This is a genomic window from Paenibacillus taiwanensis DSM 18679 (assembly GCF_000425125.1).
Taxonomy (GTDB): domain Bacteria; phylum Bacillota; class Bacilli; order Paenibacillales; family Paenibacillaceae; genus Paenibacillus_B; species Paenibacillus_B taiwanensis.
The window spans coordinates 1-57,671 of sequence record NZ_AULE01000003.1 but is presented as its reverse complement, the minus strand read 5'-3'; the positions used below and the strand labels follow the sequence as shown (position 1 = coordinate 57,671).

At 46.0% G+C, this 57,671-nt stretch carries 56 protein-coding genes, 1 rRNA gene and 2 riboswitches (1 of these 59 running past the window's edge); of the genes, 56 read left to right on the top strand and 1 reads right to left on the bottom strand.

The genetic code is table 11. The features are described from left to right. On the top strand, window positions 1-530 hold the 3' portion of the coding sequence (rsmI, locus tag H509_RS0101230; RefSeq protein ID WP_245595960.1) for a 16S rRNA (cytidine(1402)-2'-O)-methyltransferase. It extends 379 nt beyond the left edge of the window; only the last 530 of its 909 coding nucleotides appear in the window; its start codon lies off the left edge, out of view; its stop codon occupies window positions 528-530. 224 nt (window positions 531-754) lie between these two features. On the opposite strand, the gene H509_RS0101220 is transcribed toward rsmI, so the two are convergent. Continuing rightward, entirely contained in the window at window positions 755-1,009 is a 255-nt protein-coding gene (locus tag H509_RS0101220) for an AbrB/MazE/SpoVT family DNA-binding domain-containing protein (RefSeq protein WP_005545514.1), read from the bottom strand. A 340-nt stretch (window positions 1,010-1,349) separates the two neighbouring features. Between H509_RS0101220 and H509_RS0101215 the strand changes: the two genes are divergently transcribed. From H509_RS0101215 to H509_RS0100940, 55 genes are all read left to right on the top strand, one after another. Then, window positions 1,350-2,645 (top strand): HD domain-containing protein, encoded by a 1,296-nt coding sequence (locus tag H509_RS0101215; RefSeq protein ID WP_028543462.1) that lies wholly within the window; start codon window positions 1,350-1,352, stop codon window positions 2,643-2,645. 35 nt (window positions 2,646-2,680) lie between these two features. Continuing rightward, window positions 2,681-3,448: a TatD family hydrolase gene (locus tag H509_RS0101210; RefSeq protein ID WP_028543461.1), complete on the top strand. Its 768-nt coding sequence runs from the start codon at window positions 2,681-2,683 to the stop codon at window positions 3,446-3,448. Window positions 3,449-3,640: 192 nt separating this feature from the next. Next, window positions 3,641-3,834: riboswitch (cyclic di-AMP (ydaO/yuaA leader) on the top strand. Between the two features lie 294 nt (window positions 3,835-4,128). Next, on the top strand, window positions 4,129-5,250 hold the full coding sequence (locus H509_RS0101205) for a resuscitation-promoting factor (protein WP_028543460.1): 1,122 nt from the start codon (window positions 4,129-4,131) through the stop codon (window positions 5,248-5,250). A gap of 149 nt (window positions 5,251-5,399) precedes the next feature. Next, a complete protein-coding gene (gene rnmV / locus H509_RS0101200) occupies window positions 5,400-5,942 on the top strand; it encodes a ribonuclease M5 (protein ID WP_028543459.1) in 543 nt (180 codons plus the stop codon). A gap of 51 nt (window positions 5,943-5,993) precedes the next feature. Next, entirely contained in the window at window positions 5,994-6,884 is an 891-nt protein-coding gene (rsmA, locus tag H509_RS0101195; RefSeq protein ID WP_028543458.1) for a 16S rRNA (adenine(1518)-N(6)/adenine(1519)-N(6))-dimethyltransferase RsmA, read from the top strand. 118 nt (window positions 6,885-7,002) lie between these two features. After that, entirely contained in the window at window positions 7,003-7,896 is an 894-nt protein-coding gene (gene yabG, locus H509_RS0101190; RefSeq protein WP_028543457.1) for a sporulation peptidase YabG, read from the top strand. Window positions 7,897-8,063: 167 nt separating this feature from the next. Further along, window positions 8,064-8,339 carry a biofilm formation stimulator Veg gene (veg, locus tag H509_RS0101185; RefSeq protein ID WP_028543456.1) on the top strand — a complete coding sequence of 92 codons (276 nt, stop codon included), beginning with the start codon at window positions 8,064-8,066 and terminating at the stop codon, window positions 8,337-8,339. A gap of 167 nt (window positions 8,340-8,506) precedes the next feature. Continuing rightward, entirely contained in the window at window positions 8,507-8,698 is a 192-nt protein-coding gene (locus tag H509_RS0101180; RefSeq protein ID WP_028543455.1) for a small, acid-soluble spore protein, alpha/beta type, read from the top strand. 363 nt (window positions 8,699-9,061) lie between these two features. Further along, complete coding sequence (ispE, locus tag H509_RS0101175; RefSeq protein ID WP_028543454.1) at window positions 9,062-9,916, top strand: 4-(cytidine 5'-diphospho)-2-C-methyl-D-erythritol kinase; 855 nt, start codon at window positions 9,062-9,064, stop codon at window positions 9,914-9,916. A gap of 132 nt (window positions 9,917-10,048) precedes the next feature. After that, a complete protein-coding gene (purR, locus tag H509_RS0101170; RefSeq protein ID WP_028543453.1) occupies window positions 10,049-10,882 on the top strand; it encodes a pur operon repressor in 834 nt (277 codons plus the stop codon). 26 nt (window positions 10,883-10,908) lie between these two features. Next, window positions 10,909-11,292 (top strand): RidA family protein, encoded by a 384-nt coding sequence (locus tag H509_RS0101165; RefSeq protein WP_028543452.1) that lies wholly within the window; start codon window positions 10,909-10,911, stop codon window positions 11,290-11,292. A gap of 138 nt (window positions 11,293-11,430) precedes the next feature. After that, window positions 11,431-11,715, top strand: a complete 285-nt coding sequence (gene spoVG / locus H509_RS0101160; protein ID WP_005545528.1) for a septation regulator SpoVG — start codon at window positions 11,431-11,433, stop codon at window positions 11,713-11,715. A 118-nt stretch (window positions 11,716-11,833) separates the two neighbouring features. Beyond that, entirely contained in the window at window positions 11,834-13,243 is a 1,410-nt protein-coding gene (gene glmU / locus H509_RS0101155) for a bifunctional UDP-N-acetylglucosamine diphosphorylase/glucosamine-1-phosphate N-acetyltransferase GlmU (RefSeq protein ID WP_028543451.1), read from the top strand. Between the two features lie 100 nt (window positions 13,244-13,343). Next, window positions 13,344-14,297, top strand: coding sequence for a ribose-phosphate diphosphokinase (locus tag H509_RS0101150; protein WP_028543450.1), 954 nt, complete (start codon window positions 13,344-13,346; stop codon window positions 14,295-14,297). A gap of 143 nt (window positions 14,298-14,440) precedes the next feature. Further along, a complete protein-coding gene (gene pth / locus H509_RS0101145) occupies window positions 14,441-15,001 on the top strand; it encodes an aminoacyl-tRNA hydrolase (protein WP_028543449.1) in 561 nt (186 codons plus the stop codon). Between the two features lie 64 nt (window positions 15,002-15,065). Continuing rightward, window positions 15,066-15,296, top strand: a complete 231-nt coding sequence (locus H509_RS0101140; RefSeq protein WP_028543448.1) for an anti-sigma-F factor Fin — start codon at window positions 15,066-15,068, stop codon at window positions 15,294-15,296. A gap of 249 nt (window positions 15,297-15,545) precedes the next feature. Beyond that, the gene (gene mfd / locus H509_RS0101135) at window positions 15,546-19,073 is read left to right on the top strand and encodes a transcription-repair coupling factor (protein ID WP_028543447.1); all 3,528 of its coding nucleotides are present in this window, start codon (window positions 15,546-15,548) and stop codon (window positions 19,071-19,073) included. Next, complete coding sequence (locus tag H509_RS0101130) at window positions 19,060-20,112, top strand: peptidylprolyl isomerase (protein WP_028543446.1); 1,053 nt, start codon at window positions 19,060-19,062, stop codon at window positions 20,110-20,112. The genes mfd and H509_RS0101130 overlap by 14 nt, the downstream gene beginning before the upstream one ends. Before the next feature lie 536 nt (window positions 20,113-20,648). Next, window positions 20,649-21,191, top strand: coding sequence for a stage V sporulation protein T (gene spoVT, locus H509_RS0101120; RefSeq protein ID WP_028543445.1), 543 nt, complete (start codon window positions 20,649-20,651; stop codon window positions 21,189-21,191). A 283-nt stretch (window positions 21,192-21,474) separates the two neighbouring features. Further along, on the top strand, window positions 21,475-23,268 hold the full coding sequence (locus H509_RS0101115) for a putative polysaccharide biosynthesis protein (protein WP_028543444.1): 1,794 nt from the start codon (window positions 21,475-21,477) through the stop codon (window positions 23,266-23,268). A gap of 106 nt (window positions 23,269-23,374) precedes the next feature. Then, the gene (yabN, locus tag H509_RS0101110; RefSeq protein ID WP_028543443.1) at window positions 23,375-24,886 is read left to right on the top strand and encodes a bifunctional methyltransferase/pyrophosphohydrolase YabN; all 1,512 of its coding nucleotides are present in this window, start codon (window positions 23,375-23,377) and stop codon (window positions 24,884-24,886) included. A gap of 197 nt (window positions 24,887-25,083) precedes the next feature. After that, window positions 25,084-25,356, top strand: coding sequence for an HU family DNA-binding protein (locus H509_RS0101105; protein WP_028543442.1), 273 nt, complete (start codon window positions 25,084-25,086; stop codon window positions 25,354-25,356). Continuing rightward, window positions 25,356-25,634 (top strand): RNA-binding S4 domain-containing protein, encoded by a 279-nt coding sequence (locus H509_RS0101100; protein ID WP_028543441.1) that lies wholly within the window; start codon window positions 25,356-25,358, stop codon window positions 25,632-25,634. Before H509_RS0101105 ends, H509_RS0101100 begins: the two co-directional genes overlap by 1 nt. Window positions 25,635-25,897: 263 nt before the next feature. After that, window positions 25,898-25,941: riboswitch (PreQ1 riboswitch) on the top strand. 157 nt (window positions 25,942-26,098) lie between these two features. Continuing rightward, window positions 26,099-26,758 (top strand): 7-cyano-7-deazaguanine synthase QueC, encoded by a 660-nt coding sequence (gene queC, locus H509_RS0101095; protein ID WP_028543440.1) that lies wholly within the window; start codon window positions 26,099-26,101, stop codon window positions 26,756-26,758. Then, complete coding sequence (queD, locus tag H509_RS0101090) at window positions 26,755-27,243, top strand: 6-carboxytetrahydropterin synthase QueD (RefSeq protein ID WP_028543439.1); 489 nt, start codon at window positions 26,755-26,757, stop codon at window positions 27,241-27,243. The genes queC and queD overlap by 4 nt, the downstream gene beginning before the upstream one ends. Further along, window positions 27,228-28,022, top strand: coding sequence for a 7-carboxy-7-deazaguanine synthase QueE (gene queE / locus H509_RS0101085; protein WP_245595958.1), 795 nt, complete (start codon window positions 27,228-27,230; stop codon window positions 28,020-28,022). Before queD ends, queE begins: the two co-directional genes overlap by 16 nt. Before the next feature lie 41 nt (window positions 28,023-28,063). Then, entirely contained in the window at window positions 28,064-28,555 is a 492-nt protein-coding gene (gene queF, locus H509_RS0101080; RefSeq protein ID WP_028543437.1) for a preQ(1) synthase, read from the top strand. A gap of 128 nt (window positions 28,556-28,683) precedes the next feature. After that, complete coding sequence (gene yabP, locus H509_RS0101075) at window positions 28,684-28,968, top strand: sporulation protein YabP (protein ID WP_028543436.1); 285 nt, start codon at window positions 28,684-28,686, stop codon at window positions 28,966-28,968. Further along, window positions 28,965-29,633: a spore cortex biosynthesis protein YabQ gene (yabQ, locus tag H509_RS23950; RefSeq protein ID WP_245595957.1), complete on the top strand. Its 669-nt coding sequence runs from the start codon at window positions 28,965-28,967 to the stop codon at window positions 29,631-29,633. The genes yabP and yabQ overlap by 4 nt, the downstream gene beginning before the upstream one ends. Window positions 29,634-29,648: 15 nt before the next feature. After that, entirely contained in the window at window positions 29,649-29,981 is a 333-nt protein-coding gene (locus tag H509_RS0101065; protein WP_245595956.1) for an FtsB family cell division protein, read from the top strand. A gap of 184 nt (window positions 29,982-30,165) precedes the next feature. Continuing rightward, the gene (locus H509_RS0101060) at window positions 30,166-30,675 is read left to right on the top strand and encodes a S1 domain-containing RNA-binding protein (RefSeq protein ID WP_028543434.1); all 510 of its coding nucleotides are present in this window, start codon (window positions 30,166-30,168) and stop codon (window positions 30,673-30,675) included. A gap of 572 nt (window positions 30,676-31,247) precedes the next feature. Continuing rightward, the gene (spoIIE, locus tag H509_RS0101055) at window positions 31,248-33,746 is read left to right on the top strand and encodes a stage II sporulation protein E (protein WP_028543433.1); all 2,499 of its coding nucleotides are present in this window, start codon (window positions 31,248-31,250) and stop codon (window positions 33,744-33,746) included. A 126-nt stretch (window positions 33,747-33,872) separates the two neighbouring features. Continuing rightward, a complete protein-coding gene (locus H509_RS0101050; protein WP_028543432.1) occupies window positions 33,873-34,646 on the top strand; it encodes a vWA domain-containing protein in 774 nt (257 codons plus the stop codon). Further along, window positions 34,630-35,667 carry a protein kinase domain-containing protein gene (locus H509_RS0101045; protein WP_245595955.1) on the top strand — a complete coding sequence of 346 codons (1,038 nt, stop codon included), beginning with the start codon at window positions 34,630-34,632 and terminating at the stop codon, window positions 35,665-35,667. Before H509_RS0101050 ends, H509_RS0101045 begins: the two co-directional genes overlap by 17 nt. 111 nt (window positions 35,668-35,778) lie before the next feature. Then, window positions 35,779-37,359 carry a tRNA lysidine(34) synthetase TilS gene (gene tilS, locus H509_RS0101040; protein WP_051286753.1) on the top strand — a complete coding sequence of 527 codons (1,581 nt, stop codon included), beginning with the start codon at window positions 35,779-35,781 and terminating at the stop codon, window positions 37,357-37,359. A 212-nt stretch (window positions 37,360-37,571) separates the two neighbouring features. Beyond that, entirely contained in the window at window positions 37,572-38,117 is a 546-nt protein-coding gene (hpt, locus tag H509_RS0101035; RefSeq protein ID WP_028543429.1) for a hypoxanthine phosphoribosyltransferase, read from the top strand. 92 nt (window positions 38,118-38,209) lie between these two features. Further along, window positions 38,210-40,333 carry an ATP-dependent zinc metalloprotease FtsH gene (gene ftsH / locus H509_RS0101030; RefSeq protein WP_028543428.1) on the top strand — a complete coding sequence of 708 codons (2,124 nt, stop codon included), beginning with the start codon at window positions 38,210-38,212 and terminating at the stop codon, window positions 40,331-40,333. A 251-nt stretch (window positions 40,334-40,584) separates the two neighbouring features. After that, a complete protein-coding gene (gene nadA, locus H509_RS0101025; RefSeq protein ID WP_028543427.1) occupies window positions 40,585-41,523 on the top strand; it encodes a quinolinate synthase NadA in 939 nt (312 codons plus the stop codon). 66 nt (window positions 41,524-41,589) lie between these two features. Continuing rightward, entirely contained in the window at window positions 41,590-43,206 is a 1,617-nt protein-coding gene (nadB, locus tag H509_RS0101020) for an L-aspartate oxidase (protein ID WP_028543426.1), read from the top strand. Beyond that, window positions 43,199-44,062 (top strand): carboxylating nicotinate-nucleotide diphosphorylase, encoded by an 864-nt coding sequence (nadC, locus tag H509_RS0101015; RefSeq protein WP_028543425.1) that lies wholly within the window; start codon window positions 43,199-43,201, stop codon window positions 44,060-44,062. Before nadB ends, nadC begins: the two co-directional genes overlap by 8 nt. Before the next feature lie 4 nt (window positions 44,063-44,066). Then, the gene (locus H509_RS0101010) at window positions 44,067-44,840 is read left to right on the top strand and encodes a type III pantothenate kinase (RefSeq protein WP_028543424.1); all 774 of its coding nucleotides are present in this window, start codon (window positions 44,067-44,069) and stop codon (window positions 44,838-44,840) included. 55 nt (window positions 44,841-44,895) lie between these two features. Continuing rightward, the gene (hslO, locus tag H509_RS0101005; RefSeq protein ID WP_028543423.1) at window positions 44,896-45,810 is read left to right on the top strand and encodes an Hsp33 family molecular chaperone HslO; all 915 of its coding nucleotides are present in this window, start codon (window positions 44,896-44,898) and stop codon (window positions 45,808-45,810) included. A gap of 100 nt (window positions 45,811-45,910) precedes the next feature. Beyond that, window positions 45,911-46,855, top strand: coding sequence for a peptidylprolyl isomerase (locus tag H509_RS0101000; RefSeq protein ID WP_028543422.1), 945 nt, complete (start codon window positions 45,911-45,913; stop codon window positions 46,853-46,855). 212 nt (window positions 46,856-47,067) lie between these two features. Beyond that, window positions 47,068-48,006 carry a cysteine synthase A gene (gene cysK, locus H509_RS0100995; RefSeq protein WP_028543421.1) on the top strand — a complete coding sequence of 313 codons (939 nt, stop codon included), beginning with the start codon at window positions 47,068-47,070 and terminating at the stop codon, window positions 48,004-48,006. 252 nt (window positions 48,007-48,258) lie between these two features. After that, on the top strand, window positions 48,259-49,833 hold the full coding sequence (locus tag H509_RS0100990; RefSeq protein WP_245595961.1) for an anthranilate synthase component I family protein: 1,575 nt from the start codon (window positions 48,259-48,261) through the stop codon (window positions 49,831-49,833). A 19-nt stretch (window positions 49,834-49,852) separates the two neighbouring features. Continuing rightward, entirely contained in the window at window positions 49,853-50,428 is a 576-nt protein-coding gene (pabA, locus tag H509_RS0100985; RefSeq protein ID WP_028543419.1) for an aminodeoxychorismate/anthranilate synthase component II, read from the top strand. Between the two features lies 1 nt (window position 50,429). Beyond that, the gene (locus H509_RS0100980; protein ID WP_028543418.1) at window positions 50,430-51,323 is read left to right on the top strand and encodes an aminotransferase class IV; all 894 of its coding nucleotides are present in this window, start codon (window positions 50,430-50,432) and stop codon (window positions 51,321-51,323) included. Between the two features lie 70 nt (window positions 51,324-51,393). Next, window positions 51,394-52,251, top strand: coding sequence for a dihydropteroate synthase (gene folP / locus H509_RS0100975; protein WP_028543417.1), 858 nt, complete (start codon window positions 51,394-51,396; stop codon window positions 52,249-52,251). 53 nt (window positions 52,252-52,304) lie between these two features. Beyond that, window positions 52,305-52,748, top strand: coding sequence for a dihydroneopterin aldolase (gene folB, locus H509_RS0100970; RefSeq protein WP_051286752.1), 444 nt, complete (start codon window positions 52,305-52,307; stop codon window positions 52,746-52,748). Continuing rightward, window positions 52,745-53,284, top strand: coding sequence for a 2-amino-4-hydroxy-6-hydroxymethyldihydropteridine diphosphokinase (gene folK / locus H509_RS0100965; RefSeq protein WP_028543415.1), 540 nt, complete (start codon window positions 52,745-52,747; stop codon window positions 53,282-53,284). The genes folB and folK overlap by 4 nt, the downstream gene beginning before the upstream one ends. Then, window positions 53,227-53,460, top strand: a complete 234-nt coding sequence (locus H509_RS0100960; protein ID WP_036695792.1) for a helix-turn-helix domain-containing protein — start codon at window positions 53,227-53,229, stop codon at window positions 53,458-53,460. Before folK ends, H509_RS0100960 begins: the two co-directional genes overlap by 58 nt. Before the next feature lie 33 nt (window positions 53,461-53,493). After that, a complete protein-coding gene (dusB, locus tag H509_RS23945) occupies window positions 53,494-54,534 on the top strand; it encodes a tRNA dihydrouridine synthase DusB (protein WP_245595954.1) in 1,041 nt (346 codons plus the stop codon). A gap of 276 nt (window positions 54,535-54,810) precedes the next feature. Then, on the top strand, window positions 54,811-55,290 hold the full coding sequence (gene greA / locus H509_RS0100950; protein WP_028543413.1) for a transcription elongation factor GreA: 480 nt from the start codon (window positions 54,811-54,813) through the stop codon (window positions 55,288-55,290). Between the two features lie 313 nt (window positions 55,291-55,603). Further along, the gene (lysS, locus tag H509_RS0100945) at window positions 55,604-57,112 is read left to right on the top strand and encodes a lysine--tRNA ligase (RefSeq protein WP_028543412.1); all 1,509 of its coding nucleotides are present in this window, start codon (window positions 55,604-55,606) and stop codon (window positions 57,110-57,112) included. Window positions 57,113-57,576: 464 nt separating this feature from the next. Further along, a 16S ribosomal RNA gene (locus H509_RS0100940) occupies window positions 57,577-57,671 on the top strand; the annotation flags it as partial.

Below are 57,671 nucleotides of genomic sequence, written 5' to 3'. Positions count from 1 at the left end.
CTGGTGCGAATGCAGCGTTAAGCGCATTAATTGCATCGGGTCTCGCGACGGATCGTTTTATGTTTATAGGCTTTTTGCCGCGCGAACGCAAAAGAATTGATGACGTGCTGCTCCAACTTCGACATGAGCGCTGCACGCTTATGTTCTATGAGTCTCCGCATCGAGTTGTTAAGACGTTAGAGCGGATTAAGGAAGTGCTTGGGGATAGACAAATTGTATTAGCCCGTGAGTTAACGAAGCGTTATGAGCAGTTTGTGCGTGGGAGCGTCGGGGATTGTTTACGGCATTTGCAGGATCAGGCTCCGTTAGGAGAATGTTGTATTCTTGTAGATGGTGTAACGGATGTGGATCTGTTGACTCACCTCGATACGACGTGGTGGCAGTCGTTAACGATTGAGGAACACGTTAGTCACTATGAAGAGAGTGACGAAGTTGCACGTAAGGAAGCCATGAAACTTGCAGCTAAAGATCGGGGCATATCTAAACGTGATATTTATCAAGCATTACTAGCGTCAGAGGCTGATGTATAGAGTTGATCGTTCCTAGAGCTTATAAATGGGCTTGAAGTTTAGCCAACTGCGCAGCAGAGGGAACTGATTTGACTGGAGAAGTACGTATGCAGGAAAGCAAAATGTATAATTTGGGGCAAAAAAATACCTTCATGGTTGGGTTCAGTAACCATGAAGGCGTCAAGGAAGATATGAAAAAGGTTAGAATTAACATATGTAAGTAAGCCTATTATAACCTACTTTTCTTATTTTGTCACAGGTTGTGGAATTTCTGAGATACATTCGTGACAAACAATTTTTCCTTTGAAGTATGTAACGTTCTCAGCGTTGCCGCAGAAGATACATGCTGGCTCGTATTTCTTAAGCATAATGCGTTCGCCATCTACATAGATCTCAAGCGCGTCTTTCTCTCCGATGCCAAGTGTACGGCGAAGTTCAATCGGAATCACGACACGGCCTAGCTCGTCGACTTTACGAACGATACCTGTGGACTTCATCATAATTAATCGCTCCTCTTTAAACTTATAATATGTCATGTTTCGACAATATTCTATGTTCGTTGGTTTATATCGTACCAACCATTCCCATATTAGTCAACTAGAAATATTGCTAGTTTTGATGCTAATTTATGGTTTTTATTATAGTTTTAACTGATTTTTGTTAGATATCAACGATTTTTATCTCATTTTTGGACAGAGAAGGAATTTTTTATTAAAGATGGTTGACATATTAATCAATAACCTTGCCATTACTAGTCAGGTCTAAAAGAGCATATAATTTGTCGAAAAGACAGAGTAAAAGTAACAGTTACTAGCTGAAATGAAAAAAGGAGGTAGGAATATGTTGCGAGAAGAAAAAGTGTTTAAAGATCCCGTGCATAATTATGTACACGTGCAGGATCGAACGATCTGGGATCTTATCAATACAAAGGAATTTCAACGGTTACGGCGCATCAGGCAGCTAGGCACGTCATATCTGACCTTCCACGGCGCCGAGCACAGCAGGTTCTCACACTCCTTGGGCGTTTATGAGATTACAAGAAGAATCATCTCTCAATTTGAACGCAATCAGTTTGAAGACTGGCCTGAGGAGGAAGGGCTTGTCGCCTTATGTGCTGCACTACTTCATGATGTTGGACATGGACCATTCTCACATTCCATTGAAGAGGCTTTCAATGTTCATCATGAAGACTGGACATGCCGAATAATACTAGGGGATTCCGACATTAATCGGGTACTGACACGCAGAGACCCAACGCTGCCAGAACGTATTGCTTCTATTATACGCAAAACTTATGAAAAGCCAATAGTCGTAAATTTAGTTTCCGGGCCGCTTGATGCGGATCGCATGGATTATTTGCTGCGGGATGCGTATTATACAGGAGTCAACTATGGTACGTTTGATATTGATCGGATATTACGTGTACTTCGACCTTATAAAGGTCGGATTGTTGTGAAAGAAAGCGGCATGCACGCTGTCGAGCATTACTTGATGTCCAGGTATCAAATGTATTGGCAAGTGTACTTTCATCCAGTGACACGCAGTTCAGAACTGCTGCTGCGACTCATTTTTAAACGTGCGACTGAACTATATCACTCCGAATATGTTTTTTCTTACTTTTTGCGGCCGCTTGATGCTTTATTTGAAGGTAATATTACCGCTGCGCAGTATGTTCAACTTGATGAGGCATTTGTCCAAACCGTATTTACACAGTGGATGGGAGAGCAGGATGAGCGGCTGTCCGAATTATGTCAACGATTCATGGAACGGAAATTGTATAAATATGTAGAGGTGGATCAATTAAATGCGCAGCTGATGGAGGAACTTTGTCAGCAATGGAAGACCGCAGGACTTGATCCCGCCTATGATCTATGGTTTGATTCCCCTACCGATATGCCATATGATGTGTATCGTTCTGGAGAAGAACCGACACAAATGCACATTTTATTGCTTGATCGTGACCAGAAATTGGTGGAGCTGTCCAAAAAATCGGATATTGTGCGTTCTATAAGTGGCTTGCACCGCGGTAAGCATTATATTTATTTTCCTATTGATAAAATAAGACAAGCTGTCCCAAGATTGTCTGAATCGGTTGTCCGTTTGCTGCAATTACATGAGGATCGGGTATCGCAGTAGTAACATACTAGAGAATACAAGGAGAGTCATTCGACATGATATTTGACACACATACCCATTTGGATAATGAAGCCTTTAATGAAGATCGGGAGGAAGTTATCGCTCGTGCTTTAGAGCAAGGTGTGACACGGATGGTAAACGTAGGTTTTAACCGGGAAACGATTCCGACAACAATGGAACTGGCGGAGAAGTACCCCTTTATTTATGCGGCAGTAGGATGGCATCCGGTAGATGCAATTACGATGCAGAAGACAGATATCGACTGGATTGCAAAGTTAACGGAACATAACAAAGTAGTCGCTATTGGTGAAATTGGACTCGATTATCATTGGGATACATCACCAAAGGATGTTCAGCAACGTGTATTCCGCGAGCAAATCGGACTCGCGCGTGAGTTGAATATGCCAATTATTATTCACAATCGCGATGCACATGAAGACGTGGTTCGTATTTTGAAAGAAGAAAATGCAAAAGAGGTCGGGGGAATTATGCACTCGTTTTCAGGCAGCTGGGAAACAGCTAAAATGTGTCTGGATATGGGGTTTTACATTTCATTCGGTGGCCCGGTCACGTTTAAGAATGCGAAGCAGCCAAAAGAGGTGCTTAAACAGGTGCCAATGGATCGATTATTAGTGGAAACGGATGCCCCTTATTTGACGCCTCATCCTTATCGAGGGAAACGGAATGAAACCGGATACGTTCGATTAGTAGCAGAGGTAGCAGCTGGATTAAAGGATATAGATTTGGAGGAATTTTGCATAAAAACAACCGAAAATGCTCTTACATGTTTTGACATACGTTGAAAAACGACGAAAAACTAATGAAAAAAAGTTCTACACCAATATATACATGGATTTGTTTAATGAAATGAATGTATTTGGCTATATTTTAGTCGTTTTTAACGAAAAACGTGATTGCGGCAGTCTTTACAACTTTGTCATAAACACGATATGATTTCTCACAGAAGTTCGATTGAACTTGAATATTGTTCCAACCAACCAGTAACGCTGAATTTCCATTGATTTGGAGAGCGGGGGAACCAGAAGCATGCTGCAAGTGCCAGCAGGTGCGGAGTGTATCCTTGGGGTGAATTAAGAGCTGTCGAGCCGTGAGCCGATATGTTCTTATAGGGCGACTCTCATAGCCCGAACCCGACAGCTAACCTCGCAAGCGTACGGAGAGAGGTCCTCGTGTGAGCCCTAGACTGTTGTTTTGTTTGGGTCTTGATGAAGAAGCCACGAAAGAGAGTCCTCTGGAGACAGGCTTCTTTTGTTTTTGCAGCTTACGAGACTCGCATCCTTGCATATTTTGCGGAGCGGGTTCATAGGTTGTAAGAACAAGGAGGAAGAGACGACCGTTACTGGAGAGTTGGTGTGAAGGATAGGCAGGCACAAGCTTATTTTTCGCAAAAATATCCAATAGTCGCGTCAGATGTATCATGCATAACTTCTCGACGGCGGGACTATGTAAGGAGGACCGAGAAATGGGCAACTTCGTGAACAACGATCCCCATGATCCCCGATCATCCAGCAAGTCACTCGCAATGCGATGGAAGCATGAAAATGTGCGTGTTGTTTCTGTAATTGCTGTAGTTGCAATCGCTATAACTTTAGTTAGTGTGCTGGTGGGATTCAGTTATTCCAAAAAGACACTCTCCATTGTCGTAGATGGACAAGAGCGTCGTTTGGAAACTCGCCAGGAAACGCTTCGTGATGTTTTGGATGAGCACACGATAGCGGTAGGAAGTCATGACCAAGTATCAGTAACATTAGATACAAAAGTCAAAGATGGGGCTCAAATCACCATAGAACGTGCCAAACCGATTCAGATTACGATGGATGGGTTAACGAAGACATTGTATACAACCAAGGACAATGTCAAGCAAGCACTGACTCAATTAAATATTAACCTGAAAGCACAAGATAAAATCTTCCCAAGTAAGTTAACCTCGATTGCGTCTAACATGAACATCAAAATTGTGCGTGTAACCAAAGGGGTTGAGGAGCGTAAGGTGAAGGTTCCTTATCAAGTTGTCAAACAGGCAAACCCGGATATGAAGAAGGGCACTAAGAAGACGGTGCAGCAGGGCCAGTCAGGTCTAGTTATTCAAAAGATTGAAAAGACATTTGAGGATGGAAAGCTTGTCACTGCTCGGATGGTAGATAAGAAAGTTCATACCAAACAAGTGAATAAAGTTATCGCTTACGGTACGAAGAAAGAACCTGAACTGATGGTATTGTCTGTGGATAGCGAGGACGTTGGTCAGTCTTCTGGCAGCAACGCTGATTTTGATTACAAGAAAAAAATTACGAATGTGCAATTAACAGCATACACGGAAACTCCAGGTTCTGTGGGGGCCAAAACAGCCTCCGGAACAAAAGTAACCGAAGGTCGTACGATTGCGGTAGATCCGAAGGTCATTCCACTTGGCTGGTGGGTATACATCGAAGGCATTGGCTTCCGCCGTGCTGAAGACACGGGTGGAGCCGTTAAAGGCAACATCATTGATGTATATTACGACTCCTCCAAGCAAGTGCAGCGTTTCGGACGCAAGAAGGGATATACGGTTTATGTGATCGGTCCTGTGAAGCCGGAGGCGAGTTAGGAAGTCTCTAGTGTAGTGTTAGCTGTGTGGATTGCAGCTGTGTATTTATGATATAGTAATTCATATTCAAATATGTCATGCTAAGAAGAGGGGATTCCCTCTTCTTTTGTATTTTAGTTGTACTTTTTTTGGGAAAGGGGCAATCGCCTGTGATACGTGAGGTTATTGTCGTTGAAGGAAGAGACGACACGGTAGCGATTAAACGTGCGGTAGATGCAGATACTATTGAGACTGGCGGTTCGGCTCTAAATGAGATGACGTTTAAGAAGATCGCGCTGGCGCATGAGCGCCGGGGCGTTATTATATTTACGGACCCTGACTTTGCCGGTGAACGGATTCGCAAAGCCATTGCAGCCCGAGTTCCTGGATGCAAGCATGCATTCCTTACCAAGCAGGAGGCGCTGTCCAAAGGGGACATCGGAGTGGAGAATGCCTCACCCGAAGCGATTCGGCATGCACTTGACCATCTGCGAACAGAGATGCCTGCTTATGAAGGCACAACACTTACCTGGACAGATTTAGTCCATGCAGGACTTACTGCTTATGAGGGATCAGCCGATAGACGCATGAAATTGGGTGAGATACTAGGTATCGGGTATTGTAATGCTAAGCAGCTATTAAAGCGTTGTACAACCTTTCAGGTTAGTCGGGAAGAGTTTGAAGATGCTTTGCGACGACTGGATACGATGTAAGTGTAGTGACAATTTACGAATGTATGTAAATTTATGGAAGGCGGGTAGAGGATGACGCAAGTAAGAGCGGACATTGCCACACCAACACGAACTAAAGATATAATAAGGAAACACGGGTTTTCGTTTAAGAAGAGTTTGGGCCAAAATTTTCTTATCGATATGAATGTAATGCGTCGTATCGTTCAATCAGCGGACCTGGATGAACATACGGGCGCGCTTGAAATTGGGCCTGGGATCGGAGCATTAACAGAACAGCTGGCGAAACAAGCAAGCAAAGTCGCAGCTGTAGAAATCGACCAGCGGCTTATTCCTATTTTGGCAGATGTAATGGAGCCATATAATAATGTTAGCGTCGTACATGGTGATGTACTAAAAGTGGATTTACAGGCACTGTTTCAAGAACAATTTGCGGAGATGGATAAGGTAAGTGTTGTGGCAAATCTGCCTTATTACGTAACAACTCCCATCATGATGAAGTTGCTAGAAGAGCGTCTTCCACTCAAAAATATTGTCGTGATGATCCAGAAGGAAGTAGCTGAACGTATGGCAGCTTCACCTGGGGGCAAGGAATTTGGCAGCCTGAGTGTAGCTGTCCAATACTATAGTGAGCCCGAGATTGTGTGCACGGTTCCCCCAACTGTGTTTATACCGCAGCCTAACGTGGAATCTGCGGTTATCCGCTTAAAGGTAAGAGACAAACCACCAGTGGAAGTAAATGATGAGTCTCGATTTTTTGAAGTCGTTCAAGCGAGCTTCACACAGCGTCGGAAGACGATTTGGAATAACCTAAAGGCACGTTATAGTGGTGATATTGGTATAGATCAGCTGCAAACCGCTTTAGAGACGGCTGAAATCGATCCTTCCCGCAGAGGGGAGACTTTGTCACTAGAAGAGTTTGCGCGCCTTAGTGAGGCTATAGGATCTTCATATGATGCTTTGTAATTAGTTACATATAATTGTACACCTCCTTTTGCTGAGCAACGAGCCCCTTTAGGGGCTTTTTTTGTTTAGGCACCAAACATGGCTTTTGCCCATACGATAGGTAAGAGGTGATAAGGGCATGAAGGTGGGAGATCTGGTCGTACGCAAATCTTATGGTGGGGATATTACATTCCGAATAGAAGGGTTATACGATCACATATCGTTGTTAAAAGGCACGGATTATCGACTGGTGGCCGATGCTCCGACATCTGATTTAGTCAATGTGCCTGAAACAACGATGAAACGGCGTAAGCAGCAAGCTCAAATTAAGATGATTGAATCCGTGGAAGCATTGGAACAACACAGACAGCGCCAATCTGAACGTCGTCAAACAGAGTTTCAATTTGCTAATGCGCCGAATCAGGCGGCTCATTTTGAAATGCCAGGTAAAGTGCTTCACTTGGATGGAGACCCGAACTATTTACAAAAAAGCATGACCTTGTATAACCAATTGCGAGTTCCCGCAGAAGGTCATTATGTATCGGAGGCCAAAATGTCGGAGGCTGTATACACATTGTTGCCTCGTTCGCGGCCAGACATTATCGTCATTACAGGTCATGATGGTGTGTTAAAAGGGTTAAAACATCGAGATTTATATAGTTTGCAGAGTTATAAAAACTCACAAAACTTTGTAAATGCCGTCAAAACAGCGAGGCAGTATGAACGGAATCTGGATATGCTAACGGTTATCGCAGGTGCCTGTCAGTCTCATTTTGAGGCGCTGCTGCAAAACGGTGCAAACTTCGCGAGCTCCCCGGGCCGTATTATGATACATGCACTGGACCCAGCGTATGTTGCCGCCAAAGCAGCCTACACTTCCATTCGTGATACCATCCATATCGCTGACATTGCCCCGCATACGATAACTGGCACAGAAGGCTTAGGTGGTATTGAAACCAGGGGCAGCCATCGACTAGGTATGCCGAAGTGGAAAGACTTGTCGACGCTAAATGTTACACCATCCGTTACTTAATTTTTATTTAGGTCAAAATGCATAAATATAGGTCTTAAATCGCATCCTACAAAATTGGGTATAAAAATGAATTGACATGGTTTTAAAAATATTGTTATAATTATCTGTTTATTTGACACCTACTCTGGAATTGTTTATAATGGACAAGGAAAGAGGTGGTGGTTGAAATGGCTAAAAATGCGCTGTTTGAAATACGACGCTGTCTTGAAGCCCATGTTGGACAGAAGATTCTGCTTCGTGCGAATGGAGGTCGTCGCAAGACGATTGAACGCACGGGCGTATTGGAAGAAACCTACCCTTCTGTGTTTGTTGTAAGTTTGGATCAGGAGCAGCAGAATGCCAAGCGTGTCTCCTACAGCTATGCAGATATATTGACCGAGTCGGTAGAAGTTACCGTCTGCGCAGATAACGGCGAGTTAAAGATTGAGTATATTCGCAGTTAATGATGTGATGTAAAGCAGTCCGAGAGGGCTGCTTTTTTGTATCCCATATTTTTTGTTGTTACCTTTTGCATGAAGCTCATAATCCTGACGAACACTACAACTGCAAAGTAATCGCCTCTAACTCTGTCTCCCACTCGATGCGTCAAGCCCTATAAGGAGGTACTTTTATGAGCCGCAGAAGAAGAAGTGTCATGTCAGAACAATTAAAGTATGAGCTAGCTAAAGACCTTGGATTTTACGATACGGTGCAAAAAGAAGGTTGGGGGTCCATTAAAGCAAAAGATGCTGGCAATATGGTGAAGCGTGCCATCCAATTGGCCGAGCAGGCTGCCTCTCGTCAAAATGAAGGTCATTCCTAACTTATAAGCGAACCTTTAGACGCTGCGCAGGCGTGAGGTTCGCTTTTTATGTTAACGAAGCGAATACAAGCGTGTACAAAGGGAAATAGCTGATGTAACGCGTTTTTAACAGGCCTTCCTTTACAAACCATTCACGAATGACTTGCATGTCATAGTCTGTTATAATAACTAAAGCGATCCGAAGGGTGAGAATAACCTCTATTGAGCTTGTTAGAGCTCAAAGGAGGAGCGATTGATAAAGTTAGCCGAGCAGTTGAGCTTTGCAGGCTCTGGTGTTTTTTATCGCGAATCAGAATGAAGGCATTTTCCTTTCCATCTGCGGATTCTTATATATTCTGATATCGTAAAGAAGGGTGAACGCCGGTGAAAGTGTATGAGAAGGCACCAGCAAAGATTAATCTGATGCTGGACGTATTGCGTAAGCGAGAAGACGGATTCCACGAAGTTGAAATGGTCATGACGATGGTTGACTTGGCTGATCGATTAGAGATGGAGGAACTTCCGCGCGACACGATTATTATTTCCAGCCAAGCTGGTTACATACCGTTAGACGAGAAGAATCTGGCCTTTCAGGCTGCCAAGCTGATAAAGGAAAGATACGAGGTTCGACAAGGCGTCTATATTCACTTGGATAAGAAGATACCGGTCGCAGCCGGCCTTGCTGGTGGCAGCAGTGATGCCGCAGCCGCTCTGCGCGGCTTAAACCGTTTATGGAGGCTGAATATTTCAGAGCAGGAGCTGCAAGTATTAGGCTCAGAACTAGGCTCTGACGTGCCTTTCTGTGTGACAGGTGGCACAGCGATTGCGCGTGGTCGGGGAGAGAAGTTGGAGCACATTGCTAATCCTCCGCAGTGCTGGGTTGTGCTGGCCAAGCCGCCGATAAACGTATCTACGGCTGATGTATATGGACGTTTCAGAGTTAACCGCATTGATAAGCATCCATCGTTACCGAGCATGTTGGAGGCGATTGAATCTCAATCTTTTCATAGGATATGTGACAATTTGGGGAACGTACTTGAGGATGTCACGTTACCGATGCATCCAGAAGTACAGCAATTAAAGGAAGCCATGATTAGACTTGGTGCGGAAGGTGTATTGATGTCGGGCAGTGGACCGACTGTATTTGGTCTGGTCTCTAAAGAGTCTAAGATTGCGCGAATCTATAATGGACTGCGTGGCTTCTGCAAAGAAGTATATGCGGTGCGGATGTTGACATAATATAGAAATAATATGGCTAATTACGAAATATATCAGATATAACGGCTACAATTGTTTGGTTTTCCTTGATAACCAACGTACATTGATGTATTATATCCTTGATAATATTCGGATTTGAGCGAGGAATAATAGATGAAAAAATTAAAGCGAAGCGCGCGTTTGGTTGAAATGACACAATATCTGATGTCTAAGCCGCACACGCTTATTCCGCTTACTACATTTGCAGAACGTTATGGTGCAGCCAAGTCTTCTATTAGTGAGGATTTGGCTATTATTAAAGAGGTGTGCGAGAGTGAAGAGACGGGGGAATTACTAACTCTGGCAGGAGCTGCAGGCGGAGTAAAGTATATTCCGAAGAGCAGTCCAGACAAGGCGTTACCACTCGTGCAAACGTTGTGCGCCCAATTAGAGCAACCAGACCGAATGCTGCCTGGGGGCTACTACTATATTACGGATATACTAGGTCAGCCAGGATTAATGAATGATATTGGCCGCATGTTTGCATCGGCATTTGCCAATCATGATATTGATGTGGTGATGACCGTAGAGACCAAAGGCATTCCGATTGCTTACGCAACCGCAGCACATCTCAATTTGCCTGTCGTGTTAGTTAGACGGGACCATGTAGTGACAGAGGGGTCTGCTGTGAGCATCAATTACGTCTCAGGATCTCAGAAGAGCATCCATACGATGACGCTGGCTCGTCGTGCGCTAAAGGAACGTTCCCGTGTACTTGTCGTAGACGACTTTATGCGAGCAGGGGGCACTATTAACGGTATGATGGACCTGCTGCATGAATTTAATGCCACTGTAGCGGGTGTTGGTGTTCTGGTAGAGTCTGAGGATGTATCTAACGATGAACGCTTGCTGCATGATTACGTATCGCTTGTACGTGTTGGTACAATTGACAGCCGGAACAGACAAATGTCTGTGAAACCTGGCAATTATTTTGATAAGCAAGAGTAGACTACTTCTAATGGAGGTGCATCTATATGACAAAGTCAATTGATATGGTATCTACAACATCCGCTCCACAGGCAATTGGTCCGTATTCACAGGCGGTTACCTTTGGTGAACTGGTTTTAACTTCAGGACAGATTCCACTTACGTCTGACGGTTCCCTCGTTGAGGGCGGAATCGAGGAACAGACGCATCAAGTGTTCCACAATTTAAAGGCTGTACTGGAAGCAGCAGGCTCGTCATTTGACCGTGTTTTGAAGGCGACGGTGTTTCTGAAAGATATGCAGCAGTTCGCTCAAGTAAATGCGATTTACGAGACTTACTTTGGATCACATAAGCCTGCTCGATCAACAGTTGAAGTAGCACGCTTGCCAAAAGATGTGTTTGTCGAAATTGAGCTGATTGCTACGAAGTAAATCGAACCTTGTCGAAAACGTTTAAATATACAAAAAAGTTCAAAAAAAAGTTGGATTGTTGGCAAATTAAAGAAGGATTTCAATTGCGCGTGTGGAATTATACACCAAGTCTTGTATGGAAAAAGGTGGTGAACACACGTGCAAATTACTGATGTTAGACTCCGCCGCGTCAACACAGAAGGAAGAATGAAAGCAATCGCATCGATTACAATCGATAACGAATTTGTTGTTCATGATATCCGTGTTATTGACGGCAACAACGGAATGTTTGTAGCTATGCCAAGCAAACGCACGCCAGATGGCGAATTCCGTGACATTGCTCATCCTATTTCTTCCGCAACTCGCGAAAAGATTCAAGCCGCGGTACTGGCTGAATATGAGCGCGCTGCCACAGAAGAGGAAGTTATTGAAGAGGGCGCATAATAAGGTAATATTTGGGGTTGCAAAGAAAGAGAGCCAATCATGGGGGGCTCTCTTTTCTTTTTCTTCATAATGAGATATATTCTAGTATGGTAGTAAAGGAAGCAGGAGGTCGGACGCTTTGAAAAGAATGGCCATTGTGCTAGCCGCAGGACAAGGCAAGCGTATGAAGTCAAAACTGTATAAAGTTCTTCATCCCGTTTGCGGAACACCGATGGTTGGACATGTACTGGACGCAGTAGAACGTGTGGATTCTGAACGCACGGTTGTTGTAGTCGGGCATGGGGCTGAAGCTGTTAAGGGTTACTTGGGAGATCGTGCGGAATTCGTATTACAAGCGGATCAGCTCGGTACCGGACATGCGGTAAAGCAAGCAAAGGCGCTTCTTGGCGGAGAGCAAGGTACGACAATTGTGATCTGTGGAGATACGCCGCTCGTGACGTCTGACACCTTGGAACGCCTGATGGAGCTTCATGATCGTGCACAGGCTTCGGCGACGATTTTGACGGCTGAACTTGATAATCCTCATGGGTATGGTCGAATTATTCGAGCAGAAGATGGTTCGGTTCTGAAAATCGTTGAACAGAAAGATGCGACACAAGAAGAACAATTGGTTCGAGAAATCAACACAGGTACTTACTGTTTTGATAATGCGCAATTGTTCGCGGCACTTGAACAAGTGACCAATAACAATGTACAGCAAGAGTACTACCTGACCGACGTTATTGGTATTATGAAAGTGCAAGGCAATGTCGTACAGGCTTACTGTTCGCCAGATCCTGCTGAATCGATCGGGGTTAATGATCGATTGGCATTGTCTGAAGCAGAGCGCTTGATGCGCGAGCGTATTAACAAGCGTCATATGTTAAATGGGGTTACGATTGTTGATCCGATGCAAACGTATATCGAAGCAGCGGTTACGATCGGTGCTGATACCGTGCTTCATCCAGGAACTGTTCTGCGAGGCAGCACAGTGATTGGGGAAGAGTGTGTAATTGGACCTCACGTTGAGATTACAGATTCAACAATCTCGGATCGGGCTGCAATTGCTCATTCTGTAGCAAGTAGTGCCCGTGTCGGCCAAGATAGCTCTGTAGGACCATTTGCTTATTTACGACCTGGGGCTGATATCGGCCAGGACGTTAAGATCGGCGATTTTGTCGAGATCAAAAATGCGGTCATTGACGATCATTCGAAAGTATCGCATCTGAGTTATATTGGAGATGCGAAAGTAGGCAAAAATGTAAACATTGGATGCGGTGCGATAACCGTTAACTATGACGGATATAATAAATCCGTTACAGAAATCGGTGATGATGCTTTTATTGGCAGCAACGTAAACCTCATTGCGCCGATTCGAATTGGTAATGGAGCTTATGTAGTGGCTGGCTCCACAATTACACATCATGTCGCAGATAACGACCTTGCGATAGCTCGCGAGCGCCAGGTGATTAAGCCTGGTTATGCTGAGAAGCTTCGTGGTCGTGCCAAAGCAAAGAAAGAACGTGAAACGCAGCAAGGCGAGCAATAAGCTGCGCGGCTTTATGAATAAAGGATCTATGCTTTACGAGCACGTCGAATTATACAAATAAGAGATGAACTTGAACCAGCACGGAGGGTTAACAACTATTATGACGTATTGTGATTCCAAGCTGAAAATATTCACTTGTAACTCCAATCCGAAGTTAGCACAGCAAATTGCAGACTACATTGGCATTCCTTTGGGTGAATCCAGCACAAAGAGCTTTAGCGACGGAGAAATTCAAATCAACCTGTCTGAAAGCGTACGTGGTTGTGACGTTTACGTCGTGCAGTCCACGTGTGATCCAGTTAATGACAATCTGATGGAGCTTCTTGTGATGGTCGATGCTCTTAAACGTGCATCCGCCAAGAGCATTAATGTCGTTATTCCATACTACGGCTACGCTCGTCAAGACCGCAAAGCGCGTTCCCGTGACCCTATTACGGCAAAGCTTGTGGCTAATTTAATTGAGACAGCGGGTGCACATCGTGTCATCACGATGGACTTGCATGCTACGCAGATTCAAGGTTTCTTTGATATTCCGGTTGACCACATGCTCGGTGTGCCGATCTTGGCACAATATTTCCGATCCAAGAAGATGGAAGATGTCGTTGTTGTATCGCCTGACCACGGTGGCGTGGTACGCGCTCGTAAGTTAGCGGATTTCTTGAATGCACCGCTTGCTATTATTGATAAGCGCCGTCCTGAGCCTAACGTAAGTGAGGTTATGAATATTATCGGTGATATTAAAGGCAAGACGGCTATTATTATTGACGATATTATTGATACAGCGGGCACAATTGTTCTAGGTGCAAATGCATTGGTGGAAGCAGGCGTTAAAGAAGTGTATGCTTGTTGTACGCATCCTGTATTGTCGGGTCCTGCCATGCAACGTCTGGAAGATTCTCCGTTCAAGGAAGTTATCGTTACAGATACGATTCCCGTGAAACATCCGAACCCATCAAGCAAGCTGCGTACATTGTCTGTCGCTCCGCTTATGGGCGAGGCGATTATCCGTGTACATGAAGAGTTGTCTATCAGTAAATTGTTTGAAATTGAGTAATAGATGAACAGTGAGGAGCAGAAGCTTTTGAGCTCCCATACAGACGAGGGTTACATCGGCAAGCAAGCGTGCTGCAGATGTAACCCTTATCGGCATTCAGCTTTGTTCGGGTTACCGGATGGATGAGGAAGGAGAGAATAACGTTGAAATGGATTGTCGGACTTGGCAACCCAGGTACCAAATATGCGTCAACACGTCATAATATTGGATTTATGGCCATTGATACGCTAGCCCACCGATTTGGAATTGATGTAAAAGAAAGCAAATGCAAGGGACTAATCGGGGAAGGCAAAATAGGTTCGGAAAAAATCGTGCTGATTAAGCCGATGACATATATGAACTTGTCTGGTGAGACGGTTCGAGGGTACATGGACTACTACAAAGCAAGCCTAGATGATTTTATCGTATTGTATGACGATATGGACACGGAGCTCGGAAAGGTGCGCCTGCGTTACCAAGGCAGCGCAGGTGGCCACAATGGCATTAAGTCCATCATTCAGCATGTGGGAACCCAATCGTTTAATCGTATACGGATGGGCGTGTCCAGACCAGCCCCAGGCCGTGATATTGTAGACTATGTGTTGCAGACGTTTGCTAAATCGGAGCAAGAGGCAGTTTCTCAGACGATCGAGCGCACTTGTGATGCCGTACAATTTGCACTAGACCATACATTTGAACAAACAATGGCTAAATTTAACGGTTAACAGGCTATGGTTGCATGCTAGCGGGCATACTAGACGGTATATTACTGCGTAAGGGGGCATATACATGTCTGTGAATTATGTCTGCAAGCACTGTCACACGTTAATTGGACGCATTGAAGGAGCTGCAATCAACCAATCAAGACTCGGTTTTGATATGCTTACACCAGAAGAACATCGCCATTATGTACGTGTTCATGACAATGGCGACGTGACGGTACGAATGACTTGTGATTATTGTGCAGAGGCCTATAATCATAATCCTGAATTAAGCACGTTGGCATCACCATTGCAATAGTATGAATGGAGCTAGTTCGTATAGAAGAGAATCAGCCTTGGCATTTGTGCCGAGGCTGATTTGTGGTCGCGTTGCAAAGTTGACGTGATGTGCGACCGTTTATTTAATGCAGGTGTCAGTCATTTTAGCGTGTTTATACATTACTTTTTATATAATCGACTTCAATAGAAGTTTTTGTTATGATATCAGACTAGTTATGGATCAATAGAGTGTGTTCAACCTTTGTTGGCCAGAAAGAGGTGCCTGTCCTTGTTAAATGCACTTATGCAAGCTTTATCTGCAGAACGTGATATAGATTCTATCGTAGCGGGCATACGCACCGGTATGAAAGAGCAGCTTGTATCCGGTCTATCGGGTTCTTCCCGACAAGTTATGATGGCCGCGCTGGCGCAAGAGCTGAATCGTCCTGTGCTCGTTGTGACGCATAATATGTTCTCAGCACAGAAAGTGACAGAGGACTTGCAGGAATGTCTATCGCCTGATCAGGTGCTGCTGTATCCCGCCAATGAGTTGGTGGCAGCAGAGGCGGCTATATCAAGCCCTGAAGTTATTGCTCAGCGAATAGACGCCTTAATACGGCTAGCGAAGGGCTTTCGTGGTATTGTCGTGACGCCTTATGCAGGGCTGCGTCGGTACTTGCCGGCCAGAGAGATTATGGCGGAAGCAGAATATGATGTGGTGGTGGATACTGAGCAGCCTCTTGAAGCGTTTCTCGGACGTATGGTCGCGCTCGGTTATGAGCGTACGGATCGAGTGGAGTCGCGTGGCGAGATGAGTGTTCGGGGCGGTATTGTGGACATTTTCCCTTACACGTCTAGTGTACCGTACCGCATGGAGTGGTTTGATGATACGGTAGAATCTATTCGAACTTTCGATCCTACGGATCAACGCTCGATGGATAAATTGGATAGGTTGACGATTACACCCGCTAGAGAGATGATTGCAAATACAGCTCGATTTGCGCATGCAGCTGATGAAGCGGGTCTTCGTTTAGAAGAACAGCTTGCAAAAATGAGCGACAGCCAAGTTAAAGAGAAGCTGCGCCAAGAGATGCACCAAGAAATCGACCGCCTGCGAGGGCAAGTGTATTTTAACGATATGTACAAGTATGTAACTTTGCTGCACCCTGAAAAGCATACGTTATACGAATATATGCCCCATGATGCGCTTATGGTTGTGGATGAACCTGCGCGTGTGCTGGAAACAGCGAAGCAGCTGGAACGAGACGAAGCGGAGTGGAACACTCACTTGTTACAGCATGGTAAGACATTACCATCTTTGCCGCTAGGCAAGACGTCGGAGGACACGCTAGGCAAGCGCCCATTCCAGACCGTATTTATGGCACTATTTCTTCGGCAAGTACCGCATACGCAGCCACAAAATATTGTTAACGTCATGTGCAGAACGATGCAAAATTTTCATGGACAAATGAACGTGCTAAAGGCCGAGATGGAACGATGGAAAAAAACAAATGCAAACGTCATCATTTTGGCAAATGGCGAAGAGCGAATTGATCGTGTGCGCCGGGTGTTGCAAGATTATCAGATTCCGGAACCAACCATTATGAAGGGTAACCTTCAAAGTGGGTTCGAGCTGCCTTCTATTCATTTGGTCGTTATTACGGAAGGGGAGATGTTTTCGCAGAAGCAGCGTAAAACAGCTCGTCGTTCCGATGCCAAAGTGGATAACGCAGAGCGAATCCGTAGTTATTCAGAGCTTAAAGTGGGCGATTATGTCGTTCATCAAAATCATGGTATCGGAAAGTACATGGGCATTGGCACGTTAGAGATCAATGGTATTCATAAAGACTATCTGCACATTATGTATGCAGGTGGAGATAAACTGTCTGTGCCTGTAGATCAGCTCCATTTGATACAGAAGTATGTTAGCTCTGAAGAGAAGGAGCCTAAAGTATACAAGCTTGGTGGTACGGAATGGGCTAAAGTAACGAGCAAGGTTCGCTCTTCGGTTAAGGATATTGCGGATGATTTGATCAAGCTGTATGCGGCAAGACAATCGTCTCCAGGTTATGCATTTGAGAAGGATACACCTGAGCAGACGGAATTCGAAACGATGTTCCCTTATGATGAGACGCGGGATCAATTGCGTGCAATAGAAGAAATCAAACAGGACATGGAGCTTCCACGCCCTATGGATCGCCTCTTGTGCGGCGATGTTGGATACGGAAAGACCGAAGTTGCGATTCGCGCAGCTTTCAAAGCAGCTATCGAAGGCAAGCAGGTAGCGGTCCTTGTTCCAACTACGATATTGGCGCAGCAGCATTATGAGACGTTTAGAGAGCGTTTTGCAGATTATCCGTTTAACATTCAAGTGCTGAGTCGCTTCCGTTCTCGCAAGGAGCAAAACGAGACGATGAAGGGCTTGAAATCAGGCGTGGTGGATGTAGTCATTGGCACGCATCGCCTGCTATCTCAGGACATCGTATTTAAGGACCTTGGCATGTTAATTGTAGATGAAGAGCAGCGTTTTGGCGTAACTCACAAAGAGAAGCTTAAGCGTCTGAAAAATAATGTAGATGTACTGACACTTACGGCTACTCCAATTCCACGGACGCTCCATATGTCCATGCTTGGCGTACGTGACTTGTCCGTTATTGAAACCCCTCCAGAAAACCGTTTTCCAGTACAAACTTATGTGTTGGAGCATAGCGATACGCTCGTACGCGAAGCGGTGGAGCGCGAACTTGCCCGTGGCGGTCAAGTATATTACTTATACAATCGAGTACAAGGCATTCATCAGATGGCGGATCATATTAAGATGCTGGCACCTGATGCACGTGTCACAGTTGGACATGGGCAAATGTCGGAACAAGAGTTGGAGAAGACCATTCTGGACTTCCTGGATGGGGAGTACGACGTGCTGGTCAGCACTAGTATTATTGAGACGGGTGTAGATATTCCTAACGTAAACACCCTTATTGTTCATGATGCAGATAAAATGGGCTTGTCTCAGTTGTATCAGTTGCGTGGCCGTGTAGGACGTTCCAATCGAATTGCTTATGCTTACTTCACTTATCAGCGCGATAAAGTGTTAAACGAGGTTGCTGAGAAGCGGCTCCAATCGATTAAGGAATTCACGGAATTGGGATCCGGATTTAAAATTGCGATGCGTGACTTGTCCATTCGTGGAGCTGGAAATCTGTTAGGTGCAGAGCAGCATGGATTTATTGCCTCTGTCGGCTTTGATTTATACTCGCAAATGTTGGCTGATGAGGTCGCAAAACGTAAGGCAGAGCTTGATGGTGGCATCATTGAGGATACACAAGAGTGGACGACATTGATAGACTTGAATATTGATGCCTATTTGCCCGCAGATTATATTTATGATAGTATTCAGAAGATTGAAATATATAAAAAAGTGGCTGGTCTATCCTCTTTAGAAGAGGTGGATGAGCTGCGCGACGAGCTGGTTGATCGCTTCGGAGAGCCGCCACTTGCTGTATTGCAGCTTCTTGCTGTATCACGTCTTAAATGGTATGCGAAGCAATATGGCATTGAGGCGATGACGCAACGCGGAGATGATGTGTCATTAAAGGTCCATCCGCTTGCTGAATCGCGCCTTGACCGTAAGAAGCTGGCTACACTTGCCACTAACATTGACAGACGTTTTGTCGTAGATAAGAATGCCAGCGGGTCAATTAAGCTTAATGCCCGCGGTTATGATGCCTTACAGCTATTGATGAAGCTGGAGCAGTTGATGCAAGGGGCGAAAGATGCGATTAAATTGAAGGGAGAACTGCAAGATGTTGCAAAATAATACGAAACGTTCCTGGAAAAGAGTGACCATTCTGCTTACACTAGTGCTTGCACTAACGTTCGTCGCTGCGTGTGGCAATAAAAATGCAAACGCTGATGTCGTTGTTGCTACCTATGAGGGTGGACAAGTGACACAAGCGCAATTCGACAAAGAATTAGCGAACATGCTGTTCTTTTACCCTGACTATGCACAAATCATTCAAATGGACGATTTCCGCCAATATTTTATTAAGCAGCAAATCGCTTATTTGTACTTAGCTGAGAAAGCACCTGACAAGTCAAAACAAGAAGGTGCTAAACGGGCAGATGAACAAATCGCCGGTATTAAAAAGCAGGTGGGCGATGATCAATTTAAGAAGATGCTTGAAGCTCAAAAGCTAACAGAAGCGGATGTAAAGACGTATATGGATCGTATACTTACTGTAGTAACGGATTATAACGCAAAAGTAACGGACGAGCAGGTTAAAGCTCAGTTCGAAAAAGATAAAACAGACTTTACGACAGCTTCTGTCCGTCATGTACTGATCGGTTTTAAAGATAAGAATCAAAAAGACCGCAAGAAGGAAGATGCGCTCAAGCTCGCCAAAGACGTTCAAGACCGCCTGAAGAAGGGCGAGGATTTTGCCAAGCTGGCGAAAGAACTTTCTGACGATACAGGTTCAGCTGAAAATGGCGGCTTGTACAAGGACGTTGCTGTAAGCAAATGGGTACCACAGTTTAAGGATGCAGCTTTAACATTGCCATTAAACCAGATCTCCGACCCTGTTGAGACCGAGTATGGCTACCATGTTATGAAAGTGGAATCACGTACAAACAAAACGTTTGACATGCTGACCAAAGAGGATAAAGACATACTGCGTACGAAGGCAGCAACCACATCGTTGAATAAATTTATGGAAAATGATCTGGAGAAGAAGATCATCAAGAAGATTGACTTGCCTAAGACCGAGAAGAAGGAAGAAGAGAAGCCGGCAGATAAGAAAGAAACAGACAAGCCTGCAACTCCGAAGGAAGAACCTAAGACGGAAACAGGAAAATAATAAAAATGAGCAAACAGCCATCTGTCGCATTGCGACAGGGGCTGTTTTTTAGGTTAGTGGGAAGCAATAAAACTGTTAAAGTGGTAGGTCGTGTGTGATCTTGACAGACATACTCATTAAGATAAAGCTCTTTTTGGCTCATTTTAGAGTACTTATCATGTTTCCTGAGCAGAAACTTACATGAAAAAGTGTCCATTTTGGGAAAACACATGAAAAAGGGTGTACAAGCCATCGGAGAATCAGTAATATGCTAGAAGTGGACAAAATGAATTCTTATTTTCTGAGATATTTCAACAAAAGTAATGAAAATTTTGAAATTTTCAAGAAAGCATAATCAAATATTGTCGTAAAGTGTCGAAAAATGTGATTTTTTTTGCAACTTGGATGGGTTTACCTGCGTATTATGGTTATGTATAAGAACTTGGGAGCAGATGAATACTATGGTCAGCATAAAAGAATCCATACCGATTCGCTCCTATTTGTAAATAATTCAGTAGTCCTAACAAATTATATTGATGGAAGGCGAGGCAACATACATGAAAGCAACTGGTATTGTTCGTCGTATTGATGATCTTGGTCGTGTCGTAATCCCTAAAGAAATCCGTCGCACTTTGCGAATTCGTGAAGGAGATCCACTCGAAATTTTTGTGGACCGCGATGGTGAAGTAATCTTGAAAAAGTATTCCCCAATTGGAGAATTGGGTGACTTCGCAAAAGAATATGCGGAATCGTTGTATGAAAGCACTGGTCATATTACGTTGATTTCGGACCGCGACACTGTAATTGCTGTCGCTGGCGGCTCCAAGAAAGAGTTTTTGGAGAAACAAATCGGTATGCTGCTTGAGAACTGTATGGAAAACCGCAAAACGATTGTAGAAACAAATGCAGGCTCTTACGAAATCGTAAAAGACAACATGGAAGCATTGTCCTCATTTGTTGTTGCACCTATCATAACTGGTGGCGACCCAATTGGTACTGTTGTTATGTTAAACAAAGACGAGAGCGTAAAAATGGCTCAAATGGAACAAAAAATGTCTGAAACGGCTGCCGGATTTTTAGGTAAGCAAATGGAACAATAATAAAAGTTATCGAAAACTCCCTATACATATTCGGTACTGCTTAGGCATTAGCGACGTATGAATAGGGAGTTTTTTGCGTGTTTATGTGCATGACAGCAGCAAGTTGAATATAGAACGACAGAAAAGGACAAGTTGATACGAAAGACCAGACTCTTACGGATGAATATATCCCTGTGAACGATCCGTCAGCGCATCCGACCAGCATGTTGAGCTTAACGTTGCTCGTTCGCCTTGTGATATAATACAGGACGAAAAGGCTGTAAAGGGATAGGCGTGATCAAATATGACAGAACAGAATCTGCGTACAGCCAAGCATGTTGTACATGGTGCGTTATGGCTTGGTCTGGCTACGGCTATGTCTAAGCTAATCGGCACATTACAGAAGATTCCATTACAAAATATTGGCGGCGACGGTGTGTTTGGCATTTATAATGCCGTATACCCGTTCTATGTCTTGCTGACTGCGATTGCTACAGCGGGTATACCAATTGCTGTTTCGCGGCTTGTAGCAGATTGTGAGGCTGTAGGCGATAAGCTGGGCTCTCGTCAAATCATTCGTGCCTCGGCGCTTTTGATGAGCGTAACTGGTTTTGCCTGCTGGCTGGTGATGTATAGCGGAGCAGAGCTAATTGCGGGCTGGATCGATAATTTACATACAATTGAGGCCATTAAGGCTTCATCATTTGCGCTTCTGGTGATGCCACTGGCAGCTGTCTTGCGGGGATATGATCAAGGCAAGGGTCGAACGACGCTTAGTGCGATATCACAAGTTGCAGAACAAGTAGTTCGTGTAGCAGTTATGATAACACTGCTGCTCATTTATACCGGTCAGCAGGCATCGGACGATGTTATTGCAGCAGGTGCTACATTTGGTTCCTTTGCAGGGGGCTTGTGCGGGCTTGTGCTCTTGTTAGTGGTAAAGGGAGTTGAGTCGCGCAAAGAGCGGCGAAAAGTGATAGCCGCAAGTGGCATTTGTGATACGCTGCAATCTGCCGACTTGGGTACACAAGAAGGGCATCCATCAGCAGCTAAGTTAGCAAGCAGCAATATAAGTGCACATGCACAGGCTGCTACTGCTCGGGAACAAGAGGATATATGTCACAGCAGAGCTGAACAAGCAGAACAGTTGGTTTTTTCATCGAGAGAAAATAAGTCTTCCTTCAGCGTATGGCTAAAACGAATCGCATGGACAGCCCTTCCGATATGTCTCGGTGCAATCGTTGTACCTGTGGTGAACGTGGTGGATGTATTCACTGTGCCACGGTTGCTGAGTGCTGAAGGGCATACAGGAAATTCTGCCATGATTGAGTATGGATTATATTCTCGAGCTTTGCCGCTGACCCAACTTGTGACGATGGTAGCAGGCTCATTAGCTGTAGGCCTGGTACCAGCGCTCGCTGAGGCGACGCGTAAGGGTGCTATTCGGGAACAAGCCCATCTAATCAAAGGTGCCATGCGAGCTGCATTACTAATAGGCGCAGCAGCGACAGTAGGGTTAGTGGTGCTGACGAAACCAATTAATATTGCGCTGTATATGGACAACAGAGCGGGGCTTGCTTTTGCGCTTGTTTCAAGCACGGCATTGGCGGGGGTGCTGCAAGTTGTATCAGCTACCCTGTTGCAGGGAATTGGTGCGCTGCGCGCACCAGTTGTACACCTGCTAGCCGCTGCTGGCGTGAAGATCGGCCTGAACATCGTACTAGTGCCGATGTTCGGCATCCAAGGTGCTGCGCTGTCAGCGCTTGCATCGCTGACGCTTGCAGCAGCGCTGAACGTTCGCACGCTTGCGCGCCACGGCGGCGTAGCGCCAGCGGCTTGGGCCGAAGGCGTAGCGCGGCTAGCGCTGGCGCTAGCCGTCATGGGCGCCGTGGCGGGTCTGTCAGCCGCCGCTGTGGCGCAAGGGATGGGTGGCGGCCGGCTGGCATCATTGGCCGCCACAGCCATCGGCGTGCCGCTAGGTGCGCTTGTATTCGGCGCCCTAGCGGTCACGCTTGGGCTTGTGCAGCCACAGCAGCTGGCTGCGGTGCCCCGAATCGGCCCGCGGCTAGCCGCGCTGGCTGAGCGCCGCAAGCTGTAATTTTACGCAGCGGTATACTTCTTAGCAGTGGAATGTAAGGAATTGATTATGACATTAATTTACAATATATAAGTTAATTTGTATATATTTCAAGGAGGTAGCCATCATGAGTGGACAGATTACAGCGGTTGGGTTAGGATCAGGCGATGTGGGTCAGTTGACACTGGCCATTTGGAATTTATTACGCGAGTCCAAGCATCTTTATGTTCGTACGGAGCATCACCCTGTTATGGAATTAATTCGTGACCACGGCGTTCGATATACGACCTTTGATCGCGTGTATGAAGCCTATGACAGCTTTCCAGCTGTATATGACGAGATTAGCCGCCAGTTAATAGAATTAGCATTGAAGTCGCCTTCTGAGGAGATTGTGTATGCTGTGCCTGGCCATCCTATGGTGGCAGAGTCAACGGTTAGTTTGCTGCGCGAACGATGCGAACAGCAAGGGATTAAACTTCGTGTGCTTGGTGGGGAGAGTTTTTTGGATCAAGCGTTTAACCGTCTAGGATTTGATCCGATTGATGGTTTTCAGCTATTGGATGCCACGATGCTGAATCCAGCTGTTCTGTCCCCTCAGTTGCACATCCTTATTGGACAGGTGTATGATACGTTTACTGCTTCTGACGTAAAACTTGGCTTAATGGACATTTATCCTGATGATTATGAGGTTGTGGTTGGCCACGCGTTAGGTGTTCAAGGGATGGAACGGATTCAGCGGGTTCCGCTGCATGAGCTTGATCGTGTAGAGGGATACGGGAACTTGTCCTTGATTTGGGTACCGCGTACAACCGATGATGCCGTTCGTAATCGTACTTTTGCCAGATTGCATGAAATAGTAGCCATTTTGCGTAGTCCAGAGGGATGTCCTTGGGACCAAGAACAGACTCATCAATCGATTCGTAAGAACTTGATTGAGGAAACGTACGAGGTACTGGAGACGATTGATGATGATGATCCTGTTGGCATGCAGGAAGAGCTGGGAGATATACTGCTCCAGGTCATGCTACATTCGCAAATGGAAGAGGAGACAGGCACCTTCAACGTCTATGATGTTGTGCAAGGCTTAAATGAGAAGCTTTTATACCGACATCCACACGTATTTGGCGAGCAGAATGCCAAAGATGCGGAAACAGCGCTCCAACATTGGGAGCAAATGAAGGCGGAAGAGAAGCGGCTTAAGGGAGTAGATACGGCTCGAAAGTCCGCACTGGACGGTGTTCCTCGCGACTTGCCAGCCTTAATGAAAGCCTACAAAATTCAGAAAAAAGCCGCAAAAGTAGGCTTTGACTGGGATCAGGTGGAAGATGTACTTGACAAAGTGGGCGAAGAATTGCAAGAATTGCGAGAGGCGGTCAGCTCTTGCAACGCACAAGGACAGACAGCGGAAGCGATGCATCATGCTCAAGAAGAGCTGGGAGATCTCCTATTTGCAGCCGTTAATGTCTCTCGATTTATCGACTCGGACCCTGAGGAAGCTTTATCTCAGACCAATCGCAAATTTGTGCGCAGATTCCAATATATCGAAGAACAGCTTCGTATAAATGGCAAATCTTTTGACCAGACTGATTTACTAGAAATGGAGCAGTGGTGGCAGGAAGCGAAGCGACTTGAGTCCTGACATTCTAAGCGAGAAGTCCTTTTTCATTTTCTCTTTTTCGTCAAAATCCGAAAAAAAGTCTCGCGTGGGAAGGAATTTACTATCAAAGCAAGAATACATAAGCGTACGTATTCCGTGGCTAGATAGTAAATGTGGCTGTAACGCCGCAGAAGTCACAACACTCTATTAATGATTACGAGGATTGGGAGGCCAATAGAATGAACAAGACAGATTTGATCAACAACATTGCAGAAAAAAGCGGCTTGACTAAGAAAGATGTAGAATCCGTATTAAACGGTTTCTTCGGTGAGGTAACTGACGCATTGGTTAAAGGCGATAAAGTACAATTGATCGGCTTCGGTACTTTTGAAACTCGCAAACGTGCTGGCCGCACAGGTCGCAACCCACAAACAGGCAAAACAATCGAAATTCCAGAGTCCGTAATTCCTGCATTTAAAGCAGGTAACAAGCTTAAAGAAGCTGTAAAATAATGCGACTCGATAAGTTCTTAAAAGTATCGCGACTCATTAAGCGACGTACAGTCGCTAAAGATGTGTCCGGTCAGGGACGCGTGGTGTTGAACGGCCGTGAAGCGAAGCCTAGCAGTACCGTTAAGGTTGGCGACGAGATTACGGTTCAGTTCGGTCAGAAGCTTGTGACGGTTCGTGTGGAGCGTCTTCAGGAGTCTACCAAGAAGGACGAAGCCGCCGGCATGTACACGCTGCTCCGAGAAGAACCGATTCCAAGGCAAGACGACCTTGGATGGTAATCGACAGCCCAGAAGCAACTGTGGAACTGTATTTATACAGACCGCAGTTGCTTTTTTATATTTATGCGGAGGGGATAGCTACTATTGGAACCTAGAACTTAAAACGTAGAACTGAAACTTGAGTGGATAAGTCATATTTTTATTGGAAAATTTTATGGATCAGCCATAGTCAGTAGTTAATAATGTGACTGTGCTATAATAATGGACGTATAACTTCATATATTCCGTGACTGCTCAAGCTGTATTAAATTGTTGCTTGGCGCGCGGGAGAGGTTCGCAATCTCCCTCTATAAAAAACTAAGGCCATCAGCACATAGGACATGTACGCCGTCTGCTTTGTGCTGTATTTGAAGATGCCTAGTCGAGGGGGATGTGCTGTGAGCGCATCCCTTTTTTACGTGTCGGCTTCTTCACAATCGGTCTGCCTTTCGCCTTTGAGGGAATAGAAAGGAAGAGACAAAATGATGAAATCAGAAAAGGCCGTCGTTGTATTTAGCGGCGGTCAAGACAGCACCACATGCCTGTTCTGGGCGCTGAAACAATTTAAAGAGGTGGAGACGCTCTCGTTTGATTACGGTCAAAGACACCGCACTGAGCTTGAACATGCGAGTCGTATCGCAGCAGAGCTTGGAGTGCCCCACCGCATTCTCGACATGTCCTTGCTTAATCAACTGGCGCCTAATGCGCTGACGCGGAGTGATTTGGCCATTACGCATGAAGAGGGTCAGCTTCCCTCGACATTTGTAGAGGGACGAAATATGGTATTCTTCACCTTTGCGGCTATTTATGCCAAGCAGATTAAGGCCCGCCATTTAGTAGTTGGTGTATGTGAGACCGACTTTAGCGGCTATCCGGATTGTCGAGATATTTTCGTGAAGTCACTGGACGTGACGCTTAATCTGGCGATGGAGTACCCGTTTGTCATTCATACGCCGCTGATGTGGCTGAATAAGGCCGATACGTGGCGGCTTGCTGACGAGCTTGGCGCACTGGACTTTGTGCGTGAAAAGACAGTTACCTGCTACAACGGCATTCCAGGCGATGGCTGCGGGGAATGTCCTGCTTGCAAGCTGCGTTCCGCAGGGCTCCAGATGTACTTGCAGGAACGGGAGGTGCGGCTGTGAAGCAGCCAGGGACGTTCCGTATCGTGGAGAAACTGCAACAGATGGGGACGGATATTAGCAGTGAGCAGCTTCGCTATCATCAGAAGCGGGTGATGGTGAGTAAGGAATTTACTTTTGATGCGGCCCACCATCTTCATGCTTACGAAGGAAAATGTAAAAACTTGCACGGACATACCTACAAAGTGGTATTTGGAATTAGTGGTTATGTAAATGAAATCGGGCTTGCGCTCGACTTTGGAGATATAAAGGAAGTATGGAAGGCTTATATCGAGCCTTTTTTGGACCACCGTTATTTAAATGAGACACTTCCGCTGATGAACACAACAGCTGAAAATATGGTCGTTTGGATTTTTGAGCAGATGGAGCAGGCACTTCAAAACGAGCCTTATAGGGAAAAGTGTCATCAGGCGCGAACAGAGTTTGTGCGTCTATACGAAACACCTACCAGTTATGCGGAGGCAAGACGGGAGTGGATGACGGAATGAACGACAACGTTCATGCTGAAGCCGACCCCATTACAGGAGTGACTAAAGGAACTGCTTCCGCTCGGATTCCTGTGCTTGAAATATTTGGTCCAACCGTACAGGGAGAAGGATTGTTAGTCGGACAGAAAACGATGTTTATCCGCACAGCAGGCTGTGATTATCGCTGTAGTTGGTGCGACTCGGCTTTCACTTGGGACGGTAGTGCCAAGCAGGATATTGAGATGCTAAGCGCAGAGGGAATATGGGATAAACTGTATGCACTCGCGCCAGGCCAGTTTTCCCATGTCACGTTGTCTGGCGGTAATCCGGCACTTTTGCCACAACTCGGATGTTTGGTAGAAGTATTATGCGCAAAGGGCATTCGCCTAGCAGTAGAGACACAAGGGACGAAATGGCAGCCTTGGCTTGCGCTTGTTGATGATGTCACCATTTCCCCAAAACCTCCAAGTTCAGGGATGAAAACATGCTATGAACTGCTGGATGATATGGTGAATAAGCTCAGCACAGGGGGCAATGGACTGTGCCTTAAAGTGGTTATCTTTAACGAAGAGGATTTTGATTATGCTATTGCTATTCACGAGCGTTATCCGGCCGTTCCGTTTGTATTGCAGACAGGCAATGAGGCCGTTACGACAACTGACGACGATTCTCTTGTTAAGAGCTTGTTAAGACGATACGAGTGGCTGATTTACCGAGTGTCAGTTGAAGCGCGGCTGAATGACGTTCGTGTGCTGCCTCAATTGCATACGTTGGTCTGGGGTAACAAGCGCGGAGTATAAACCGTAAATTTAGTACACACGATTAAAGGGGATGACATATGATGGCGGGACGGAACGAAGCAGAATTGCCACTGACGCACCTAGGACAGAAGACAGAATATAAATCTACTTATGCACCGGAAGTTCTGGAATCTTTTCCGAACAAACATCCAAATCGGGATTATTTCATTAAATTTAACTGTCCTGAATTTACCAGTTTATGTCCAATAACGGGGCAACCTGACTTTGCGACAATTTACATCAGTTATATTCCTGATGAGCTCTGTGTGGAGAGCAAGGCGCTGAAGCTGTATTTGTTCAGCTTCCGTAATCAAGGTGACTTTCATGAGGACTGCGTCAATATTATGATGAATGACCTGATCAAACTGCTGGACCCAAGATACATTGAAGTATGGGGCAAATTTACGCCGCGTGGAGGTATTTCGATTGATCCCTACTGCAATTACGGCAAGCCAGGAACGTCATTTGAGGATACGGCGAGACAGCGACTCTTGCAGCATGACTTGTATCCGGAGAAGGTTGATAACCGTTAGACTAATCTTGTGATTAGGGGGAGCAGAAGTATGCACATTTCCTTTCAAAAACGAGTTGGTATACGGAGCAGGTTCTAATTTTACCCCTTGCCTTCATAATCTAATGAAGAGAAGGAGGGGTACATGCTATGTACGAAGCAAATAAGCCAGCCAAACGTCAAGAAGTAAAGATGATGAACCGCAAAATCTTGGAACTAAGCGGCATCATTAGTGTCGAGAGCTTTGACAGCGAGGAATTTCTGTTAGAGACTGAGTGCGGTTTCCTGACGGTTCGCGGCCATAATCTGCATATCAAGAACTTGAGTCTTGAGCAGGGTCTGGTAGCAATAGAAGGAATGGTCAACTCCCTGACCTATTTGGATGCCAATCAGCAGGAAAAATCCAAGGGCTTCTTTGGGAAGTTATTTAAGTGAGTTCTATCGATCTATACAGCCAATGGATGACGGTGCTGCTTATGCTGCTGAGTGGGCTAACGATGGGCGTAGCGTATGACAGCTATCGTGTTGTAGCAGGGCAGTTGCATTTTCCACGTTGGACATTGCCTTGTATCGACATCATCTATTGGCTAGCTGCGACATGGTTTGTATTCCAAATGCTCGTCAAGGGCAATCAGGGAGAGCTTCGATTTTATGTCTTTTTAGGCTTGGCGCTTGGCGCGTGGCTTTATTATATACTGCTCAGCAAGCTGACAGTTATGATCGTGAATGGAATAGTCATTGCTGTGAAAGTGGTTGTCAAATTTCTCCTTCAAACGCTTTATTTCGTCCTTATTTTGCCACTTAAGACTATAGGCCTTTTTTTACTGGCAATCCTTCGTTTTTTAGGCGCGGTTGCTATTTTCCTAGGAAAAGTTGTGCTAAAATGTAGTCAGCCGCTCTGGTGGCTTGTAAGATGGCTATTTTCACCGCTCGTGATGCCGTTGTGGAATCGATTTGGGATGACCGAACGAGTGATTCGGTGGTGGGCCAGTATGAAGAGGGTGGCAGGTGCTGTTTCAAGAGCCATAAAGCGGGGTACAAGGACATGTGCGAATTTGCCGGCTACTATCCGCAGTTGGCTCCGCATAAAGCACAAATAGTAAGGAGGTTAACAGATGGCGAGGCACTCAACCCGAACACAATCCAATGCAACATCTGCCCGGTCCGTGCGTAAAGGAACGAAGCGCCGACTACAAATATGGCTTCTTTTTATGCTTGTGTTCATGGGATGGGGTGTGTACACCTATGTTAGCCAGATGTTTCAGATGCAGGATTTGAAGCAGGAATATGTCCTTCAAGAGAAGGAGAAGCGTGAAGCTGAACAAGCTCGTAATAATCTGTTGGCAGAAGTGAACAGGCTTAATACGACAGAATATATACTTGATTTAGCGAGAATTAGAGGAATGGTGCTGCCGAATGAAAAGCTTATTCGCAAGCATGATGAATAAGGCTCTATAATAAGGACAGCAGTCAGTTGACCAACCTTGCGCCATTACAGTATAATCACGACATAAGCAGTACTTTGCACTGGAATTTCGTAGCTTCGTTTTTAGTTTAGAGCTGAAATGATAAGCTGAGTTTGATTCAGAGCAACGTGCCGTTTAACATTTTAAGGGAGGAACGTTTTATTCTATGACAATTGAAGTGGGCACCAAGTTAGAAGGCAAAGTGACAGGCATTACGCATTTCGGCGCGTTCGTTGATCTGTCGGGAGGTGTCACAGGACTGGTTCACATCTCTGAGATTGCCGATAACTATGTCAAAGACGTCAATGACCATTTAAAGATCGACGATGTTGTTATGGTCAAAGTAATTAACGTCGACAAGGACGGCAAGATCGGCTTGTCTATTAAGCAAGCAGTTGATAAGCCTGCGTCTGAGCAGAGACCGCCAAGAGCACCACGCATGGATCGTCCAAGCGGACCACGTCCGGATCGTCCGGCTGGCGGTGGCGGCGGCAGAGACGGAGGAAGACCAGGAGGATTTGGGAATCGGGATCGTGGGGGACGTAGACCGTCTTACAATACCCCTTCTTTTGAGGATAAAATGTCACGTTTCCTTAAAGATAGTGAAGAGCGTATCTCCTCGCTCAAGAAGAACACAGAAGGCAAGCGTGGCGGACGCGGCGCACGTCGAGTGTAAGCACAACCGATAAGGGATTACGAAGTGTAAGCAAGCCGGCTTGCATTCCATATACGTGATTATTAGAGCCGTAGGGCGGATAGATTCCGTTTCCTGCGGCTTTTCTGCGTTTTTGCGTATCTGTATGTTTACGCCTAACTCCGCTAATTGTGTTTCAAATCTCACCTATCCGCCATCATTCGCTGAACCGCCCTTCTTGAACAGCATTCGGCAATCCTACTGCGAACAGATGCACCAATTGTCAGTGCAGACGATGGCTAATATATGCATTCCCTATTTTTGTCGTCTTAACATAAAGTTGCGACAGTATCCTCCTTCAAAGTGTACACTTCCAGTTCAAAACACAGTTAAAAATCTACTAGTTATGACGAAATTGTGACATTGACATTCAACTTGAGAAACCCCAAAAGGTAAGCAATCCCTTGATGCATCGCACATCGCACGTTCCGCGCGGTAATCTCAATACCTGTCGGAAACTTTTTTTACAGCCCGTCCACGTTCTGACAAACGTTTCCTTTTGTTCTCCCTATAATAAGAGGCACATGAATCTGAGAATAGGTGGTGCAAGGGCGATGAGTAAGACGAAGATTATCCCTTTTCCAAAACAGTACGGACAGGAACCTTATAATGAGGAGGCGGTTGCGATGGAGAGCGGGGCCCAAAAATGGAGATATGAACGGTTTAAGCAATTAATCGGAACGCGCAAGTGGACAATCTTTATTTTGTGCATCGGGTTTCTATTAGGACGAGCTGTCATTTTAGAAGATTTGTTTCCTTTTGCATCCGCTTTTTTTGCAGTTATGTACTTTACAAGACGTGATCTTGCTGTATGGACGGGGACGTCGCTGCTAGCAGGAAGTTTGTTTGCTACTGAGCCGACAACTTTAATGATTGGTATGCAGCTGCTGCTTATCGTGCTTATGCAGCGAGGCTTGCAAGCCTACGAGCGTTCTGAAATGAACTACGCGCCGTTTATGGTGCTGGCAGCTAACTTTATCGTTCATTTTTTTATGACGATGATGACCTCCAAACTGACGTGGTATCCGGTCATGATGGATATAACGGATGCGGTGCTAGGATTTATGCTGACGCTTGTATTCGTTCAGGCTTTACCTGTGCTGACGTTAAATAAGCGAAATTATACACTTCGTACAGAGGAACTTATTTGTCTTATGATTTTATTAGCTTCTATGATGGTGGGCGCTGTGGGGTGGATGGTTCAAGGAATGCAGTTTGACCATGTGTTGTCTCGGTTTCTGGTCATGATCTTTGCCTTTGTAGGGGGCGCACCGTTAGGTGCATCGGTTGGAGTTATTTTAGGGTTAATTTTGAGCCTGGCAGAACCCGGGTCTATGATGCAGATGAGTCTATTAGCGTTTGCTGGACTTATGGCCGGCTTGATGCGGGAAGGAAAACGCTGGGCGGTATCCTTCGGGATGCTGCTAGGGACGGCGATCTTGTCCGTGTACTTGGGGCCGGCAAATGATGTGCTTGCTTCTACGTGGGAGACGATCGCGGCGGCCGTATTATTTATGCTGGTGCCACGCTCAATTATGGACACACTAGCGAAGTACATTCCTGGCACGCAGGAGCATTTGAACTCACAACAAGAATATGCAAAGCGTGTCCGCGATATGACTGCGGATCGGGTCAAACAATTTTCAGAGTTATTTCGTCAGTTGTCCCGCAGCTTTGGACAGATGGCTGGAACGGGCGAAATAAAGCAAAAGGAGGAGGAATTTAATTCATTTATAGCAGCGGTATCGCAGAAAACATGTGCTGTTTGCCCTCGTCAGCAGGCGTGCTGGAATAACCGCTATTTGCAGACGGTAACATGGATGACGGATATGATGACGGCTATCGAGGAAAAGCCTGATATGAAGGATCGTGATATTTTACCAAGGTGGAAGGAAGCGTGCTTAAAGACACCGCACGTTCTGGCTCAGATGAAAGATTTATATGAAAAGTATAGACACGATCAGGATTGGAGGAAGCAAGTATACGATAGCCGCACTTTTGTCTCGGAGCAGTTGTCTGGCGTATCCCAGGTTATGGATGATCTGGCTAAAGAAATTCAGCGTGAGGGCAGAGAAATGTTTATGCAGGAAGAGCAAATTCGTCAAGCTATGGAGGAGCTTGGATTATCGGTGAATCGTGTTGACATTTTGTCGTTAGACAAAGGTTACGTGGAAATAGAAATGGTACATTCTTTTACGGATGGATATGATGAATGCCGTAAGTTGATAGCACCTTTGCTGTCCGATATTTTAGGAGAGTTGATTTCCGTCAGGGAAGAGCAGCACACGGACGTCCCTGGCCGAGGTATTGTAACGTTTGTATCGGCCAAATCATTTGAGGTTCAGATTGGGATGGCAGGCGCGGCTAAGGGGGGAGACATGTTATCTGGAGACAGCTATCATGCACTTGAGTTAAGTGGGGGCAAATATGCGATCGCCCTTAGCGATGGAATGGGCAATGGGGAGCGCGCACGTATGGAAAGCAGTACGGCGCTTACGGTTCTGTCTCAGTTTTTGCAATCAGGCATGGATGAAAAGTTGGCTATCCAATCTGTAAATCAAATCTTAATGGTCCGATCTTCAGATGAAGTATATGCGACGGTTGACCTGGCTATCGTTGACCTGTATACCGCAAAAACGACGCTGATGAAGAGTGGTTCGATTCCAAGCTTTATTAAGAGCGGGAAGGAGGTACAGCCTCTAGCGGCAGGGAACTTGCCACTAGGCATTCTTCAAGACATTGATGTAGACGCTATCCATATGCATATGAAGCCGGGTGACCTGCTTATTATGATGACAGATGGAGTTTATGATGCCCCAGGTCCAGCCATTAACAAGGATCTATGGTTACGACGGTTAATTAGCGAATTAGAGACGGACGATCCGCAGGAGATTGCGGACATCTTGCTGGATACGGTAATCCATTATTCTCAAGGTCAAATTTATGACGACATGTCGGTTGTAGTAACCCGGCTTGATCGTCATATGCCACAGTGGGCGACATTGCATTGGAACCAGCATGACCGCATGGAGCGTCCACTTACGGTTAGTTAACGTAAGGGTAGAGTAAAAAAAGTATATTGGAGGTGGAACAAGCACTCCTTCTATCGATTAAACCCTCTTATTTTGGGCAACACTAGAACTAGATTCTAGCTGCTCTAATAGGAGGGTTTTATGATGTTGCGACAGATATTATTAATTACAGATGGCTGCTCCAATGTAGGTGTCCAGCCGGCAGTTGCTGCCGCGCAGGCAAGGGATGCAGGTATAGCAGTTAACGTTGTTGGTATAGTGGATGAAGGCACTATCGGAGAGTATGGGGCTGCGGAAATTGCCGACATTGCTAGAGCTGGCGGTGGCATCAGTAGAATTGTCAATCAGAGACAGCTTGCTCAAACGATGCAGATGATGACACGGAAGACGGTCGTGCAGACTATTCACCAAGCAGTCAATCATGAATTAAAACATATTCTAGGGCGCGAGGAAGAATCGGTACGAGTTGAAGTGCTGCCCCCTGAACAGCGTGCTGAAGTTGTCCGTGTTATGGATGAAATGGGAGAGGAAACACCCCTTCGTGTCGCGTTGTTAATTGATACTAGCGCAAGCATGAAACCTAAGCTTCCCGCTGTAGAAGAAGCTATTCACGATCTCATGTTAAGCCTGCAAGCTAGAAAAGGAAAAAGTGAACTAAGCGTATTTCATTTTCCAGGATCTCACGGGGACGAGCATGCAGTAATGGATATGGATTGGGCAGCCGATATGAATAGAGTAAGACGTTTGTTTCAACGGCTTAACATAAGGGGTACAACTCCTACAGGACCTGCCCTCTTGCATGTAATAGACTTTTACCAATATGATAGTAGGGCAAGAACGGACAATATTCCTTATTATTCAAGTTCCTCCAATAGGGAGGGCACGGGAACGGACGGGGTGTGGAGTGACTACATCGTATAAACGACAGCGGACGTTAGAGCGAATGCAGGAGATGCGTGCCGCTGTACTCAAGTCCGGTGAGAAAATTACAGGTTTATGGAATAATCGGACTTACCGAATCGTACGTTTGTTAGGACAGGGTGCGAACGGGGTTGTCTATTATGTGGAGCGGGTACGCAGCAATGGGGATCATTCAAGACCTGTAGAAGGTTATGCGCTCAAGGTTGGTGGAGACGCCATTGAATTTCAATCCGAAATTAATGCACTGAAAGCTTTAGAAAAAATAAAACGACAGCAAGCAAGTGGAAGCAGGGTTGGGCGCGATGAGGCCCGCCCTTTTCTTGTCGAAGCAGATGATACTGAAATAGCAGGACAAAAGATCCCATTTTATGTTATGCGTTATGTCCCAGGAATGACGTTATCCGTCTATATGAGGAAGCGAGGCTCGGATTGGTTCGGTTTTATCGGGGGCAAGTTGTTATCGAGGTTAGAATGGCTGCATGAGAACGGCTGGGTATTCGGAGATATTAAAGCTGACAATGTGTTGGTACGTCAAGATGGTGATGTTGAATTAGTTGATTATGGAGGGCTTACACCAGCGGGCAGCAGCATTCGTCAATTTACAGAGTGGTATGATAGAGGGTACTGGAATGCAGGATCACGAGTGGCAGATTTCGGCTACGATTTGTTTTCATTTGCGGTGCTGACCGTCCATTTGTTTAATGAAGAGAAGCTGAAGCAACGTATAGCGGGTGTGCTGCCGCAAATACGTCAGCGTGAAGATTTAATGGCGATCATCCGAGAGTGTCCCGTGTTAAATCCCTATGAATCGTGGCTATGCCGTGCCATCCACAGTAAATTTCATTCGACCAGACAGGCGAAAGAGGAATGGGTGAGGATTAGCAAGCAGGTTTATCGCATGCCACGTCGTGCACCTCGTCCGACACCTTCGTGGTTAAAAATGTCTTTTGCTGGCTCGGCGCTTCTCTTGCTAATAAGTGTGCTGTATTGGGCCTGGAGAGAACAATGGTGGTTAGGATAGCATTAAAGTCATAAGTAACATAAGAAGCAGGGAATTGTCATTTTGATTTAGAATTAAGTATGCAATAGGTCATGTAAGGATAGAAGGGTTAAAAGGTTGGAGGTAAATCACATGTCTGCACGTGAAGAAGCTGACCATTATGGCTGGCAGAGATGGATACAAGATCGACATGAGCAGGCGATGAAGCGCAAACTGTGGCATGCAGGTGATCGTATTGTGGTCGCAGTTTCCGGCGGACCTGATTCGATGCTTCTGATGCATATGCTTGCAAACATGAATTCAAGCGATTCGCTAGCGGGGCTCCAAGTGGTCGTTGCACATGTACATCATGGATTTCGTCAGGAGGAATCGGATGATGAGGCTTTACTCGTTGCGAAGCAAGCGGCACTGTTAGGCTTGCCGTTTGAGATGACTCGAGTTGATGCCCCAAGCCACGCGCAGCGGTACGGGATGAACGCTCAGGCGGCCGCCCGTGAGCTGCGTTATGCTTTTCTCCGTGAAGTTGCACGTAAGTATGGGGCGGCACGGGTTGCACTTGCACATCATGCAGATGATCAAGCGGAGACGGTGCTTATGCGATTTTTGCGTGGCACGGGCACTGCGGGGCTAAGCGGAATGGCGTGGAAGCGATCGGAGGAAGGTGTTAGCTACATTCGCCCGCTGCTTGATATGCGTAAGCAAGACATTGTGCAGCGCTGTGCATCAAGAGGCATTATTTATGCAAATGACAGCAGCAACAACAAGCGGAGTTATTTGCGAAACCGCCTTCGTCTGGATGTATTGCCAATATTGGAGCAGGAAAATCCCCGCTTGGTGGAGTCCTTGGGACAGATGGCTGAAATGATGCAGGGGGATCAGGATTGGCTAGAAAGCGAGACGCGATTCTTTTTTGAAAGTCATGTGAAAGCTTGGAAAGGTAGCCAATCTGTATCTGTAGAGACCTGTCTGCCTGAACTCACCAAGCAAGATGAACTCATTTCTTATTATGCCGCGACATATCGGGGCGGATGCCTTCTGGATCGTAACTTGTTTCTTAAGGTACATGTTGCTTTACAACGCAGGTTGATTAAACTAATATTAAATTATCTCTTACGGGAAGCGGAACAGGTCAATTACGACACCGTTGAACGGTTGCGGCTTATGGCGGTTCAAGAAGATCCGACGACTTTAAAGGCTGACGTCGGAGGCGGGGTACATTTTCATAAGGAATATAATCGCCTGATCTGGCTATTGGATTCCGAAACAGTACATCCAGATTTGTCGGAAAGTCAGCAAAGAGCTTTATGGATTGAACGTACAACGGCAGAGGGGACTTTGCAGCTGCCGACTCATGCAGGGACGATTTCTTGGACAATCGCTAGCTATAAGACGGGCTCGAATCATACATATGCATTGAAAAATAGCAGTGAGGCTGCGTTTGACGCGGATAAGCTGCAATGGCCAATTAAGATTCGAACGCGCATGCCGGGAGACCGGATGCGAGTTCAAGGACTAAATGGAAGCAAAAAAGTGCAAGATATGTTCGTCGACATGAAAGTGCCGCCAACGCTGCGTGACTCTTTGCCAGTCATTACGGATGGGCAAGGGAGTATTATCTGGATTCCAGAAGTACGGAGATCCGATATGGCACTGGTTCAGCCGGCAACACGCTCCATTTTACATATCGGATTCGCATCGTCACTTCGCAAATGAGATGTAACCATTCGTGTTGCCGCTTCGTATATAAGTGTGTTTCGTCAATGGATACTTGGATTTGCGAGAGCGATATTGGTTTGCCGTTCAATGACCGACCGTATGCCTGCCGCAACAAGCCAAGATTGACAGCAGCATTCATTTTCCTAGCGGTTCATGGATGAAGAGATGTAGTCATAAGTATTAGTATTCACTCTAGGAGGGGCCCATCATTGCATAACGACATTGAGAAAGTAGTATTCAGCGAAGAACAGATTCAAACGCGGGTGAAAGAGCTGGGTGAACAGCTAAGCCGTGATTACGCAGGTAAGCAGCCTCTTGCTATTTGTATTTTGAAGGGTGCTTTTATTTTTATGGCGGATCTGGTCAAGCGCGTTGATGTTCCAGTTGAAATGGACTTCATGGCGGTATCCAGCTACGGTGCATCCACTAAGTCCTCCGGCGTAGTCCGTATTATTAAAGATTTGGACGTGTCGGTTGAAGGTCGAGATGTGTTGATTGTGGAGGACATCATAGATACCGGGCTTACGCTTAGTTATCTTATTGAAGTTCTGCAAGGCCGCAAAGCGAACAGCATTAAAGTGGTTACGTTGTTCGATAAGCCAGCTCGACGGTCGGTGAATATGGAGGCTGATTACAAGGGATTTGTGCTGCCGGATGAATTTATCGTCGGGTACGGTCTGGATTATGCCGAGCAATACCGTAATCTGCCCTATATCGGAGTGCTGAAGCCAGAGATCTATACCGATAAGAAATAAAGCACAAACCTGCCATTATACGGTTCAAGCGAGTTGAGATGGTAAGACGTGCTATGATACAATAACTTCGTGTCTTTGAGAGGAGGTAGGGGATGAATCGGTTCATCAAGAATTCTGGTTTTTATCTGATTCTTTTTTTAGTCGTGGTGGGCATTGTTCAATTCATCGGAAGCGGCAACGAAGCCACAGACACCCCGAGATATGACCAGTTTCGCAAAGAGCTTTCGGCCAACAATATAGAAACACTTACTATGCAGTACGAAGGTCGAGCTTACTTGGTCATCGGTAAATATAAAAAAGTGCCAGAGGGCTCCAAGAGCCAATCCTTAAACTTCGTCACGTACATACCGGACAGTACTCCGGCTGTGCAAGAAGTAATGGATGCAAGTACCAAGCAGGGGGACTTGAAGTTCGAAATGAAGAAGATGGAAGAGCAAAGCCTGTGGCTGACGCTTCTAACATCCTTTGTTCCATTCATTATTATGTTCATCCTGTTCTTCTTCTTCTTTAATCAAGCTCAGGGCGGCGGCGGCAAAGTTATGAACTTTGGTAAGAGCCGTGCTCGTCTCTATAATGAAGAGAAGAAACGTGTCACCTTCGAAGATGTAGCAGGTGCAGATGAAGAAAAGCAAGAGCTTGTTGAAGTGGTCGAGTTCCTTAAAGATCCGCGCAAGTTTGCTGCACTTGGCGCTCGTATACCGAAGGGCGTTCTGTTGAACGGACCTCCAGGTACAGGTAAGACGTTGCTGGCCCGTGCAGTTGCGGGTGAAGCAGGCGTGCCATTCTTCAGCATCTCCGGTTCCGACTTTGTTGAGATGTTTGTTGGTGTCGGTGCGTCGCGTGTTCGTGATTTGTTTGAAAATGCGAAGAAAAATGCTCCATGTATTATTTTCATCGATGAAATCGATGCTGTCGGTCGTCAGCGTGGTGCCGGATTAGGTGGCGGCCATGACGAGCGGGAGCAAACACTTAACCAATTGCTAGTTGAGATGGATGGATTCGGCGCCAACGAAGGTATCATTATCGTAGCGGCAACGAACCGTCCAGATATTTTGGACCCTGCGTTGCTGCGTCCAGGCCGCTTCGACCGTCAAATTACGGTTGACCGTCCGGATGTAAAAGGCCGTGAGGCGGTGTTGAAGGTACATGCCCGCAACAAGCCGCTGAACAAGAATGTGAAGCTAGATACGATTGCGAAACGTACTACAGGCTTTACAGGCGCTGACCTGGAGAACTTGTTGAACGAAGCAGCTTTACTTGCTGCCCGCAAAAACCATAAAGACATTACGATGCAAGATGTGGATGAAGCGATTGACCGTGTCGTTATTGGTACGGAGAAGCGCAGCCGCGTCGTCAGCGACAAAGAGAAACGCGTAGTTGCTTATCATGAGTCAGGTCATGCGATTATCGGCTACTTCCTAGAAGCAGCAGATCAAGTGCACAAGATTACGATTGTGCCGCGTGGACGCGCTGGTGGATACGTTGCGATGGTACCGAAGGAAGACCGGATGCTGTTGACGAAGCAGGAATTGCTGGATCGTGTAACTGGGATGCTCGGGGGCCGTGTCGCGGAAGAAGTATTTATCGGTGAGATTGGTACTGGTGCATACAGTGACTTCCAACAAGCGACACGTATTATTCGCAGCATGATTATGGAATACGGTATGAGTGATAAGCTTGGACCGATGCAGTTCGGTTCTCGCCAAGGGGAAGTGTTCTTGGGACGCGACCTTGGACATGAGCAGAACTACTCTGATGCAATCGCTTATGAGATTGATCAAGAGATGCAGCGGATGATCAACGCTTGTTACGAGCGAGCCCGTCAAGTGTTGACAGAACGTTCGAAAGAGGTTCATTTGCTGGCGAACGCTTTGCTTGAGCGTGAAACGCTTGAGTTGGAAGACATGAAGCAGTTGATTGAGAATGGTGCGATTGACGATACTGTTAATCCATCCTCTTCTGAGACAGCGGAGACAGTAACAACTGTTGAGAATACGGGAGATGTTAAAGTGAACCTGGTGAGTAAACCAGAGAAGCTTGGACCTTCCGCTTGGGATTCCAAGCCTGAATCTACATCAACGGATACGGATTCCAAATCAGCAGATGCGACTGCTACTCAGACGCCATCACCTTCCGAAACAAAGCCTGAATCAAACTTGGAGGGTACTGCTAAAGACGGTACAGAGCAGCCAGAGAAGAAAGACGAAGACAAATAATGTGACTGGGATACCAGTTCATATAAGAAGAGCGTGCCTTGCAGGTACGCTCTTCTTGACGTATACACATACATGCTGCCTAATGTGGCGACAAAAGCTCTAAGCCGATGTATGAGTAAGGATAAGTGAAGGAATACTTCGGATACGGACAACTACTGCGCACGATGCGTGTAATTGTGAATTGACACACGTAATAGCGTTGTGTAAATTAGGTGTTAATGACAAGGCCAAGGGGTGAAGTTTACGTGCAGTTGGAAGCACTAGCATTGGCGCGTAAGGAAGAGCAGAATCGAGAGCTGCGCGAGCGGCTTATACAGTTGAAGAAAGAACGTAATGCTATCATACTGGCGCATTATTATCAGCGCGATGAGATTCAAGAGGTGGCTGATTTCCGGGGGGACTCGTTCTTGTTGGCTCAAAAGGCAGCAGAGACGGATGCAGATGTGATCGTATTCTGCGGAGTACACTTTATGGGGGAGAGCGCAAAGATATTAGCGCCTAACAAAACCGTCATTATTCCTGATGAGCGTGCTGGTTGCCCGATGGCTGATATGGTGAATGTAGATGGACTTCGCAAGCTGAAGGCTCAGCATCCCAATGCGAAGGTTGTAACATATATTAACTCCTCAGCGGACATCAAGGCAGAAACAGATATTTGCTGTACTTCCTCTAACGCGGTTAAAGTAATTGAATCGATTGATGCTGAAGAGATTATATGGGTACCAGATAAGAACCTTGGCCATTATGTGCAAGATATGACAGGCAGAGAGATGATTATCTGGGAAGGTTACTGTAACACTCATGATATGCTAACGGTTAAAGATGTAGTTGAGATGAAAGCCAAATATCCTAACGCTGCCTTTGTTGTACACCCAGAATGCAGACCCGAGGTTGTGGCAATGGGGGATTTTGTCGGAAGTACGACTGCGATACTTCAATATTGTCGGGATTCAGAGTATACAGAATTCATTGTGGGAACCGAAGATGGAACCGGATACCAGCTGCGAAAAGACAGTCCGCATAAATCGTTCCATTTTGCAACGAAATATTTGGTTTGTCCCAACATGAAAGTAAACAACTTGAAAAAGCTCGTGAAATGTCTCGAAACGATGCAGCCGCAAATTTATGTTCCGCCGCAAGTTGCCGAGAAAGCACGGTTATCATTGGAGCGCATGTTACAGGTGAAGTAGTAGCATGCGCTACTCTTCTGTAAGCGAGTTATGTACGCAAGAGCGGATAATAAGGAGTGAACGGATATGATACCTCCGTATTTGATCGATTTTTCACTAGATGAACTGCCACATGAAGAGACCGATGTAATTATTATCGGAGCGGGAATTGCGGGGTTATTTGCGGCGATCAAGGCTAGCCGTAAACACCGAGTCACCATTATTACGAAGAAGTCGCTCTTTGACAGCAATACTCGGTATGCACAGGGTGGTATTGCAGCTGTGATATCTGATGATGATTCTCCCGCCTATCACCGTCAGGATACATTAGTTGCAGGTGCCGGTTTATGCTCGCCGGAGGCAGTTAATGTGTTGGTTCATGAAGGACCAGACGGTGTTAAAGAGTTAATGAAGATGGGGACAGAGTTTGATTTTGAAAATGGCGAGCTGGCCTTGACTAAGGAAGGTGCACATAGTCATCGCAGAATTTTGCATGCTCATGGTGATGCAACAGGCTTTGAAATTGTACGTGCCTTAGCCGAAAAAGTTAAAAACATTCCAAACATAACCGTTTGGGATGATCATTTTGCTATCGATTTAATTATTAAAGATTGCGAATGTCTCGGGGCTATTGTACAGCGCCCTGACAGTGAGCGTGTATATATAACGGGGAAGGCAACAATTCTATGTACAGGCGGGACAGGTCAACTGTATCGATATACGACTAACCCAGAAGTAGCCACAGGTGACGGTATCGCTATGGCGTATCGAGCAGGTGCATACATACAGGACATGGAGTTTAACCAATTTCATCCTACTGCCCTCAGCTATCCAGGAGCACCACGCTTCTTGATTTCAGAAGCGGTACGAGGTGAAGGTGCAGTGCTGCGCAATATTAAGGGAGAACGCTTTATGGAACGGTACCACCACCAGCAGGAGTTGGCTCCGCGTGATATTGTAGCTCGTGCAATAGTTAGTGAAATGGAAGCTACCAAGTCTACCTTTGTATATTTGGACATTACCCATGAATCTGAGGAAATGGTGAAGCATCGTTTTCCCACTATATATGAGACCTGCTTACAGTACGGACTTGATTTGACTAGCGATTGGATTCCAGTCTCACCTGCAGCCCATTACATGATGGGTGGCGTGAAGACAGATTTGAACGGCGAGACTAATATCGGCCGCTTGTTTGCTTGTGGGGAGACTTCTTCTACTGGTGTTCATGGTGCAAATCGCTTGGCTAGCAATTCATTGTCTGAGGCTATTGTGTTTGGTCGCCGAATTGTAGAGCGTATTCATCAGTTATCTCAGCCAACCAATCGAGTGAAGGGGCTGTCGGTGCAGTCCGGTCGTCATGACATACCGATGCAGGCCGTCGTTGAACGACGCCTCAAATTGCAAAAAATAATGGTTCGGTATGCTGGTTTACGCCGTGATGCCGAAGGGATGATAAAAGGGCTTGACGAATTGAAGCGTCAGCTTGGCTTCTTCCAATCGCGTTTAACGAGAAGAGAAGAGTATGAATTTGCAAACTTACTTACTTGTGCGCTGCTTGTAACCGAATCGGCATATTGGCGGCAGGAGAGCCGCGGCGCCCATTATCGGGAAGATTTTTCAGATCGTGACGATGGGCATTGGCGCAAACACACCCTGATTCATCGTGAACGAGGTATTACAGAGGAGAGAATTAACGATGTTTAATATAGAGCGCTTGGCGCTGCGCGAGCAAATTGCAGCGTGGCTTAAGGAAGATATCGGTACAGGTGATGTTACGACAGCGTTTACTGTACCTAAAGGGCAACAATCCAAAGGCATTATTCATGCCAAAGAAGATGGTGTCATCGCGGGGCTTCCTGTTGCCGAAGCTGTGTTCGAAGTCGTTGACCCCCATCTCACGTTTCATGCCTTCGTGCAAGAAGGTGAACGTGTTCAGAAGGGTACAATACTAGCTGAGGTTGAAGGCAGCACACACAGTATATTAACGGGCGAGCGTTTGGCGCTTAACTTGATGCAGCGTATGTCCGGTATTGCCACGAAAACAGCTGTATTTGTGGAGGCCATTGCGGGCCTACCGGTTAGGCTTGTTGATACGCGCAAGACAACTCCTGGACATCGTGCGCTTGAAAAATATGCGGTACGTGTCGGAGGAGGCGCCAACCATCGGTATGGCTTGTACGATGCAGTTATGATTAAAGACAATCATATTAAGGGTGCAGGTAGTATACGTGATGCGGTGTCACGGGCACGTGAGCATATTCCGTATACGATGAAAATTGAAGTTGAAACAGAATCTATGGATCAAGTACAACAAGCTATTCAAGCAGGCGCAGATATTATTATGTTGGATAATATGAGCTCGACACATATGCAGGAAGCGGTTAAAGTGATCCGTGAACAAGCGCCGCATGTGTTAATCGAAGCCTCTGGAGGTGTAACCTTGGAGACTATCCGTGACAAAGCTTTGTCTGGTGTCGATGTTATCTCTGTAGGTGCGCTTACCTATTCCTTTCATGCATTAGATATTAGTCTGGATCTTAATGAGAAGAAAGTGGGGTAAAGCTGTGGTTCTCGTCATAGACGTAGGGAATACCAATATTGTGCTTGGTGTTTATAGAGGGAACAAGCTTCTTCACCATTGGCGCTTAGCGACAAATCGTCAGGCCACTTCGGATGAATATGGTGTGATGATTCACAATTTATTGTCCATGTCGCAACTATCGGTACAAGATATCGATGGTGTTATTATCTCATCTGTTGTTCCTCCGATTATGCGGACAATGGAACAGCTTTGTGATACTTATCTAGGAAAAGAACCGCTTATCGTTGGACCTGGCATTAAGACGGGTCTTAATATTCGTTATGAGAATCCTCGTGAAGTCGGGGCAGACCGCATTGTCAATGCAGTGGCCGCTATCGAGATATATGGTATCGGGCAACCGCTTGTTATTGTGGATTTTGGAACAGCAACGACGTTTGACGTGATCGATCCCAAGGGCAACTATATGGGAGGAGCGATCGTCCCTGGCATTGGAATTTCAACAGAAGCGTTGTACCAGAGAGCAGCCAAGCTGCCCCGAATTGAATTAACCAAACCCAAGTCAGTCATTGGACGTAATACGATCCACTCGATGCAGGCGGGAATTATTTTTGGATATGCAGGTCAGGTAGATGGCATTATAGGACGTATTGAGGCGGAGCTTGGGACAAAGCCGCGTGTTATTGGAACCGGTGGGCTAGCCGAATTGATCAGTAGTGAATCCATGACGATGCAGGAGACTAATCCACTGCTTACATTGGAAGGTCTTCGTATTATTTATCAACGAAATATAGTGTAACTATTTGATACATTAGCGCGTCTAACATTTTACAGGCAACAGGAGGCAATTAAGAATGACTACAAGCAATGAATCAACATCTGTAAAAGAAGAGCGTGTTGATACTCTAGTACGCGGTACTGCGTTAAATGGTAAAGTACGTGTATTTGCAGTACGTACAACTCATCTTGTGGATGAGCTTCAACATCGTCACCAGACTTACCCCACAGCGACTGCGGCGCTCGGACGGACAGTGACGGCAGCCGCCATGATGGGGGCAATGATGAAAGGTGAGGAAAAGCTCACCGTGCAGGTTAAAGGGGAGGGACCGCTCGGACAAATCGTAGCGGATGCCAATGCAAAGGGTGAAGTAAGAGGTTATGTTACACATCCACAAGTCCATTTGGCCAGCAACAATCAAGGCAAGCTTGACGTCGCCGGAGCAGTAGGCCGTGATGGCTTTATCCATGTGACGAAGGATTTGGGTCTAAAAGAGCCTTATCGTGGCAGCTCGCCTATTATCTCAGGTGAATTAGGTGAAGACTTTACGTACTATTTCGCTACTTCTGAACAAACACCTTCAGCAGTCGGATTGGGTGTGCTCGTTGATGTAGACAACACGGTTATACATGCGGGTGGGTTTATCATTCAGTTGCTGCCAGGCTTAAGTGATGAGGAGATTGGAAAGATTGAGCAGTCACTTAGTGCTTTACCGCCTATTACTTCGCTGCTGAGCCAAGGTCTCGAATTGGAAGAAATGCTGAGCTGGGTTGTAGATGATGTGCAAATTATGGAGCATATGCCCATTGTCTTCCGCTGCCAGTGCTCACAGGAGCGAGTAGAACAGACGCTGATCAGCCTGGGCAAGCAAGAGCTGCAAGCTATCATTGAAGAAGAAGGACAGGCGGAAGTGATGTGCCACTTCTGTAATGAAGCGTATACGTTTAATAGAGAGAAGCTACAGGAGCTAGTTGCACAAGTGAATAAGTAAGTCATAAGCAGCAACAATGGATGAACTTGAATGTTGAAAGTCAGTAGCTTTAAGCCATGTACGTTCGAAGTAAGCAATGAGGATAAGGAAATTAAGCCATATGACCAAAGTAGTCAAGAGCTTATGGGTCTGTATCTTTATACTGTTTACCTGTGTCCTTGTACTGGGAGGCATTCTTATATTTCGAGCTGATTCTTCTGAAAGCAAATCTAGCCTAGTAGGCGACCCTTCCCCAGCACCTCCAATACTGGCCACCGTTGGTGGCAATCCGATAACTAAAGAGGAATGGATCGGGGAACTGCAACGGCAGTATGGCATGCTGGTGCTAGATCAGATGATGACATTAAAGGCGATACAGTTGGAAGCAGAAGTGTTAGCCATTAGTGTTACGGATGAGGAAGCGGCCGCAGAGCTGCGTCTTCAGATGGCTGGCTATGAAAGCGAGGAAGCCTACTATACAGCGATGCGGGAACAGTTAGGTATGAGCCCGGCGCAGATTCGAGATGATGCAATTAATCATCTCCGACTAGAGAAAGTAGCGATTCACGGCATTCAGGTATCAGAAGATGAGATAGATCAGTATTTGACCGAACATAGGGACCAATTCGAGTCTACTATTTCTTATGAGCTGTCGCATATTGTAACAAGTACGCTGGCTGATGCGAAGCAGGTGTCAGATAGGCTTGCTGAGGGAGAGGAATTCTCTGAATTGGCACGCCAATATTCTAAAGATGCCTTTAGCTCGGCGGCTGGCGGTATTTTAGGATGGATTGACGATGATGATCCCTTTTTAGCTGCAAACGAGCTGATGACCGCCGCCCAGTTGGAGGTCGGACAGTGGTCGGAGCCGGTTAAGATTACGGATGGATATGCAATCGTAATGTTAAGCGGACGCAAGCAGGATGATCCGCTTGGGCGCAGCTCGGTTCGACAGCGAGCTCGGCGGGAGGTCGCTTTGTCCAAGGCCGATCCACTTACAGAAGTTGAACGAAAGCTGCGAGTGAAGTATGAGGCGAAGCTGCTGGATCACGAGGCAGATTCCTAATTTACGATATGTAAGAAGAGATGACAAAAGAAGCAATGATGAGAGTAGGCACAGGCGCTCATCATTGCTTCTTTTTCTAGTGACTAAAGTACCACATTTTTCAAAATGTGTATTGACATCGTGATATAACGTTGATAAGATAGGTGATAATAAAACCAACTGAATTACTCGGAAATAAATAAGCTTCATTTTATTATAGGGAGGGCATTATTATGGCAAGAATCGTTAACAGCGTGACGGAACTAATCGGAGATACACCGATTGTCCGCTTGAATCGAATCGTTCCCGAAGGCAGTGCTGAGGTATATGTTAAGCTTGAGTATCAAAACCCAGGTTCAAGTGTTAAAGATCGTATTGCTATTAGCATGATTGAAGTGGCTGAAGCTGAAGGTCACTTGAAGCCAGGAGCGACAATCGTAGAACCTACAAGTGGAAATACAGGAATCGGACTTGCAATGGTAGCAGCTGCGAAAGGGTATAGAGCCATATTGGTTATGCCTGAAACGATGAGTCTTGAGCGTCGTAACTTGCTGCGCGCATATGGCGCCGAGCTTGTGTTGACACCAGGATCCGAAGGTATGAACGGCGCAGTTCGCAAGGCCGAAGAGCTTGCTGCTGAGAATCCGAGCTACTTCATTCCGCAACAATTCAAGAATCAAGCTAACGTGAAGATTCATCTGGAGACGACAGGACCCGAAATTGTTGAAGCGATTAATGCTTTGGATGGCAAATTGGACGGCTTTGTCGCAGGGATTGGTACTGGAGGAACGATCTCTGGTGCGGGAGAGATTTTAAAGCAGAACTTCCCAGACGTGCGTATCGTCGCAGTAGAACCTGCTGCCTCGCCGATCTTGTCCGGAGGTAAGCCCGGACCACATAAGATTCAAGGTATCGGTGCTAACTTTATCCCTGATATTTTAAATCGTGAGATTTATGATCAAGTTATTACGATCGAGAATGAAGATGCTTTTGAGACTGCACGTCGTGTTGCCAAGGAGGAAGGATTATTGGTCGGAATTTCCTCCGGTGCAGCAATTAATGCGGCCCTTCAACTAGCGAAGGAGCTAGGAGCAGGCAAACGTGTCATCGCTATTGTACCAAGCAACGGCGAGCGCTATCTTAGCACACCACTCTTTAATTTTGAGGATTAATCTGCGGTTTAATTTGGAAAGCGACGCAGGTACGCTAGCGCTGAACACTAACGATTAACATGTCTGTAGATAACCCCCCGCTGAATGATGCAGGTGATCCCTGTATCTGGTTAGCGGGGGGTTCGTTGTCTCCCTTTCGTCACATTCGTCTTTCTATTATACTAGGTGTATTCCATGGCGGATTGCGTACACAGCAGACTTGTAGTCGGCGCAGTCAGCGATATACAACAATGAGGTGAACGAGTGATTCAGATGAATATGACAACGCCTATGCAGTCTTGCTCCTTGGAGCAATGGCGTATTTGGATGGATAACGGATATACAATTTTGCCTTATATAGAATCCTATTGTATGGACACAAGATATCATCGTATGCCTTCTTGGATGGAGGCCTGGAAAGAGGCAGCGCCAAACAGCTTCGTGCTAGAAAGCGGCAAGGATGGAAGGTACACATTCCTAGGGCTAGAGCCGGTATCCGTTTTATCTGGTAAAGGGCATGCAGCAACTATAATAACTGGCGATCAACACCTTGAGCATTTAGATATGGAGCCTTTAGCAGCGATTAAGCATTGGATGTCTCCTTTTCGTTCCCCTCGTGTCGAAGGCATGCCTAAGTTTACTGGTGGTTGCGTCGGTTATCTCAGCTATGACGTCGCACGTTCTATAGAACGTCTTCCTCATATAGCGCAAGATGATTTAGAGCTGCCGGATTACGTATTTTTGCAAATGAATGAACTATGGATTATGGATCATCAAGAGCATATGTTGTATTGTGCTGTAATGACAAATTGGCCTCAAGCCAGCACTGAAGGGTTAACCGAAGCGTATGCCGCAGCTGTGCAGCGCGTTGCCTGTATGAAACAAAGCTGGGAAAAGTGGTTGTCGGCTGCGGAGCAGGCCTCAGCAGTGCATCAACGTGAATTGCGTGAACAGTTGCTGCAAGAGGGACTAGCTATCGATGTGGAGGCATACGAGGGCGTTACGGCCGCGTTTCCGAAGGAGGACTTCAAAGCGGCTGTAAGACGTATTCAAGCCTATATCAGTCAAGGTGATGTGTTTCAGGTCAATCTGTCCATGCGTCAAATGCGTAAAGTAAAAGAATCTCCCGAGCAGTTGTATGAATGGCTGCGACAGGTGAATCCGTCTCCGTATATGGGTTTGATGCGATTTGCAGACTTCCAGCTTGTGTCTTGCTCACCTGAACTGCTGGTTAAGCTTGAGCGGGGTGAAGTTACAGCTAGACCGATTGCGGGAACGAGGCGCAGAGGTCGTACACCAGAAGAAGATGCGCTAATGGCAGAAGAACTGCGTACCAATGAGAAGGAACGTGCGGAGCACATTATGCTGGTCGATCTCGATCGGAACGATTTGGGCCGCATTTCTCAATACGGATCTGTTCGTGTAGATGAACTGATGGCTATTGAATATTATTCCCATGTGATGCATCTTGTCTCGAATGTGCGCGGCAAGCTGGCAGACGGCAAAGATGCGTACGATGTAATCCGGGCCAAATTTCCTGGGGGAACGATTACTGGCGCTCCCAAAGTACGCACGATGGAGATTATAGAAGAGCTTGAACCTGTTCGTCGCGGCCCCTACACGGGTTCCTTTGGATGGATTGACTATAACGGCGATATGGAATTAAATATAATTATTCGCACTTTAACAATGAAGGACGGCATTGCACATATTCAGGCCGGGGCAGGTATCGTCATCGATTCTGATCCAGAACGTGAATATGTAGAGAGTCTAAGTAAAGCCAAGGCGTTATGGAAAGCCGTTCAGATGAGCGAACGTTCATTGGATGAGCTGCGCGCAAGCCCATAAGGACGGGGAGGTATCACTGATGATACTCGTTATCGATAATTATGATTCATTTACGTATAATCTGGTTCAGTACTTAGGGGAGCTTGGAGAGGATGTTCAGGTATACCGCAATGATGCGATAACGCTTGCCGAGATCGAGCAATTAAAACCAAATCACATATTGTTATCGCCAGGTCCATGTACACCTAATGAAGCGGGGATTACGCTCGCTGTTATCGACCATTTCAAAGGTAGAATTCCGATCTTTGGTGTATGTCTTGGGCATCAGGCCATTGGACAGGCATTCGGTGGCCATGTCATTCGTGCAGCACGATTGATGCATGGCAAAACATCACCAATTCACCATCATGGCAAGTCAGTCTTTCGCGGGCTTCCGTCTCCATTCACTGCAACACGTTATCATTCTTTAATTGTAGAACGGGAGACGCTGCCCGAATGCCTAGAGATAACGGCTGAGACGGCTGAGGGAGAGATTATGGGGCTGCGCCATAAACAATTTCTTATTGAGGGCGTACAATTTCACCCGGAATCCATCATTACTGACCACGGACATCAGATGCTGCGTAACTTTCTTTCTGCAAAGGCAGGGGAGTGACGTGACGATCATCGGTTGGAACGGCAAGTTAAGGTCAGCGGAGGAAGCTGTGGTCCCGGTGTGGGATCACGGCTTTTTATACGGAATGACGTTATTTGAGACGATGAGGACTTATAACGGACGTCCTTATTTGCTAGAGCAGCATTTGGATCGTCTGCATAGTGCATGTGATGACTTAGGTATTATACTTCGTATACAACGTGACGAGATGGCTATCCATATTAGAGACGTCATGCATGCAAATGGGCTTGATGAGGGCTATATTAGGCTTACAGTCAGTGCAGGGGAACAGGGTTTCGGCCTGCCAACCGATTGTTATGCACATCCCATCGTCATGGTTCTGACCAAGCCACTTCCTCCTCTTCCAGAAGAGCTTTACAAGACAGGACGTCCGCTTCAGCTTCTCACCACTAGAAGGAACAGCCCAGAATCCATCATTCGCCACAAATCAGGCCACTACATGAACAACATATTAGCCAAGCGGGAACTGATGACGTATCCGTCAGCGGAACTTGGAGCAGAGGGGCTTATGCTGAATGAACATGGCTATGTGGCGGAAGGTATTGTAAGTAATGTATTTGCTGTAGTGGATCATACGCTGGTTACGCCTGCTATCCATACGGGCATATTGCCTGGCATTACACGAGCCCGTGTAATCGAGTTAGCATATGAACAAGGGCTAACTACAAAAGAATATTGCTTTGGCTGGGAAACGCTGCTACAGGCAACAGAAGTATTCGTAACTACTTCTGTTCAAGAAATTGTGCCTGTAACTACTTTATGGAGTGATAAGCATACGGAAGTAATAATAGGCGAGGGACACATCGGGCCCGTCACGCAGCAATTGCTGGCAGCTTACCGTCGCGAAGCTGCTTGTTGGTCAGACTTAGCATGAATGTTCATCGTCCGTGCACAACTTGTGACGCAACGAGACGATGTAGATGTATGTAGGAGGTGTGTCGAAGATGTTGGCACCAACCATTTATGAACGAACGTATACGTTGAATGGCGCTAGCTTAAAGCTGGGACGCAACACTTTAATTATGGGCATTTTAAATGTGACACCCGATTCCTTCTCGGACGGCGGGCAATACAGCCGTATTGATCATGCGGTTGAACATGCCAGACAGATGATAGCAGATGGTGCTCATATACTGGATATTGGTGGCGAATCTACTAGGCCTGGTTCTGCGCCGGTTGGACAGGAAGAAGAGCTTAGACGAGTTTTGCCTGTTATTGAGGCATTACATGCTGAGATGCCGCATATTCCGTTGTCTGTGGATACCTACAAAGCAGAGGTCGCGAAGCGGGCCTTACTCGCAGGAGCGCACATCATTAATGATATATGGGGATGTAAGAAGGATGCGAAGATGGCACACATAGCTGCTGAATTCGACTGTCCGATCATACTGATGCACAACCGCCCTGAACGTAATTATACGAATTATGTGGAGGATATAAAGCAAGACTTGTTGGAGAGTGTAGCTTTGGCCAAGCTTACAGGCGTACAAGATAGCCACATCTGGTTAGATCCAGGCATTGGATTTGCTAAAAATGGAGATGACAATTTACGATTGATGCATCATTTGGATGAATTGGTCGCTCTTGGTTATCCGGTGTTGCTTGGGACGTCTCGTAAACGATTTATTCGGGACACTTTGCAGCTTCCTGTTGATGATGTTGTAGAAGGAACGTTAGCCACCACCACACTTGGCATAACTCAAGGCTGCCAGATTGTCCGCGTGCATGATGTAAAGTCTAACGCTCGTACTGCGCGGATGTGTGATGCGATGTTGAGCAAGCAAGCTGCTAGAAGCATGTAATGAGATTCAATAAAGGATTGGTAACTATACAATAGCAACAAGGGGTGACCAGAATGAGCGACTTGCCTACTTTTCAAGATATAATACCGATACCAACACGTGTTGTTAAGCCTGATCGTATGAAGCTGGCACGGATGGCTTTCTTCGGCAAGCATGGGGTATTTGAAGAAGAACGAAGACTAGGCCAAAATTGGTTTGTAGATCTGGATTTACAAGTAGATATGCAGCAGGCGGGGGTAAGCGACAACCTGGAGCTTTCAATTAACTACGCATTGATTCACGAGGTAGTGAAGTCAATTGTAGAGCAAGAATCGCACTTGTTGGTGGAAAGACTGACGGAGCGTATCGCGACTGTGCTGCTTGCTACGTTCCCGCTTATCAATGAGGCGACCGTTCGTGTAACAAAGCCTAATCCTCCATTTGACATTCACTTTTCAGGTGTTACCATTGAAATGACGCGCGCGCGCGTTAGTGACGGAGGCGAACAATCATCATGACAGCATGGAAGGAAGCTTATATCGCATTAGGTGCAAACCTGGGGGAGCGGGAGCGGACCATATGCACTGCGCTGCGCATGCTTCATCAACGTGATGATATTCGTGTCACTCGGTGTTCTGCCGTATATGAGACGGACCCTGTTGGATATGAGGATCAGCCTGCATTTTTGAATATGACAGCCTGTGTAGCTACTACATTGGAGCCCTTAGCGTTATTGGACATTATGCTTGAAATTGAGCAACAACTAGGGCGTGTTCGTGATATTCCTAATGGTCCACGTACGATTGATCTTGATCTATTGTGGATGAGCGGGTACATATCTCACAATGACAGATTGATTTTGCCACATCCTCGTATGGGGGAACGGTTGTTTGTTCTTGTGCCTTTGTCGGACATTGTTCTCGAACAGGAGCAGAACTTACACGCATTCGTGCGGGAACGCTTGGGTACACTGGAAGGAAAGGAAGGAATTCGGCTGTGGGGACGATTCGAATCAGCAAACGAATTCGTGCTTTCCGCAAGCTCCGGGGATTAACACAACAACAATTGGCGGAAAAGACGGATGTATCGGTCACCGTTATTGGCGAGCTGGAGAGAGGCAACCGAAGTGCGGATCACCATATGGTTGAACGTATTGCAGGGGTGCTTCGGGTATCAGTTAGCGAATTGACGGGCGAAGCTAATACGAGCACAAACAGCACAAACACATAGAGAATGGCAACTAGAGGAAGGAGCGTGAGCGAGATGCTGAAGATCGCTGGTATTGAAATGAAAAATCGAGTCGTGCTGGCCCCAATGGCAGGGGTATGTAACCCGGCGTTTCGATTGATTGCAAAGGAGTTCGGCTGCGGCTTGGTGTGTGCCGAGATGGTAAGTGACAAGGCGCTCGTTCATGGAAATGAACGTACACGTGAAATGCTATATGTAGACGATCGTGAGAAACCGCTAAGTTTGCAAATATTTGGCGGAGATCGTCAATCATTAGTGGAAGCAGCGAAGATTGTCGATAAAGAGTCAAATGCAGACATTATCGACATCAATATGGGCTGTCCTGTACCTAAAGTAACAAAATGTGATGCGGGTGCAAGATGGCTGCTAAATCCCGACAAAATTTACGAAATGGTATCAGCAGTCGTTGACGCAGTTGACAAGCCTGTAACTGTCAAAATGCGTATTGGTTGGGATGATGAACATATTTTTGTGGTAGACAATGCACTTGCAGTACAGCGTGCAGGGGGGCAAGCCGTTAGTGTTCACGGACGAACAAGAGAACAACTTTATACGGGTACTGCTGACTGGAGTTACATTAAGCAAGTAAAAGAAGCAGTTGACATTCCGGTTATAGGTAACGGTGACGTATTTACCCCTGAAGATGCAAAGAAAATGCTGGAGACTACAGGCTGCGATGGTGTTATGGTCGGAAGAGGAGCACTAGGCAATCCGTGGATGTTGTATCGAACCGTACAGTATTTGACGAATGGTGAGCTGATGCCCGACCCGACGGCAGAGGAGAAAGTACGTATCGCAGTTGTTCATATGGATCGTTTAATTGCACTTAAAGGTGAACATGTAGCCGTTAAAGAAATGCGCAAACATTTGGCGTGGTATTTGAAAGGTCTACCGGGAGCAGCACGTGTTAAGGACGCCATAATGGAAGAGACGCATCGCGATGAAGTTGTGCGTATGCTGGAACGTTATGTGGAGCAGGTAAATGCGGGTGAGTTTGATCGTGTACGTGGGACCTCTGCAACGGAGCAGGACACACAATCGGACAATGTCCATTGAAGCGTTTTCAATAGAGGGTGTTTGGTCTCATTGACTTTTACAAATTCATCCCATATAATTCAACATTAGAAAAATCGCCTCGGGTCTTGATGTGTTGACTGTGCTGTATGTTGGCCCTAATCATACGCAAGAGAGTCATCATGTGCGGTTAGAGCCATATGATGGAATAAGGTATTCGCCGCGGCTGCCCGGATTTCACCGGGGTATTTTACATTTCAATATACAACAGACAGTTCGTGTTGCGAAAATAATGATCATGACAGGAGAATCGGTAAGATGAGCGATAAAGAAGTAATTCTGACTCAGGACGGCCTTAAAAAACTGGAGGAGGAGCTGGACAATCTCAAATCCGTAAAACGCCGCGAAGTGGCAGAGCGTATTAAAGTAGCGATCGGCTACGGAGATATCAGCGAGAACTCTGAGTATGAAGACGCCAAGAACGAGCAAGCCTTTATCGAAGGCCGTGTCATTACTTTGGAGAAAATGCTGCGTAACGCACGTATCATCAACAACGATGATATTAATACAGACATCGTAAGCATTGGATCTACCGTTATCGTTGAAGACTTGGAGTATGGCGACAAGATGGAATATGCAATCGTTGGTACTGCGGAGTCAGATCCTCTGAAAAATAAAATTTCCAATGAGAGTCCAGTAGGAAAAGCAATTCTTGGCAAAGGCGTTGGCACTGTTGTTGATGTGAGCGTTCCTGCGGGTGTTATTCAATACAAGATCGTCGAAATTAAAGGTAACTAATCAGCCTAGTCTAATTAGGTTGGCTTAACGATCCTTTTGCATTTTAAAGAACAATGGTTAAGAAGCTTCCGTAAGGGAGCTTTTTTTCCATACTTAATAGCTTGAACATTCATATGGCTACTCTGTTATACTAAGAAAAGAACAATAACGCATTCACGTGCTTCATTACAATAAGGTCATAACGGGAAGGCCAACGATGGAATTCGAACAAGTAACGGATGTGCGCGAGCCGTTATGTTATTTGCCGTTATGCTATTTTGAGAATTACAATGAATGGATTGCATTGGTTTGCAAAAATAAGGGAGTGAACTTCATGACGGATGTCGTTAATCAGGAAGTGGAACTAAGCGAGTTACTACAGATTCGCCGTGACAAATTAGAGGAATTACGCAAGCTTGGCATTGACCCGTTCGGAACAAAGTACACACGTACACATACAGCTAAAGCGGTATTGGACAGCTATGTGGATATGCCAAAGGAAGAACTAGAGGAACAACATGTAGAAGTAAGCCTTGCAGGTCGTATTATGGCTAAGCGGGGAATGGGGAAAGCAAGCTTTGCACATATTCAAGACCTGACAGGTCGTATTCAAATATATGTACGTCAAGACACGATCCCTACAGAGAAATACGAAGCGTTTAGTTTGCTTGATATCGGTGATATTATCGGTGTGCGTGGCGTGGTATTTAAAACTAAGACAGGTGAGACTTCTATTAAAGTCCTTGATCTTGAAATACTATCCAAGTCGTTGTATCCACTGCCGGACAAGTTCCACGGCTTGAAAGACGTTGAGCTTCGCTATCGCCAGCGTTATGTAGATCTTATTGTGAGCCCTGATGTGCAGCAAACATTTATTACCCGTTCACGTATTATTCAGTCGATGCGTCGTTATCTGGACGGACAGGGCTTTTTGGAAGTAGAAACACCAACATTGCACGCTATCGCAGGTGGTGCTGCTGCGCGTCCATTTATTACGCATCATAATGCACTCGATATGCAATTGTACATGCGTATTGCTATTGAATTGCACTTGAAGCGCCTTATTGTAGGTGGGATGGAGAAAGTATACGAAATCGGTCGCGTATATAGAAACGAGGGGATATCCACTCGTCACAATCCGGAGTTCACGATGATTGAATTGTATGAAGCATACGCTGACTACGAGGATATCATGAGCTTGACAGAGAACTTGATTGCACACATCGCACAAGAGGTACTCGGGACGACGAAGATCAAGTATCAAGATTATGATGTTGATCTGACTCCACAATGGCGCCGTGTATCCATGGTGGATGCAGTTAAGGAAGCGACAGGGGTGGACTTCTCCGTTCATATGACGGATGAGGAAGCACATAGCTTTGCCAAACAACATAAAGTAAAAGTTGAACCACACTTCTCATTTGGTCATATTTTAAATGCGTTCTTTGAGGAGTTTGTAGAAGAAACATTAATTCAGCCTACATTTGTAACCGGACATCCAGTTGAAATATCTCCACTCGCGAAGAAAAATGAACAAGATCCTCGCTTTACGGATCGTTTTGAGCTGTTTATCGTTGCGCGTGAGCATGCAAATGCATTTTCGGAGCTAAATGATCCGATCGATCAACGTCAGCGCTTTGAGTCACAATTGCAAGAACGTGAACATGGTAATGATGAAGCACATGAGATGGATGACGACTTTATCCGCGCGTTAGAATATGGTATGCCGCCAACAGGTGGTCTTGGTATTGGAGTAGACCGGTTGGTAATGCTCTTGGCTAACGCTCCGTCCATTCGTGATGTGCTGTTGTTCCCGCATATGCGTGATCGTGGCAACGCCTAAGGGTGACTTATATTCGAGACCGACTCCAAGCAGTCGGTCTTCTTACTTTATTAGGAACCATGAATAAGCAACATCCCGTTTACGTTGAGGTCATGCGTGTAATGAATAGAACGTATAAGTATGTTGGGAATAGTCGTGTTAGAACAAGGTAAGAGGGCTATATCATTAATAGTATATATGTATTTTTTTACCTGTTGCACTGTATATGGGGCTATGGTATATTAATTAAGTCGCCGCTGAGCGACACGGTAAAATGAAGCGAAAGAGTGCTTCACTAACCATTACATTGTTCCTTGAAAACTGAACAACGAGCAACGTTGAATGAAGGACATGATTTTGGTCATGAAGCGCATTTAACGGGAATGTTAAGAATCACGAGATTTATCTCGTCAGCAATACAATGAGCAAGTCAAACACTTGAGTGAAATTTGATCACAATCTTTGATTGTGCAGCGAAATTCGCTTTAATGGAGAGTTTGATCCTGGCTCAGGACGAACGCTGGCGGCGTGCCTAATACATGCAAGTCGAGCGGAGTTGATGAGGTGCTTGCACCTCTGA

Excerpts from the sequence above, each read along its gene's own strand:
- H509_RS0101220 (WP_005545514.1), bottom strand. The coding sequence starts at position 1,009 with ATGATGAAGTCCACAGGTATCGTTCGTAAAGTCGACGAGCTAGGCCGT.
- H509_RS0101215 (WP_028543462.1), top strand. The coding sequence starts at position 1,350 with ATGTTGCGAGAAGAAAAAGTGTTTAAAGATCCCGTGCATAATTATGTA.
- H509_RS0101210 (WP_028543461.1), top strand. The coding sequence starts at position 2,681 with ATGATATTTGACACACATACCCATTTGGATAATGAAGCCTTTAATGAA.
- H509_RS0101205 (WP_028543460.1), top strand. The coding sequence starts at position 4,129 with ATGGGCAACTTCGTGAACAACGATCCCCATGATCCCCGATCATCCAGC.
- rsmA (WP_028543458.1), top strand. The coding sequence starts at position 5,994 with ATGACGCAAGTAAGAGCGGACATTGCCACACCAACACGAACTAAAGAT.
- yabG (WP_028543457.1), top strand. The coding sequence starts at position 7,003 with ATGAAGGTGGGAGATCTGGTCGTACGCAAATCTTATGGTGGGGATATT.
- veg (WP_028543456.1), top strand. The coding sequence starts at position 8,064 with ATGGCTAAAAATGCGCTGTTTGAAATACGACGCTGTCTTGAAGCCCAT.
- H509_RS0101180 (WP_028543455.1), top strand. The coding sequence starts at position 8,507 with ATGAGCCGCAGAAGAAGAAGTGTCATGTCAGAACAATTAAAGTATGAG.
- purR (WP_028543453.1), top strand. The coding sequence starts at position 10,049 with ATGAAAAAATTAAAGCGAAGCGCGCGTTTGGTTGAAATGACACAATAT.
- H509_RS0101165 (WP_028543452.1), top strand. The coding sequence starts at position 10,909 with ATGACAAAGTCAATTGATATGGTATCTACAACATCCGCTCCACAGGCA.
- H509_RS0101150 (WP_028543450.1), top strand. The coding sequence starts at position 13,344 with ATGACGTATTGTGATTCCAAGCTGAAAATATTCACTTGTAACTCCAAT.
- H509_RS0101140 (WP_028543448.1), top strand. The coding sequence starts at position 15,066 with ATGTCTGTGAATTATGTCTGCAAGCACTGTCACACGTTAATTGGACGC.
- H509_RS0101130 (WP_028543446.1), top strand. The coding sequence starts at position 19,060 with ATGTTGCAAAATAATACGAAACGTTCCTGGAAAAGAGTGACCATTCTG.
- spoVT (WP_028543445.1), top strand. The coding sequence starts at position 20,649 with ATGAAAGCAACTGGTATTGTTCGTCGTATTGATGATCTTGGTCGTGTC.
- H509_RS0101115 (WP_028543444.1), top strand. The coding sequence starts at position 21,475 with ATGACAGAACAGAATCTGCGTACAGCCAAGCATGTTGTACATGGTGCG.
- yabN (WP_028543443.1), top strand. The coding sequence starts at position 23,375 with ATGAGTGGACAGATTACAGCGGTTGGGTTAGGATCAGGCGATGTGGGT.
- H509_RS0101105 (WP_028543442.1), top strand. The coding sequence starts at position 25,084 with ATGAACAAGACAGATTTGATCAACAACATTGCAGAAAAAAGCGGCTTG.
- H509_RS0101100 (WP_028543441.1), top strand. The coding sequence starts at position 25,356 with ATGCGACTCGATAAGTTCTTAAAAGTATCGCGACTCATTAAGCGACGT.
- queC (WP_028543440.1), top strand. The coding sequence starts at position 26,099 with ATGAAATCAGAAAAGGCCGTCGTTGTATTTAGCGGCGGTCAAGACAGC.
- queF (WP_028543437.1), top strand. The coding sequence starts at position 28,064 with ATGGCGGGACGGAACGAAGCAGAATTGCCACTGACGCACCTAGGACAG.
- yabP (WP_028543436.1), top strand. The coding sequence starts at position 28,684 with ATGTACGAAGCAAATAAGCCAGCCAAACGTCAAGAAGTAAAGATGATG.
- H509_RS0101065 (WP_245595956.1), top strand. The coding sequence starts at position 29,649 with ATGGCGAGGCACTCAACCCGAACACAATCCAATGCAACATCTGCCCGG.
- H509_RS0101060 (WP_028543434.1), top strand. The coding sequence starts at position 30,166 with ATGACAATTGAAGTGGGCACCAAGTTAGAAGGCAAAGTGACAGGCATT.
- spoIIE (WP_028543433.1), top strand. The coding sequence starts at position 31,248 with ATGAGTAAGACGAAGATTATCCCTTTTCCAAAACAGTACGGACAGGAA.
- tilS (WP_051286753.1), top strand. The coding sequence starts at position 35,779 with ATGTCTGCACGTGAAGAAGCTGACCATTATGGCTGGCAGAGATGGATA.
- ftsH (WP_028543428.1), top strand. The coding sequence starts at position 38,210 with ATGAATCGGTTCATCAAGAATTCTGGTTTTTATCTGATTCTTTTTTTA.
- nadB (WP_028543426.1), top strand. The coding sequence starts at position 41,590 with ATGATACCTCCGTATTTGATCGATTTTTCACTAGATGAACTGCCACAT.
- nadC (WP_028543425.1), top strand. The coding sequence starts at position 43,199 with ATGTTTAATATAGAGCGCTTGGCGCTGCGCGAGCAAATTGCAGCGTGG.
- hslO (WP_028543423.1), top strand. The coding sequence starts at position 44,896 with ATGACTACAAGCAATGAATCAACATCTGTAAAAGAAGAGCGTGTTGAT.
- H509_RS0101000 (WP_028543422.1), top strand. The coding sequence starts at position 45,911 with ATGACCAAAGTAGTCAAGAGCTTATGGGTCTGTATCTTTATACTGTTT.
- cysK (WP_028543421.1), top strand. The coding sequence starts at position 47,068 with ATGGCAAGAATCGTTAACAGCGTGACGGAACTAATCGGAGATACACCG.
- H509_RS0100990 (WP_245595961.1), top strand. The coding sequence starts at position 48,259 with ATGAATATGACAACGCCTATGCAGTCTTGCTCCTTGGAGCAATGGCGT.
- pabA (WP_028543419.1), top strand. The coding sequence starts at position 49,853 with ATGATACTCGTTATCGATAATTATGATTCATTTACGTATAATCTGGTT.
- folP (WP_028543417.1), top strand. The coding sequence starts at position 51,394 with ATGTTGGCACCAACCATTTATGAACGAACGTATACGTTGAATGGCGCT.
- folB (WP_051286752.1), top strand. The coding sequence starts at position 52,305 with ATGAGCGACTTGCCTACTTTTCAAGATATAATACCGATACCAACACGT.
- folK (WP_028543415.1), top strand. The coding sequence starts at position 52,745 with ATGACAGCATGGAAGGAAGCTTATATCGCATTAGGTGCAAACCTGGGG.
- dusB (WP_245595954.1), top strand. The coding sequence starts at position 53,494 with ATGCTGAAGATCGCTGGTATTGAAATGAAAAATCGAGTCGTGCTGGCC.
- greA (WP_028543413.1), top strand. The coding sequence starts at position 54,811 with ATGAGCGATAAAGAAGTAATTCTGACTCAGGACGGCCTTAAAAAACTG.
- lysS (WP_028543412.1), top strand. The coding sequence starts at position 55,604 with ATGACGGATGTCGTTAATCAGGAAGTGGAACTAAGCGAGTTACTACAG.